The organism is Acidovorax sp. sif1233 (assembly GCF_019218755.1).
Lineage (GTDB): Bacteria > Pseudomonadota > Gammaproteobacteria > Burkholderiales > Burkholderiaceae_C > Acidovorax.
Genome location: NZ_JAHUWZ010000001.1, coordinates 1,184,725 through 1,241,050, shown reverse-complemented (window position 1 = coordinate 1,241,050; position 56,326 = coordinate 1,184,725). Strand labels below are relative to the sequence as shown.

The 56,326-nt window shown below is 66.8% G+C and carries 52 protein-coding genes and 1 pseudogene (2 of these 53 running past the window's edge); 8 read left to right on the top strand and 45 right to left on the bottom strand.

Translation table 11 applies throughout. The features are described 5' to 3' along the window. From KW843_RS05670 to KW843_RS05615, 12 genes are all read right to left on the bottom strand, one after another. Positions 1 to 1,325: the 5' portion of a M14 family metallopeptidase gene (locus tag KW843_RS05670; RefSeq protein ID WP_218294091.1), read on the bottom strand. The gene continues 184 nt to the left of window position 1, outside the view; 1,325 of the gene's 1,509 nt are visible here — the first part of the coding sequence; it begins with the start codon at positions 1,323 to 1,325; the stop codon falls past the left edge of the window. 75 nt (positions 1,326 to 1,400) lie between these two features. Further along, complete coding sequence (locus tag KW843_RS05665) at positions 1,401 to 1,613, bottom strand: DUF2788 domain-containing protein (protein WP_044402495.1); 213 nt, start codon at positions 1,611 to 1,613, stop codon at positions 1,401 to 1,403. Beyond that, positions 1,610 to 2,455: a DUF2189 domain-containing protein gene (locus tag KW843_RS05660; protein WP_218294090.1), complete on the bottom strand. Its 846-nt coding sequence runs from the start codon at positions 2,453 to 2,455 to the stop codon at positions 1,610 to 1,612. The genes KW843_RS05665 and KW843_RS05660 overlap by 4 nt, the downstream gene beginning before the upstream one ends. Positions 2,456 to 2,567: 112 nt before the next feature. Continuing rightward, positions 2,568 to 3,275: an HAD family hydrolase gene (locus tag KW843_RS05655; protein WP_255594556.1), complete on the bottom strand. Its 708-nt coding sequence runs from the start codon at positions 3,273 to 3,275 to the stop codon at positions 2,568 to 2,570. Positions 3,276 to 3,378: 103 nt separating this feature from the next. After that, complete coding sequence (locus KW843_RS05650; RefSeq protein WP_218294088.1) at positions 3,379 to 4,437, bottom strand: LacI family DNA-binding transcriptional regulator; 1,059 nt, start codon at positions 4,435 to 4,437, stop codon at positions 3,379 to 3,381. After that, positions 4,434 to 5,453 (bottom strand): 2-hydroxyacid dehydrogenase, encoded by a 1,020-nt coding sequence (locus tag KW843_RS05645; RefSeq protein WP_370628437.1) that lies wholly within the window; start codon positions 5,451 to 5,453, stop codon positions 4,434 to 4,436. The genes KW843_RS05650 and KW843_RS05645 overlap by 4 nt, the downstream gene beginning before the upstream one ends. Beyond that, positions 5,450 to 6,421, bottom strand: a complete 972-nt coding sequence (locus tag KW843_RS05640) for a sugar kinase (RefSeq protein WP_218294087.1) — start codon at positions 6,419 to 6,421, stop codon at positions 5,450 to 5,452. The genes KW843_RS05645 and KW843_RS05640 overlap by 4 nt, the downstream gene beginning before the upstream one ends. Beyond that, positions 6,418 to 7,170 carry a sugar phosphate isomerase/epimerase gene (locus KW843_RS05635; RefSeq protein ID WP_218294086.1) on the bottom strand — a complete coding sequence of 251 codons (753 nt, stop codon included), beginning with the start codon at positions 7,168 to 7,170 and terminating at the stop codon, positions 6,418 to 6,420. The genes KW843_RS05640 and KW843_RS05635 overlap by 4 nt, the downstream gene beginning before the upstream one ends. A 56-nt stretch (positions 7,171 to 7,226) precedes the next feature. Then, entirely contained in the window at positions 7,227 to 8,015 is a 789-nt protein-coding gene (locus tag KW843_RS05630; protein WP_255594555.1) for an amino acid ABC transporter ATP-binding protein, read from the bottom strand. A gap of 48 nt (positions 8,016 to 8,063) precedes the next feature. Continuing rightward, positions 8,064 to 8,870, bottom strand: coding sequence for a transporter substrate-binding domain-containing protein (locus KW843_RS05625; RefSeq protein ID WP_218294085.1), 807 nt, complete (start codon positions 8,868 to 8,870; stop codon positions 8,064 to 8,066). Between the two features lie 85 nt (positions 8,871 to 8,955). Further along, the gene (locus KW843_RS05620; protein WP_218294084.1) at positions 8,956 to 9,609 is read right to left on the bottom strand and encodes an amino acid ABC transporter permease; all 654 of its coding nucleotides are present in this window, start codon (positions 9,607 to 9,609) and stop codon (positions 8,956 to 8,958) included. A gap of 13 nt (positions 9,610 to 9,622) precedes the next feature. Beyond that, positions 9,623 to 10,294, bottom strand: a complete 672-nt coding sequence (locus KW843_RS05615; protein ID WP_218294083.1) for an amino acid ABC transporter permease — start codon at positions 10,292 to 10,294, stop codon at positions 9,623 to 9,625. 149 nt (positions 10,295 to 10,443) lie between these two features. Between KW843_RS05615 and hemH the strand changes: the two genes are divergently transcribed. Continuing rightward, positions 10,444 to 11,556, top strand: coding sequence for a ferrochelatase (gene hemH, locus KW843_RS05610; RefSeq protein ID WP_218294082.1), 1,113 nt, complete (start codon positions 10,444 to 10,446; stop codon positions 11,554 to 11,556). Positions 11,557 to 11,707: 151 nt separating this feature from the next. Further along, positions 11,708 to 14,188 carry a Lon protease family protein gene (locus tag KW843_RS05605; protein WP_218294081.1) on the top strand — a complete coding sequence of 827 codons (2,481 nt, stop codon included), beginning with the start codon at positions 11,708 to 11,710 and terminating at the stop codon, positions 14,186 to 14,188. Positions 14,189 to 14,350: 162 nt separating this feature from the next. On the opposite strand, the gene KW843_RS05600 is transcribed toward KW843_RS05605, so the two are convergent. The 3 genes from KW843_RS05600 to KW843_RS05590 form a co-directional block, all read right to left on the bottom strand. Further along, complete coding sequence (locus KW843_RS05600) at positions 14,351 to 15,412, bottom strand: AAA family ATPase (RefSeq protein WP_218294080.1); 1,062 nt, start codon at positions 15,410 to 15,412, stop codon at positions 14,351 to 14,353. After that, positions 15,397 to 16,962 (bottom strand): ATP-dependent endonuclease, encoded by a 1,566-nt coding sequence (locus KW843_RS05595; RefSeq protein WP_218294079.1) that lies wholly within the window; start codon positions 16,960 to 16,962, stop codon positions 15,397 to 15,399. Before KW843_RS05595 ends, KW843_RS05600 begins: the two co-directional genes overlap by 16 nt. Before the next feature lie 226 nt (positions 16,963 to 17,188). After that, positions 17,189 to 17,632: a lysophospholipase gene (locus KW843_RS05590; RefSeq protein ID WP_255594553.1), complete on the bottom strand. Its 444-nt coding sequence runs from the start codon at positions 17,630 to 17,632 to the stop codon at positions 17,189 to 17,191. Positions 17,633 to 17,847: 215 nt separating this feature from the next. On the opposite strand from KW843_RS05590, the gene KW843_RS05585 reads away from it, so the two are divergent. Then, on the top strand, positions 17,848 to 19,464 hold the full coding sequence (locus KW843_RS05585) for a hypothetical protein (protein WP_218294078.1): 1,617 nt from the start codon (positions 17,848 to 17,850) through the stop codon (positions 19,462 to 19,464). 47 nt (positions 19,465 to 19,511) lie between these two features. On the opposite strand, the gene KW843_RS05580 is transcribed toward KW843_RS05585, so the two are convergent. Together KW843_RS05580 and KW843_RS05575 are read right to left on the bottom strand one after the other, a co-directional pair. Continuing rightward, positions 19,512 to 20,399, bottom strand: coding sequence for an alpha/beta fold hydrolase (locus KW843_RS05580; protein WP_218294077.1), 888 nt, complete (start codon positions 20,397 to 20,399; stop codon positions 19,512 to 19,514). Between the two features lie 58 nt (positions 20,400 to 20,457). Next, a complete protein-coding gene (locus KW843_RS05575) occupies positions 20,458 to 21,408 on the bottom strand; it encodes an AraC family transcriptional regulator (protein WP_218294076.1) in 951 nt (316 codons plus the stop codon). Between the two features lie 144 nt (positions 21,409 to 21,552). Here KW843_RS05575 and KW843_RS05570 point away from each other — a divergent pair, with 144 nt between their 5' ends. Continuing rightward, positions 21,553 to 21,942, top strand: coding sequence for a nuclear transport factor 2 family protein (locus KW843_RS05570; RefSeq protein ID WP_218294075.1), 390 nt, complete (start codon positions 21,553 to 21,555; stop codon positions 21,940 to 21,942). A gap of 114 nt (positions 21,943 to 22,056) precedes the next feature. Here the strand turns inward: KW843_RS05570 and KW843_RS05565 are convergent, their stop codons facing one another. From KW843_RS05565 to KW843_RS05520, 10 genes are all read right to left on the bottom strand, one after another. After that, positions 22,057 to 23,121, bottom strand: a complete 1,065-nt coding sequence (locus KW843_RS05565) for a branched-chain amino acid ABC transporter permease (protein ID WP_218294074.1) — start codon at positions 23,119 to 23,121, stop codon at positions 22,057 to 22,059. Next, positions 23,118 to 24,017: a branched-chain amino acid ABC transporter permease gene (locus KW843_RS05560; protein WP_218294073.1), complete on the bottom strand. Its 900-nt coding sequence runs from the start codon at positions 24,015 to 24,017 to the stop codon at positions 23,118 to 23,120. Before KW843_RS05560 ends, KW843_RS05565 begins: the two co-directional genes overlap by 4 nt. Next, positions 24,014 to 24,811, bottom strand: coding sequence for an ABC transporter ATP-binding protein (locus KW843_RS05555; RefSeq protein WP_370628457.1), 798 nt, complete (start codon positions 24,809 to 24,811; stop codon positions 24,014 to 24,016). The genes KW843_RS05560 and KW843_RS05555 overlap by 4 nt, the downstream gene beginning before the upstream one ends. Before the next feature lie 62 nt (positions 24,812 to 24,873). Continuing rightward, complete coding sequence (locus tag KW843_RS05550; protein WP_255594552.1) at positions 24,874 to 25,644, bottom strand: ABC transporter ATP-binding protein; 771 nt, start codon at positions 25,642 to 25,644, stop codon at positions 24,874 to 24,876. A 6-nt stretch (positions 25,645 to 25,650) separates the two neighbouring features. After that, positions 25,651 to 26,994 (bottom strand): ABC transporter substrate-binding protein, encoded by a 1,344-nt coding sequence (locus KW843_RS05545; protein ID WP_218294071.1) that lies wholly within the window; start codon positions 26,992 to 26,994, stop codon positions 25,651 to 25,653. Positions 26,995 to 27,030: 36 nt separating this feature from the next. Continuing rightward, a complete protein-coding gene (locus KW843_RS05540; protein ID WP_218294070.1) occupies positions 27,031 to 27,933 on the bottom strand; it encodes a transporter in 903 nt (300 codons plus the stop codon). An 89-nt stretch (positions 27,934 to 28,022) separates the two neighbouring features. Continuing rightward, a complete protein-coding gene (locus tag KW843_RS05535) occupies positions 28,023 to 29,258 on the bottom strand; it encodes an ABC transporter substrate-binding protein (protein WP_218294069.1) in 1,236 nt (411 codons plus the stop codon). Positions 29,259 to 29,272: 14 nt separating this feature from the next. Then, positions 29,273 to 30,196 (bottom strand): alpha/beta hydrolase, encoded by a 924-nt coding sequence (locus KW843_RS05530; protein ID WP_218294068.1) that lies wholly within the window; start codon positions 30,194 to 30,196, stop codon positions 29,273 to 29,275. A 15-nt stretch (positions 30,197 to 30,211) separates the two neighbouring features. Next, on the bottom strand, positions 30,212 to 30,979 hold the full coding sequence (locus tag KW843_RS05525) for a coniferyl-alcohol dehydrogenase (RefSeq protein WP_218294067.1): 768 nt from the start codon (positions 30,977 to 30,979) through the stop codon (positions 30,212 to 30,214). A gap of 255 nt (positions 30,980 to 31,234) precedes the next feature. Next, entirely contained in the window at positions 31,235 to 32,710 is a 1,476-nt protein-coding gene (locus KW843_RS05520; RefSeq protein WP_218294066.1) for a benzaldehyde dehydrogenase, read from the bottom strand. A 278-nt stretch (positions 32,711 to 32,988) separates the two neighbouring features. Here KW843_RS05520 and KW843_RS05515 point away from each other — a divergent pair, with 278 nt between their 5' ends. Beyond that, complete coding sequence (locus tag KW843_RS05515; RefSeq protein WP_218294065.1) at positions 32,989 to 34,914, top strand: sigma-54-dependent Fis family transcriptional regulator; 1,926 nt, start codon at positions 32,989 to 32,991, stop codon at positions 34,912 to 34,914. Positions 34,915 to 35,009: 95 nt separating this feature from the next. Here KW843_RS05515 and KW843_RS05510 read toward each other — a convergent pair whose 3' ends face one another. The 3 genes and pseudogenes from KW843_RS05510 to KW843_RS05500 form a co-directional block, all read right to left on the bottom strand. Continuing rightward, positions 35,010 to 35,816, bottom strand: coding sequence for a hypothetical protein (locus tag KW843_RS05510; protein WP_255594551.1), 807 nt, complete (start codon positions 35,814 to 35,816; stop codon positions 35,010 to 35,012). Beyond that, on the bottom strand, positions 35,731 to 36,564 hold the full coding sequence (locus KW843_RS05505; RefSeq protein WP_370628456.1) for a hypothetical protein: 834 nt from the start codon (positions 36,562 to 36,564) through the stop codon (positions 35,731 to 35,733). Before KW843_RS05505 ends, KW843_RS05510 begins: the two co-directional genes overlap by 86 nt. 86 nt (positions 36,565 to 36,650) lie before the next feature. Continuing rightward, positions 36,651 to 37,161: pseudogene (locus KW843_RS05500) on the bottom strand (lipocalin family protein). A gap of 166 nt (positions 37,162 to 37,327) precedes the next feature. On the opposite strand from KW843_RS05500, the gene KW843_RS05495 reads away from it, so the two are divergent. Continuing rightward, entirely contained in the window at positions 37,328 to 37,582 is a 255-nt protein-coding gene (locus tag KW843_RS05495) for a glutaredoxin (RefSeq protein ID WP_218294064.1), read from the top strand. A gap of 9 nt (positions 37,583 to 37,591) precedes the next feature. Here the strand turns inward: KW843_RS05495 and KW843_RS05490 are convergent, their stop codons facing one another. From KW843_RS05490 to KW843_RS05420, 15 genes are all read right to left on the bottom strand, one after another. Then, a complete protein-coding gene (locus KW843_RS05490; RefSeq protein WP_218294063.1) occupies positions 37,592 to 38,059 on the bottom strand; it encodes a DM13 domain-containing protein in 468 nt (155 codons plus the stop codon). An 82-nt stretch (positions 38,060 to 38,141) separates the two neighbouring features. Then, positions 38,142 to 39,008, bottom strand: a complete 867-nt coding sequence (locus tag KW843_RS05485) for an alpha/beta fold hydrolase (RefSeq protein ID WP_218294062.1) — start codon at positions 39,006 to 39,008, stop codon at positions 38,142 to 38,144. 46 nt (positions 39,009 to 39,054) lie between these two features. Further along, entirely contained in the window at positions 39,055 to 40,221 is a 1,167-nt protein-coding gene (locus KW843_RS05480; protein ID WP_218294061.1) for an ABC transporter substrate-binding protein, read from the bottom strand. A gap of 100 nt (positions 40,222 to 40,321) precedes the next feature. Further along, positions 40,322 to 42,451 (bottom strand): D-(-)-3-hydroxybutyrate oligomer hydrolase, encoded by a 2,130-nt coding sequence (locus KW843_RS05475; protein WP_370628455.1) that lies wholly within the window; start codon positions 42,449 to 42,451, stop codon positions 40,322 to 40,324. A gap of 100 nt (positions 42,452 to 42,551) precedes the next feature. After that, on the bottom strand, positions 42,552 to 43,625 hold the full coding sequence (locus KW843_RS05470) for a branched-chain amino acid ABC transporter permease (RefSeq protein ID WP_218294059.1): 1,074 nt from the start codon (positions 43,623 to 43,625) through the stop codon (positions 42,552 to 42,554). A 16-nt stretch (positions 43,626 to 43,641) separates the two neighbouring features. Further along, entirely contained in the window at positions 43,642 to 44,628 is a 987-nt protein-coding gene (locus tag KW843_RS05465) for a branched-chain amino acid ABC transporter permease (RefSeq protein WP_218294058.1), read from the bottom strand. 115 nt (positions 44,629 to 44,743) lie between these two features. Next, positions 44,744 to 45,487: an ABC transporter ATP-binding protein gene (locus tag KW843_RS05460; RefSeq protein WP_218294057.1), complete on the bottom strand. Its 744-nt coding sequence runs from the start codon at positions 45,485 to 45,487 to the stop codon at positions 44,744 to 44,746. Beyond that, positions 45,484 to 46,257 (bottom strand): ABC transporter ATP-binding protein, encoded by a 774-nt coding sequence (locus tag KW843_RS05455; RefSeq protein ID WP_218294056.1) that lies wholly within the window; start codon positions 46,255 to 46,257, stop codon positions 45,484 to 45,486. Before KW843_RS05455 ends, KW843_RS05460 begins: the two co-directional genes overlap by 4 nt. Positions 46,258 to 46,527: 270 nt before the next feature. Continuing rightward, on the bottom strand, positions 46,528 to 48,000 hold the full coding sequence (locus tag KW843_RS05450; RefSeq protein WP_218294055.1) for a PHB depolymerase family esterase: 1,473 nt from the start codon (positions 47,998 to 48,000) through the stop codon (positions 46,528 to 46,530). A gap of 175 nt (positions 48,001 to 48,175) precedes the next feature. Then, positions 48,176 to 49,369, bottom strand: a complete 1,194-nt coding sequence (locus KW843_RS05445) for a substrate-binding domain-containing protein (RefSeq protein WP_218294054.1) — start codon at positions 49,367 to 49,369, stop codon at positions 48,176 to 48,178. A gap of 152 nt (positions 49,370 to 49,521) precedes the next feature. Continuing rightward, a complete protein-coding gene (locus tag KW843_RS05440; protein ID WP_218294053.1) occupies positions 49,522 to 51,033 on the bottom strand; it encodes a sigma-54-dependent Fis family transcriptional regulator in 1,512 nt (503 codons plus the stop codon). A gap of 116 nt (positions 51,034 to 51,149) precedes the next feature. After that, entirely contained in the window at positions 51,150 to 51,827 is a 678-nt protein-coding gene (locus tag KW843_RS05435) for a DUF2325 domain-containing protein (RefSeq protein WP_218294052.1), read from the bottom strand. Positions 51,828 to 52,034: 207 nt separating this feature from the next. After that, on the bottom strand, positions 52,035 to 53,540 hold the full coding sequence (locus KW843_RS05430; RefSeq protein WP_218294051.1) for a tripartite tricarboxylate transporter permease: 1,506 nt from the start codon (positions 53,538 to 53,540) through the stop codon (positions 52,035 to 52,037). A 12-nt stretch (positions 53,541 to 53,552) separates the two neighbouring features. Further along, positions 53,553 to 54,071, bottom strand: a complete 519-nt coding sequence (locus tag KW843_RS05425) for a tripartite tricarboxylate transporter TctB family protein (RefSeq protein ID WP_218294050.1) — start codon at positions 54,069 to 54,071, stop codon at positions 53,553 to 53,555. Positions 54,072 to 54,147: 76 nt separating this feature from the next. Continuing rightward, a complete protein-coding gene (locus KW843_RS05420) occupies positions 54,148 to 55,107 on the bottom strand; it encodes a tripartite tricarboxylate transporter substrate binding protein (RefSeq protein WP_218294049.1) in 960 nt (319 codons plus the stop codon). A gap of 125 nt (positions 55,108 to 55,232) precedes the next feature. Between KW843_RS05420 and KW843_RS05415 the strand changes: the two genes are divergently transcribed. Further along, positions 55,233 to 55,919, top strand: a complete 687-nt coding sequence (locus KW843_RS05415) for a response regulator transcription factor (RefSeq protein WP_255591356.1) — start codon at positions 55,233 to 55,235, stop codon at positions 55,917 to 55,919. Then, a protein-coding gene (locus KW843_RS05410) for a sensor histidine kinase (RefSeq protein ID WP_218294047.1) crosses the window boundary here: on the top strand, positions 55,916 to 56,326 show its 5' portion. It continues 1,059 nt past the right edge of the window; only the first 411 of its 1,470 coding nucleotides appear in the window; the start codon lies at positions 55,916 to 55,918; the stop codon falls past the right edge of the window. Before KW843_RS05415 ends, KW843_RS05410 begins: the two co-directional genes overlap by 4 nt.

Genomic DNA, 56,326 nt, shown 5'->3' with positions numbered 1-56,326 from the left:
TAGCTTGCCTGCCAGTGCGTGCTGGCCTGCGCCTCCAAGATGGCGGGCCCCGGCACCGCCACGGGCTGCTGCATCACCGGGACTTCTGCATCGAGCAGCGTGCCAGGCGCAACGGCGGCCCGCCGCAAGCCATGGCCCTCCAGCCAGTCGGCCACGGCGGCAGGCACCGCATAGGCCCAGGGCCGCTTCACGGTGGCCACGGGGACGAAGTGCGCGAAATGCGGCACCTGCACGCTGATGGGGGCGCCTTGCAGCGCATAGGGTTCCCGCGTGAGAACCTCCACCGTGGTGCCTGGGATGGGCTGCAATGCATAGCGGATGGCGACCTCGGCGGGCGGCTCGGCACACCCGTCCAGCAGCTGCACGATCTCAGTGCCATGGCCGGCGACGTAGTGCAGTGCCTCGCGCAGCACGGCATACGTCACCGCCACGCGCTCCTTGAAGCTGATGTACGAATAGGCCTCCAGCAGCACGTCGAGCCGATTGGTCAGCCCCCGGTAGTTGCAGCCAAAGCGCGGGTGGTGGGTGTAGGTGATCCAGCCCTGGCCCTGCCCGCCCTCGTCGCGCACGAAGTTGCCATACCAGAAGGTGTCCAGGCCCTCGGTGCGCTTCACCGCGGCCTGCACGGCGGGCATCATGCGTTCGCGCATATAGGCCACGGGCTCGCTGCGGCCCGTGTGCTCGGTGTGGGGAATGTCGTAGGTCAGCGCGAAGCGGTGGATGGAGCCGTTGGTGGCGTGGCAGTCCAGCGTGAGGTGGGGGTTCCAGGGCTGGCACACGCGCGTCTGCAGCAGGCGCATCTCGGGAGCCTGATGGCGCATGTAGTCGCGGTTGAGATTCACCCCCGCCGCATTGTTGCGCGTGCCCACGAGCGCCGGGCCGTCCTGCCCGCGCAGGTGGGCAACGTCCAGCGGGCGGTTGTCTGTGCCCAGCCGGTCATTGCCGTCGGGGTTGAACAGCGGCACCACCACCACGGTGCAGTGCGAGAGCACGTCGCCGTGCTCGCCGCGCAGCAGGTCGCGCACCAGCATCAGCGCGGCCTCCTTGCCCTCCACTTCGCCAGCGTGGATGCCGCACAGTATCAGCACCACGGGCAGGCCGCTGGCCTGCGCGGCCTGCGGCGTGAAATGGCCTTGCGCGGACAGCACCAGCAGCGGCAACAGGCGGCCCTCGGGCGATGCGCCGAAGTCCGCGACATGCAATCGGGCATCCCCCAGCGCCGCCAGGCCGCGCACGTACGCCATCACGTCGGCGTGGGTCGATGTCTCGGTGTAGCCGCTGGTTTCAGCGCGGGTGAGCAGGGAGGGGGCGGAAGGCAAGGACATGGGCGAGGCGGTCGGTAGATCGGTCCATCACCTTACCTCACTGCGGCCGTGTCACGGCGCCGATGCGCTGCGGCCTTACCGCTCCAGCCACCACTGGATCACGACCTTCGCCAGGAACCCGAGGAAGCCCACGCCCAGGCCCAGGAACAGCACGAAGGTGCCAAACCGGCCGGCCTTGGACTCCCACGCGAGCTGGCCGATGATGAACAGCATGTACAGGATGAACGCACCCACGCCATAGGTGAGGAAGAAGCCCGAGATCTGCGCCTCGGTGAAACCGAAGATCACGGCGCCACCCCGCGGTTCTGCGTGGGCGCTGCCGCCCCCCGCCCGGGCAGGCTGGAGGCATCGACCAGATCCCGGTAGGCATGCCAGCTCGCGTGGCCCAGCATGGGCATGACGGCGATCAGCCCCAGCAGCAGCGAGCCCAGGCCCAGCAGCGTGAAGCCCAGGATCAGCGCCGCCCAGAACGCCATCGGCAACGGGTTGCCGATCACCGCCTGCCAGCTGGTGAGCACGGCCTGCAGCAAGGTGGCGCGCCGGTCCAGCAGCAGGGGCATGGCCACCACGCTGGAGGCGAAGATCGGCGCCGCCATGAGGCTGCCCAGCGCCAGCCAGATCTCGAACAGCCAGCCCTCGCGGGCCAGTACCACATGGCGCAGGAAATCCAGGGGCGTCTGGATGGGCACGGGCGCCAGCAGCGTGATGAGCGCCGCCGACGTCATGACCCAGCCCGTGGCCGCCAGCGCCAGCAGGGCGCCGAACTGCACCATGCACCAGTAGTCGTTGCCCCATTTGTTGACGTGGCTGTCCTGCCAGTTCAGCCAGGTCTTGAGCACCACGCCCAGGTTCGCGGGCTCGCCACGCTCCAGCGCGCGGCTCAGCGCATACAGGCTGGTGGCCAGCACCGGGGCTATCACCAGAAAGCCCGACAGTGCCCCGGCCAGCAGCCAGAACCTGTGGTGGGCCACCGCGAAGATCGTCGCGCCAAAAAGCGCCAGGGCCAGGCCGTGGGCAAAGCTGATCCAGCCCGCGCGGGCCATGTCGCGCCAGGCCAGGACGAGCCAGGTCATGGGCTGCATGAGGCCGATGGTGCGGATGGCGGGCAAGGCGGGAGGGTTTCTCGGCATGGCCTGCAGTGTGGCCGGATCGGTGACCGGGATCAAGCCGGCACACACCGCGGCGTGCCGGGCCCTTGACCTGGGACAAGAAATTGCCCCCGGATAGCGTGGAGCGCGCGGGCTACGCCGTCAGCAGCCGGCACAGCTCCGTGAGATTGCTCACGGTGGCATGCGGCGGGGTGTCGTAGGGCCAGGCGGCCTCGGCGGGATTCAGCCACACCGCCTGCATGCCGGCCTCCATGGCGCCCCGGGCGTCCAGCGTGGCATCGTCGCCCACATGCAGCACCGCGTGCGGCGGCACCTGCAGCGCCTGGGCGGCCGCCTGGAAGATGCGGGCATCGGGCTTGGCCACGCCCAGCACCGATGCGCTCAGGCTGTCCTTGAAGTAGTGGCCGATGCCCACCTTGTGGATGTCGGCGTTGCCGTTGGACACCGCCACCACCGGGTAGCGCGACGACAGGAAGGCCAGCGCATCGTGCGCATCGTCGAACAGCGCCACGCGCTGGCGTTCGGCAAAAAACAGGTCGAACGCGGGCTCGGCCAGCGCGCCGTCATCGCCCGCCTGGGTCAGCGCCAGGCGGATGGATTCGCGGCGCAGCGCGCTCAGGTCGTGCTGCAGGTCGGGCCGCAGGTTCACCATCTGGTTGCGGATGGCGCGCAGCGCCTCGGTGCTCTGGAACAGGCGCGCGGTGGCGGGCGCATGCTCGGCCATCCACTGCAGCAGCACGGCTTCGGCGCGCTCGATGGTGGGCCAGATGGGCCACAGCGTGTCGTCCAGGTCGATGGTGACGGCGCGGATGCGGGGGATGTCCAGGGAGGGGGTCGGCAAGGGGGCGCACCTGCAAAAAACAGCGTGGAGGCGGAAGGCCCGGTGGGATGCCGGGCGGCGGCCGCACAGCATACCGCAGCGCCTGTGCGCACGCCCTTCGGGGTCAGGTGCCCAGCGACGACCCGCGCACGATGAGCGTGCCGGGCAACAGGTTTTCGCGCACCGGGCCCTGCAGGCCGCCGATGCGCTCCAGCAGGCACCGGGCCGCGCGCTGGCCGATGGCATCGGTGGGCTGCGCCACGGTGCTCAGGCCCGGCCGGATCAACGGTGCCCATTCCGGGTCGTCGAAGCCCACGAAGCCCACCTCCAGCCCGAAGGTCCAGCCCAGGCGCGACACCGAGGCCGCCACGCGCAGCGTGACCACGGAATTGCCTGCGACCACCGCGCAGCGCGCGCCCCGCCCCGCACGCTGGCGAAAGGCCGCCAGCGCCTGGGCCAGCGCGTCCTCGCCCTCCTGCTGCGCATCGATCTCCAGCACATCGCCGCGCACATTCCTGCCCTGGGCCGCCACGCAGGCGCGAAAGGCCGCCGTGCGCTCCAGGCGCGAACTCACACCCTGCAGCGGCTGCGTGACATAGAGCAGGTCCTGCCAGCCTTGCTGCACCAGGTGCGCGCAGGTGTCGCGCATGGCGGCTTCGTTGTCGAGCGCCACGAAATCCGCCGCCAGGCCCGCATGGCGGCGATCCACCAGCACCGCGGGCTTGCCGTGCAGGGTGGTCACGTCGGCCAGCCCCTCGCCCTGCCCCAGCGTGTTGAGGATGAAGCCGTCCACCTGGTAGCTCGCCAGCGCATCGATGGCGGCGCGCTCGCGCTCGCGGTCGTTGCCCAGGTTGAACAGCATCACCAGGTAGCCCGCCTCCTGGCACGCCTTTTCGGCGCCGCGCAGCACGGCCACCGAATACGGATTGGTGATGTCGGCCACCACCAGCCCGATGAGGCGCGAGCGGCCGTGGCTGAGCGCCTGGGCCATGGGACTGGGCACATAGGCCAGCTTGGCGATGGCGGCCTCGACGCGCGCGGCGATGTCGGGGCTGAGCAGGCGCTCGCGGTGGTTGAAGTACCGAGACACCGTGGCCTTGGACACGCCGGCCTCGGCCGCCACATCGGCGATGGTGGGGCGGGCGCGGGGCGTGGTCGATGGTGCGGGTGTCGGTGAGGTCATGCTTGCGCGGCGTTATACACGGCGGCGGGCCGCTCACCGGCCAGCGCCTGCAGCAAGCTGGTGGTGGCAAGCAGCGCCATGGCGTGGCGCGTGCCGTGCGTGGCCGAGCCGATGTGCGGCAGCGGCGTCACGCGCGGGTGGGTGCGCAGGGGCGAGTCGAGCGGCAGCGGCTCGGTGGCAAACACATCCAGGCCCGCCGCGCGCAGCGTGCCGTGGTCGAGCGCGTGCAGCAGGTCCTGCTCCACCACCGTGGCGCCGCGCCCGCCGTTGATGAAGATGGCGCCGGGCTTCATGGCGGCAAAGACGTCGGCGTTGACCAAGCCCCGCGTGCTGCCAGACAGCGGCAGCATGGCCACCACAAAGTCGGACCGCGCCAGCAGCTCGGCCAGCGGCACGTGCGCAGCCTTGCCCACCAGTTCAGGCGCCGTGGCGGCCAGGTCCACCGGCCGGCGCGCGTGGTAGACCACGGGCATGCCAAAGCCCAGCGCCGCACGGCGCGCGATGGCCTGGCCGATGCGGCCAAAGCCCAGCAGCCCCAGCGTCTTGCCATGCACATCGCTGCCGAACAGGTCTTCGCCGATGTTCCTGGTCCAGCGTCCCTCGCGCACCAGCTGCGCCAGCTCCACCACGCGGCGGCTGGTGGCCATGAGCAGGGCGAACACGGTGTCGGCCACGGTTTCGTCCAGCACGCCGGGCGTGTGGCACAGCACGATGCCGCGTGCCTGCAGCGCATCAAGGGCGTAGTTGTCCACGCCCACCGACACGCTGGAGACCACTTCCAGCCGGGGCGCCCGCGCCAGCAGCGCGGCATCGACGGGGTAGCTCGACCCGATCAGCCCCTGCGCCTGGCCGAGCGCCGAGTCGAACAGGGCACGCTCTTCGGGCTTGCGCGGGTTGGCCACCGTCACGTCGTGCAGGGCCTGCAGGCGTGCCAGCTGGTCGGGCGGCAGTTCACGAAAGACCAGCACCTTCTTGCGCTCAGGCTTGCGCTCCACCACCGAAGCAGACGCGCTCACAGGCCTGCCTCCTGCAACTGAGCCCGCGTGGGCAGCCCTTCGGTGTCGCCCAGCACCTGCACCGCCCGCGCGCCAATCCAGGCGCCGCGGCGCACGGCGGCGGGCACGGGTAAGCCTTCGAGCAGTGCGCTGATGATGCCCACCGCAAAGCCATCGCCCGCGCCCACGGTGTCCACCACCTGGGCCACGGGCACGCCGGGCACGCGGCCGGTGCCGGCCATGTCGCTGTCGTAGTAGGCGCCCTCGGGCCCGAGCTTCACGACCACCAGCCTCGCGCCGCGCTCGCGGTAGAAGCGCGCCACGCCTTCGGGCGTGGTTTCGCCGGTCAGGAACACGCCCTCTTCCAGGCCCGGCAGCACCCAGTCGGCATAGCCGGCCAGGGTGTTGATCCAGTGGCGCATGGCCTCGGGCGATGCCCAGAGCGTGGGGCGCAGGTTGGGGTCGAACGAGATGGTGCGGCCCGCGGCGCGCGCGACCTCGAGCGTGCGGATGGCTGCCTGCAGGCTGGTGTCCGAGATGGCCGCGAACACGCCCGTGGCGTGCAGGTGGCGCGCGGACCGCAGCCAGGGTTCGTCCACATCGGCCGGGCCCATCTGGCTGGCGGCCGAGCCCTTGCGGTGGTATTCGACCTGCGGGTCGCGCCCGTCGGTCACGCGCTCCTTGAACTGAAAGCCCGTGCGCTGGGTGGCATCGCACACCACGTGCGAGCAGTCGATGCCCTCGCCGCGCATGGCGGCCAGCAGCGCGCGGCCCATGGAGTCGGTGCCCAGGCGACTGGCCCAGCCCACCTTCAGGCCCAGGCGCGCCAGGCCGATGGCCACATTGGTCTCGGCCCCCGCGGTGCGCTTGTGAAACCCCGTGGCGTTCTCCAGCGGGCCGGGCTCGTTGGCCACCAGCAGCAGCATGGCTTCGCCGAACAGGGCCACATCGAATGCGGTGCCGCCGGATCTGGAAACAGCGTCGCTCATGCAGCACCTCGCACCGCACGGATGAAGTCCACCTGCCCGCGCGTAACGGCCACCAGGTCGTCGCCCACCAGCGGGTACTCGATGGCATGCGGCACATCGGCGGGCAGCGCGCGCAGCACGGCGCGCCAGGGCGCCACCGACTCCGCCAGCGGCACCGCGATCCACTTGGCCGGCAGGCGCTGCACGCCCTTGCAGTGCACGTAGCGCACATGGGGCGCCAGGGCCTGCGCGGCCTGCAGCGGGCATTCGCCCTGCCAGTGCCAGTTGCCCATATCGAAGGTCATGCCCAGGTCGAGCCCGGCCTGCGCCTGCGCCTGCGCGGCAAAGAATGCCTGCAGGGCGGCGAGCGTGCCTGCGGTGGCGGTCTGGTCGTTTTCGATCACCAGTTCCACCTGCGGGGTGGCGGCCAGCAGCGCCTTGAGGCGCTGCAGCGACGCCTCGGACCGCGCGCCAAAGCCGCCGATGGACATCTTCAGGCGCGGCGCGTGCAGCACCTGCGATGCATGAATGCCGCGCTGCAGGGCGGCTTCGTCCAACTGGCCCTGCACGGTCCACAGGCCCTCGGGACTGGAGTACACCGCGGCCAGGCCCGCCAGCGCGGGCAGCTCGGTGGCCGCGTCGCGCAGCAGCTCGCCGCGCACTTCCACGCCGTCGGCGCCCGCCTGGCGGGCCAGGTCGGTGCACCACAGCTGGCCGTGGCGTCCCGTTTCGGCCGCGCCGAAGGAGGACAGGGAGATCAATACCTTCATGGATGTTCTTTCAAGCCCGTCAGCCGGGCTTTCGTCAACGTGCGGCCACCACGGCCTCAGTGCGCGTGGTGGGAGCTCAGGATCTGGCCGAGGAACTGACGCGTCTTCTCATGCTGCGGCTGGCCGAAGAACTGCGCGGGCGGCGCCTGCTCCAGGATCTTGCCGTCGGCCATGAAGATCACGCGGTCGGCCACGCTGCGCGCAAAGCCCATCTCGTGCGTCACGCACAGCATGGTCATGCCGTCCTCGGCCAGGCCGATCATGGTGTCCAGCACTTCCTTGACCATCTCCGGGTCCAGCGCCGACGTGGGTTCGTCGAACAGCATCACCTTGGGGGCCATGCACAGCGCGCGCGCAATGGCCACGCGCTGCTGCTGCCCGCCCGACAACTGGCTGGGGTGCTTGTGCGCCTGCTCGGGGATGCGCACCCGCGTGAGGTATTTCATGGCGACCTCTTCCGCTTCCGCCTTGCCCATGCCGCGCGAGCGCATGGGCGCCAGCGTGCAGTTCTCCAGGATGGTGAGGTGCGGAAACAGGTTGAACTGCTGGAACACCATGCCCACCTCGGCACGCACGGCGTCCACATTCTTGCCGCCAGCGGTCAGCTCAATGCCGTCAACCACGATGCGACCCTTTTGCACCGTCTCCAGCCGGTTGATGCAGCGGATCAGCGTGGACTTGCCCGAGCCCGACGGCCCGCAGATCACGATGCGCTCGCCGGCCCGCACCGACAGGTCGATGTCGGTCAGCACCTGAAAGCTGTCGTACCACTTGTTGACCCCCTCCATCGTGATGATGGGGGGTGCACCGGCGGTGGTCTTCGTCGTCGTGACTGCGTCCGTCATTGTCAAAGGCTCCTGGGGTGGCTGGGGTTCACGCTCAAGCGATATGGGTTATTGCAGCTTGGGCAGATCCGCGCCCAGCCACTTCTGATACAGCTTGTTCAACTCGCCGTTGGCCGTGTTGCGCGCCACGAAGTCGTTCACCGCCTTGGTCAACTCGTCCTGGCCGGGGCGCAGGGCAATGCCCATGGCCTGCTGCAGCAGGTTGAATTTGTTCTCGAAGGTGTTGGCGGGCACGCGCTTGGCGATCTGCGCGGCCACGGTGACCGAGCAGCCGATGGCATCGACCTGGCCGGAGATCAGTGCCTGCATGGCCGATGCGTCGTCGTCGAAGCGGCGGATTTCGGTGCCCTCGGGCGCGGCCTTGGTCACGGCCACATCCTGCGTGCTGGCACGGGCCACGCCCACGCGAACGCCCTTCAGGTCCGCCGCGCTCTTGATGGCGCTGCCCGTCTTGCCGTACAGCACGATGGTGGCGGCCGCATAGGGTTGCGAGAACTGCACCTGCTTGGCGCGCTCGGGCGTGATGGCGAGCGACGCCACCAGCACGTCGACCTTGTTGGTCAGCAAAAACGGAATGCGGTTGGGGCCGGTGACGGGCACGATGTTGGCTTTGACGCCCAGCTCCTTGGCCAGCAGCTTGGCCACGTCGGCGTCGTAGCCGTCGGGCTGGTTCTGCGCGTTGGTCGTGCCGTAAGGCGGGAAGTCCACCAGCATGCCGATGGTGAGCTCGCCCTTCTTCTTGATGTCGGCCACGGACTGTGCCGAGGCCAGCGGCGCAAAAGCCGTGAGCGCGGCGCCCAGGCCCAGTGCGGCCAAGGCGGTGGTGACGGTGCGGCGGTGCAGGGAAAAGGTCATGGCATGTCTCCAGGTAGTGGTTATGAACGAGAGATAAAAAAGCAATGAATGAACGAAGACGCTGTTGGTGTTGGCGGCGATGCCGTCAGCGCGCCAGCGCCCGGGCCCGCTTGCGCTCCATGCGCGCGGCCAGCAGCGACAGCGGCCAGCAGATCACGAAGTACAGCGCCGCCACGGTGGTGAACACATGCAGCGGCTGGAAGGTGGCGTTGTTGATGATCTGCCCGGCCCGCGTGATCTCGGTGAAACCGATGATGGCGGCCAGCGATGTGCCCTTGATGATTTGCACCGTGTAGCCCACGGTGGGCGGCAGCGCGATCTTGAAGGCCTGCGGCAGCACCACGAAGCGCATGCGGTTGATGTAGCTCAGGTTCAGGGCCTGCGCGGCCTCCCACTGGCCGCGCGGCACCGCCTCGATGCAGCCGCGCCATATCTCGGCCAGAAACGCCGCGCTGTTGAGCACCAGCGCCACGCCCGCCGCCACCCAGGGGTTGATGTCCAGCCCCAGCACCGGCGCGCCGAAGAAGATCAAAAACAGCTGCAGCAGCAGCGGCGTGCCCTGAAACACCTGGATGAACACGCGCGACGCATTGCGCGCCACAGCGCTCTCGGACGTGCGCGACAGCGCCACCACCAGGCCCAGCAGGGCGCCGCCGACGAAGGCAATGGCCGACAGCGCCAGCGTCCACTGCGCGGCCTGCAGGATGAAAAGGAATTCGGAGAGTCCGAAGGTACGCATGGTCCGGGTCTCCTTAGCGGCGGTCGGGGTAGTTGAGCGCGCGCTGGTAGATCAGCTTGAACAGCGCAGAGAACGACAGCGCCAGCACCAGGTAGATCAGCGCCACCACGATGTAGATCTCGAAACTGCGGAAGGTCTGCGACTGCAGGTTCGCCGCCACCGAGGTCAGGTCGTCCGCCGAGATCACCGACACCACGGCCGAGCTGAGCATCAGCAGGATGAACTGGCTGGTGAGCGCGGGGTAGATGGCCTTGAGCGCGGGTTTGAGGATGACGAAGCGAAAGATCTCCCAGGGCTTCAGGTTGAGCGCCTTGCCCGCCTCGATCTGCCCCTTGGGGATGGACTCGATGCCCGCCCGCACGATCTCTGCCGCGTAGGCCCCCAGGTTGACCACCATCGCCGTCAGCGCCGCGGTGTAGGGCGACCAGCGCAGGCCGATGGACGGCAGCGCGAAGAAGAAGAAAAACAGCTGCACGATGAACGGCGTGTTGCGGATGACCTCGATGTACGCGTTGATCAAGAACCGCAGCCACGCCGGCCCGCCCGTCTTGCCCCAGGCGCAGAACACGGCCACCACCAGCCCCAGCACCGTGGCCGTGAGCGACAGCTGCACGGTGATCCACGTGCCTTTGAGCAGCAGCGGCCACGCGGCGAAAACGGCGTCGAACTGGAACTGGTAATTCACGGCGTGGGTGGTTCGGAGTGGATGCGCAGAGTTTATGAAACCGGTTTCACAACCACATCGGGGATTACCCGAGCGCCCCAAAAACAGGCGCCGGGCCCACATCCAACCCCCAGCCCCCACCAGGCACCACGCGTGGGCGAAAATGCCGCATGCCCTCCTTCCGCCCCGAACCCCCTTACACCCACGGCCAGGCCGAGCGAACCGCAGTGCTGCTGTGCAACCTGGGCACGCCCGACGCCGCCACCGCGCCCGCCGTGCGGCGCTACCTGGCGCAGTTTCTGGGCGACCACCGCGTGGTGGAGATCCCCAAGCTGGCGTGGCTGCCCATCCTGCACGGCATCATCCTGCGCACCCGCCCCGCCAAGTCGGCCGCCAAGTACGCCAGCATCTGGACGGCCGAGGGCTCGCCCCTGGCGGTGTGGACGGCCAAGCAGGCCACGCTGCTGCGTGGCTGGCTGGGCGAGGCCGGGCACGCGGTGCTGGTGCGCCACGCCATGCGCTACGGCAACCCCTCCATCGACAGCCAGCTCGACGCCTTGAAGGCCGAAGGCGCCACGCGCATCCTGATCCTGCCGCTGTACCCGCAGTACTCCGGCACCACCACGGCCAGTCTGTTCGACGCGGTGTACGCCTGGGCTGCACGCACCCGCCACGTGCCCGAACTGCGCTTCGTGAACCGCTACCACGACGCCCCCGGCTACATCGACGCGCTGGCCCGCACCATCGAAACCCACTGGAAGCACCACGGACAGCCCGACCAGCTGGTGATGAGCTTTCATGGCGTGCCCGAGCGCACCCTGCACCTGGGCGACCCCTACCACTGCGAGGCCCGCAAGACCGGCCGCCTGCTGGCCGAGCGCCTGGGCCTGCGCGCGGAGCGCTACCGCATCACCTTCCAGTCGCGCTTTGGCAAGGCCAAGTGGCTGGAGCCCTACACCCAGCCCACCATCGAGGCACTGGGCAAGGCCGGCACGCGGCGCGTGGACGTGGTGTGCCCCGGCTTCACCAGCGACTGCCTGGAGACGCTGGAAGAAATCAACATGGAAGTGCGCGAGGCCTTCTTGCACGCGGGCGGCAAGGAGTTCCACTACATCCCGTGCCTGAACGACAACAACCACTGGATCACGGCCCTCAGCCGGGTGGCGCAGCAGCACCTGGCGGGCTGGCCCACCGAGGCGCCCACCGCCGCGGCGCTGGCCGATGCGCGCAGCCATGCGCAGGCAGGGGGCGCACCTGCCGGGCCCTGCCCTGTGTCTCATTGACTGGTCACTATAATTTTTATAGCTACTAGCGCTTATCCATCAGGCGCTAGCGGCCATTTTCATTCAAATTCTGGAGACAGCAGCCCCTGACAACCGCGCAGCTTGCGCACCCCAACACGCTGGCCTGCCCTCTCCCACCCACCCTGTACCGATGCCCGCCTTCGCCCTCGCCCCCCACCAGCTGCGGCTGACGATCGACCCCGCCACGCTGGGCTTTGCCAGCACGGCCGAACTGCAGGACCTGCCCCTGCCCTGGATCGGCCAGGAGCGCGCGCAGGCCGCCGCCCAGTTTGGCCTGGGGCTGCACCAGCCCGACTACCACCTCTTCGTGCTGGGCGAAGTGGGCAGTGGGCGCGCATCGCTGCTGCGCCAGGCCATGCAGACTGCTGCGGCAGAACGCGCCGTGCCGCCCGACCTGTGCTACCTGCACAACTTCGACAAGCCCGACCACCCCCTCGCCCTGCGCCTGCCGGCGGGCCAGGGCCGGCAGTTGCGCCAAGGCATGGCCGACATGGCCAAGAACCTGCAGGCCGATATCCCCAAACACCTCGCAGCAGCCGCCTTCAAGGCCGACGCCGAACGCATCGAGAAAACCTGGCAAGCGCAAGAGAGCGAGGCCTTTGCCGTGCTGGACGCGTTTGCCGAGGCGCGCCAGTTCCGCATTTCGCGCGAAGGCGGGCAGATGGTGTTCACCCTCACCGGCCCCAAAGGCCAGCCGCTGACAGAAGCCGAAGCCCGCGCCCTGCCCCGCGAGCGCCGCGCAGAGATTGACGCCGCCGAGCACGCCTTGCGCACCGAGATCGCCCGCTTTCTCGAAGCCACCCGCCCGCTGGAGCGCGCCCGCGACGACGCTCTGATTGCCCTGCGCCGCCACTCCATCAAGCCCCTGGTGGAACACGCGCTGCACGACATCCGCCAGGGCCTGCGCAAGCAGATCAAGGACACCGTCAAGCTCACGCACTGGCTCGACCAGGTGGAGCATGCGGTGCTGGACCACATCGGCCTGTTCGAGCCCGGCGATGCGGAGCAGAACGCCGACGCCGAGGACGACCGCAAGGATGCACTCGATGACCTGCTGGCCCGCTGCCAGGTCAACCTGGTGGTGGACAACCACGGCCGCACGGCCGCGCCCGTGGTGGTGGAAGACAACCCCACCATGCGCACGCTGTTTGGCAGCATCGAGCATGGATCGGACGCCGACACCGTGCAGGCCGACCACACCGGCATCCATGCGGGCAGCCTGCTCAAGGCGCACGGCGGCTTCATCCTGCTGCACCTGCACGACCTGGCCGCCGAAGAGGGCCTGTGGCAGCGGCTGCGCCGCTTCCTGCGCTGCGGCCGCCTGCAGATCGACGAGCCGAGCGGCGGCCCCGGCCATGGACCGGGGGGCGGGGCCGCGCTGCAGCCCGAGCCCGTGGACGTGGATGTGAAGATCGTGCTGATCGGATCGGTGGACGAGTACTACGCACTGCAGGATGCTGACCCCGACGCCGCGCGCCGCTTTCGCGTGAAGGTGGATTTTTCAGACCGCTTTGCCGCCACCCCCGCCACGCACCAGGCCACCGCCATCCTGGTGGCGCAAGTCTGCAAGAAGCGCGGCCTGCCCCACTTCGGCCCCGACGCCGTGGCCCTGCTGCTGGAGCAAACCCACCGCGAGGCCGACGACCAGCGCCGCCAGAGCGCGCGTTTTGCCCACACCGAGGCGCTGGCCATCGAAAGCGCCGCCCTGTGCAAGGCGCGCGGCGGCACGCTGGTGCGGACGGCCGATGTGCAGGCCGCCCTGGCCGCCCGCACCCAGCGCCACAACCAGCCCGAAGAAGAGCTGCACGACTCCATCACCGAGGGCGAGCGCCTGATCTCGCTGGCAGGCTCCATCACCGGCCAGATCAACGCCATGACGCAGATCGACCTGGGCGACTACCGTTTCGGCTTCCCCGTGCGCATCACCGCGCGCACGTTTGCCGGGCAAGAGGGCCTGCTCAACATCGAGCGCGAGGTCGATATGTCCGGCCCCATCCACGACAAGGGCGTGCTCATCCTGCACAGCTACCTCACCGCGCTGTTCAGCCACGTGGCGCCGCTGGCGCTGAATGCGTCCATCGTGTTCGAGCAGGAATACAGCGGCGTGGAAGGCGACTCGGCCTCGTGCGCCGAGCTGTACGCGCTGCTGTCCAGCCTGTCAGGCCTGCCGCTGCGCCAGGGCATCGCCGTGACCGGCGCGCTCAACCAGCACGGCGAGGTGCTACCCGTGGGCGGCATCAACGAAAAGATCGAAGGCTGGTTCCGCGCCTGCAGCACCGCAGGGCTCGACGGCACGCAGGGCGTACTGATCCCCGCCCGCAACCAGCGCCACCTGATGCTGGACCGCAGCGTGCTGGACGCGGTGGAGCGCGGGCTGTTCCATGTCTACACCATGGGACATGTGAGCGAGGGGATTGCGCTGCTGACGGGCGAAGCGTCGGGGATGAGCCCGGCAGAGTTGCTGCAGGTGCAGGCTGATGAGCTGGCCGACCGCGCTACCGCCGTGGAGGACACCGTGATGCAGCGGGCGGAGTTGACGCTGCGCGCGTACCGGCGGGCTTGTCAGATCGCAGGGACTGCGCGGAGGGGGCGAGGAGCGCGGGGTCGATAGATGGGTCAGTGGCCCACGAGATCAAATACTCGGGATTCTGGCTGCTAGCAGCGGCTGCGGTCAGTCATGGCGAGGACTCGTACGACAGCCACGGCTTGAGGCAGTCCACGACCCACTTCTGCAACGCCGAGCGGAAGGGCTGCAGCTGCGCAGTCAAGATCGTCAAGTGGAGGCGACGTGACGAATGTCCCGGGCTTTTTTGAAAGCTTTCAGCATCGCGTCTGGCATTACATAGAGGTCGCCGCGCGCACGCGAGCACGCAACGTATAGCTTGTTCCGCGAGGTCGCAGCCATCTCGGCCAGCGTACCGGCGGAGAAGTGCTTCCAGGACTCGGCATTCAGTACAACGCAGACGTCCTGGTAGTGGTCACGTCCCTTTGACTCACCCCAGGTCTGCGAGTAGCAGCCATATCGTCCGTGCTCTTGATAAAACAGCTTAATGGTGCCCGCGTCAGCGTGAAGCTTTGCCGCCAGTGACGGGTCGTTGACCACTGAGACTTGGGTAGTGCGATCCGAGTGTGCATAGATGTCCACCCCGATAGTGTCTCGGATGAACGAGCACACCGAGGAGCTGCAACGGTGGCTCTTGAGCAAGGACGTCGTGTCAACGACCAAGCCAGCAGATCGCAGGGCGTCCTTAAAGCGGTCATAGCTGTCGTGCAGCCCTTTATTGACTGCACCATCGGCGCTGGTGGAGTACGTGTGCTGATAGAAGTCGCCGACTAACAGAACCTCGACGTTGGCCTGGACAATTTGCTTGAGCAGATTGAAGTCATGTCCGCCGAAATCCTGAACCTCGTCAATGCAGACTTTGTCGTAGTAGCGCTCCAGTCGACGCTGAAGCGTCGGGATGCAACCATATACATCCAGGACCTTCGCCATTCTCGCGTGGTAGATGCGACCGCCTGCTGTGACGTACCGGTCACGGCTTTGGAGCTTCTGGCGCGATGAGTATTCGCTCGGCCTATCAAACGAAATTCCCATGGTCTGCATCTTCGTGAGAAGCAAGGGCCGATAGCAAAATGAGTTCAAGAATGTAAAGTAGGTGCAGACGGTGATGCTGTCCGGGAGATAACCGAACTTCGCAAGAACGCGACGCAGAATCTCTTCGCAATTACTCTCTGTGTAAGTGATAAGCAAGACCCGCTTCTCAAGACCCAGCTCGTTGATAAGGCTGGTTGTCTTCCCTGAACCTGCGACCGCGAAGACTACTCGTTTATCCACTTTATGGCCTCCTGCATGTACCCAGGCGCCACCAGTTCAGCCTCCTTCGCCAGCAAAAGATCAAACGCCGCGTCAGCCTTGTTGGCAAGCATGTACGCCAACGGTTCAAGCTTACGCTTTGGCGTGCGGAAGACCTCGTCGCAAACTGCCTTGTTGTCTTCGTACAGACAGATCTCGAAGGTCGTGCGCTGCTTTGAGTTGGTGTCTGCAAAGACTTTGGCATGCGGCATCGCGTGCTCTGCGTAGTTGTCGACGCAGTTTCTCTGGTAGTCGCCGTCGTTGTCGCGAATGACCGCAGTGCGCACGCCAAGCAGCCTGGCGAGGTCTAGATAGCGCTTAAAGCTCGTACCGCCCACCGAGATGACGTGGACCCCGTCTTTCTTCAATGTGGACCCCGAGTGCTTTTGGTAAAGCGCATCCAGGAGGATGAACTCGGCATCGCCCTCAACAAGGATCACCTTCCTCGACAGCGCAAACTCAAGGACGTTGTTATCGGGCGCCTTCATGAAGAACTTCGCGGTGTCAGATGGGAGCTTGTTGAGTCGCGCATGCTGTCCTCGCTTTCCAAGCAGGATGGCCTTGCGCAAATCAAGTCGAGCAGAGATCAGGCTGCTGTGAGTTGCGATAAACAATTGCTTGTTCACCGACTGAGCGATTCGCTCGATGAGCTGGTGCATCGTCGAGTGGCTCAGGTGGTTTTCAGGCTCCTCTAGGAGCAGGACGTCCAGCCCACTTTTGACGCCCTTCTTGCTCAGCGCGAACTCGGTCTTGATGAAGCACTGCCGCCCCTTGCCCTTGCTCTCAATTGGGATCTCATCTTCGGTGAGAACCAGGTCGGACTCCAGATTGGCCTTGGCGCTCGTGCGCACGCCGAACTTGTAGTCCGCCAGCATGTCGTTCAGCTCCTTCAGTTGGGCGTTCTTGAATTCGCTCTTGCTTTGACGATAGGCGTTCTCGAGCCTGCTGCGGCTCCCGACGTTGGCGTGCATCGAGAACACCGAGCGGGTGTACTCCCGAGCTGCATATTCGCTGTCGATTCTGGAGCTGTCGATTGCCAGATGCCGGACGTGCTTTTTGACGCTGGAATACGCCTCACCCCCAAACGTATTGAACTGGACACCGTAATACTCAAACGGGAAATTGGTCGGGTCTTCCTTCAGCGCTTCCGCGATGTCCTTGCTGAAATCGAGAATCGGCTCAAACGACATGCGTAGCCCGTCACGCTCGAGATCCCTAGAGTTGTTCTTTCCATTCAAGCCAGGCTTATTTTCGGCAGAGAGGTAGACCTCAACGAACAGTTTCGGGAGACGGTCTACGGTGCATGGCCCCGCCTGAAATGCCTTTACAGCGTCGGCATTCAGTAGTGTCTCGACCCCGATGGTTTCGACCTTGTTGCGACTTCCGCTCATCACAAGTTCAAGGGCCAGAAGCACTGAGCTTTTCCCCGCCTCGTTGTCGCCAATCAGAAGGTTTAGCTCTGGATCAAACTCAACTTCCAAGCTTCCGAATTTCTTGAAGTTTCCCAGTACCAGCCGTTCAATCGTTGGCATCTTTGCTCCCGTTTTTCGCGTCGGCACACGGGCCGACTTCGCGGGCCGCTCTCTCTGACGCGGCACCTCAATTAGACCCGATGGCATGCGAGCGGCGGCAGCGCCACTGAATCGCGACGCGCCTGCCGTCTTGGTCTCGGACGGCGACTATGCCACCTCCACACGCGCCCGCAGCCACGCCACAACATTCCCCGTCACCTCATCCCGAATGGTCTCATTCAATATCTCATGCCGCGCCGCCGGGCACAGCTTGACCGTCACATCGGCCACTCCCGCATCCTGATACCACTGCCCCAGTTGCTGAACCAACGCCCCGCCTGCGGCCAGCGGGTCCGCGTCGCCTGACGCGATGAGGATGGGCAGGTCGCTGCGGATACGCGCCAGCAGCGCGGGGTCGGCCAGCCGGGGCGAAGAGCGAGGGGATCACGTATGGCGGCACGTCCCAGCCGCACCACGAGTCGGCCACATAGGCGTCTACCTCTGCAGCGTCGCACGACAGCCATTCGTAGCCGGTGCGGTGCTCAAAGCCAGCGTTGAATGCGGCGAGCCCGGTAGGGGCGTTGGCCATGCCGGCGGCGAACAGGTCGAGAGCGGTGGAGCCTGACAGGACCGCGCCGGACCAGTTGAATGCTTGGTCCAGAATCGCCGCCTGCGCTGCGAACGAGCCCATGGAGTGCCCGAACAGGAAGAGCGGGAGGCCGGCATGCTGCTACGCGACGCGAGCGTGAAGTCTCTCTCGGGCGGCGAAGCTGCCCGGCCCTGATAGCGGCTAAGCTGCGCGAGCCAACCCTTTGTATTCGCTTAGCCATGCCCGCTAGCCTTCACCTCTTCGACCCCGATCGCCATGCCCTGCCGCTGCCTGAGAGCTTTGCGGCGCTGGAGGCCATGCGCGAGTTGCTGCACGCGCGTGCCGATGGCAAAAACCTGCGCTTTGTCGAGTTCGCGCTTCGGTTCGAGGATCGCTTCAAGGTAGCGGGCCGCACCACGCCCTTGCAGCAGGCCAACGCCTGCCGTCGCGCGGCATGGCAGTTTGACCTCCCGAGCGTGGACGAGATGCCTGCATACCGGGCGGCTGTGGAGATTGCCGGTGCACTGGGATTGGTGGCGTATGACGCGACGCTGGGCGTAGGTTTTCTGCCCGACGGCCGGGTAGTGCCTACCGAGTTCGCGCAAGCCGCCACGCCTGTGGCGCCCGCCGAAAAGCTGCCCTGGGGGGCGCTCCCGCCAGATGCGCTGCGCGGCGAGAGCGAGGTGCGAGAAGTTTTGGCCCCTGCCCTGGCGCGCGCTATGGCAGGCAGCGGTTTTGAGCTGGAAGCTGCACCACCCGACGAGCCCGGCGCGCCCATCGTTCTCGCCCGACGGCTTGGTGCTGTGCGCCAGGTGCTGGCAGTGAATCTGATGCGCTATGAAGCGCTGAACCTGACCCTGCGCGTGTGGCATGACGCTTGCACCGCTGTGCTGGCACAGGCCCTGGGCCCCGAGCCCCACCAGGACACCGCCTTCGAGCTGGGCATGGCGTTCTTCGAGCCCGGGCCGGGCTCCCTGCACCGCTGGACACTCGAACGCCTGGCGCAGTTGCCTGCGGTCCTCGCGCTGGTATGTGGTCGCGTGCTGCCCCTGGCGGGTCTGTGCAATGACCTGCATGGGCTGGACCAACTGCTCAATGACGCCAGCGCCGACACGGTGCGTACCCCCTACCGCAACGCCTACACCTGGTCGGGCCGCCCGGACGGCTCCGACGGCTCGCGCAGCCTGCGTGAAGAGGTATTCCCGCTTGCGCAGCGCCTCGTCATCGCCCACCTCAATGGCAACCCACAGGCAGCCAACATCGCCCGCGAGCTGGAGGACCACTGGCAGCACAGCAACCATTGGCGCGCGCCTCAGGAACGCGAGGCCCTGGCGGCCGTGCGCGCCGCGCTGGCCCACACGCCGCCCCTGGCCCGCTGGCACGACGTAGCTGCCTGGCGGGCCGCACTGCGCCCTATTCCGGCATCGCTGCTGATCCACACCGCCGACCCGCGCGGGCGGCGCTGTCACCACTATGAAGTGACCGAAGCCTTGCACCAGGACCTGCGCAAAGACCCAAGCGGCTTTTGGGCCAGGTTCGCCGGCCCGGATGGTGCATCCGAGCTCACGCGCGTGTGGCAAGACAAGGCCTCCACCTTGCCTGTCGCAGAACGCATCCCCCCGGACGGCCTCAGATGCCATGTGGCCACCCTGCCCGGCAGGGCTGGTGAGGGCGCGATCAAAGTGGTGTGCCTTTGCTTTCCACCCATCACGGGCCTCGACGAGCATCGCTTCTTGGCACTGGCTCGCCGCGGCGACATATCACGCATGTTCCGCATGGGCTACGACAACGCACTGGACGACGACGGCCAAATGCAGCTGCGCATCGAGTACTCGGCGCGCCACGGGAACGCCGACGTCATCACCCGCGAAACGCTGGACGCCGAGCTGGGCATGCCGGAATTCCTGGAGAGGGTGGCAGAGCTGTTCGCATGAACTGCCGTGGGAGCCGTTTCAACAGACTGCTGCTACGGGAGCCGTGACTACGCAATGCGGGAACGCGCCCGCAGCCACGCCACGATATCCCCCGTCACCTCATCCCGATTGGTCTCATTCAAGATCTCATGCCGCGCCGCCGGGTACAGCTTGACCGTCACATCGGCCACTCCCGCATCCCGATACCGCTGCCCCAGTTGCTCCAACAAGACCCCGCCTGCAGCCAGCGGGTCTGCGTCGCCGGATGCGATGAGGATGGGCAGGTCGCTGCGAATGCGCGCGAGCAGCGCGGGGTCGGCCAGCCGGGGAGCGGGGGCGAAGAGCGAGGGGATCACGTCCTCGGGCATGTCCCAGCCACACCACGGGTCGGCCACGTAGGCGTCCACCTCTGCAGCGTCGCGCGACAGCCATTCGTAGCCGGTGCGGTGCTCAAACCCCGCGTTGAATGCCGCGAGCCCGGCGGGCGCATCAGCGGGGGCGTTGGCCATGGCGGCAGCGAGCAGGTCGAGGGCGGTGGAGCCTGACAGGATGACGCCAGACCAAGTCGATGAATGGTCCAGGATGGCTGCCTGCGCTGCGAACGAGCCCATGGAGTGACCAAACAAAAAGAGCGGGAGCTGCTGCGGCCCATGCTGCGCGCGCAGCAGTGCGCCGAACTGGGCCACGTCGGCAATGAGGCCGCTGAAGCCAGCGCTGCCAAAGTCTCCCAGCTTGCCACCGGCTGTGCGCCCGTGGCCGCGATGGTCCACGGCGTGGACGATGAAGCCTGCGGCGTTCAGCGCCCGCGCAAAGCGGTCGTAGCGCTCGCCGTGCTCGGCAAGGCCGTGGGAGATTTGCACGACGCCCACAGGTTGGCCCGGGGTCTCGGCCCAGGTGTAGGTGGTGACCTGGGTGCCGTCTGCGTTGGACTGGAAGGAGGAGGTGGTGGTGCTCATCGTTTCATTCTGGCACGGGGTCTGGTCGGCACGCCACGATGAAATCGCCTTCTGCGCCTCACCCCGTTGCCTGCAGGCGCTCCGCCATGCCCTGCTGGTTGGCCGTCTGCCTGCCGCGAAATTCGGTCGGGGTGCACCCGGCCTCGCGCTTGAAGAACTTGATGAAGTTCGCCAGGTCGCTGTAGCCCAGGCTCTCGGCAATGCGCGCCACCGGCCAGGTGGTGTGGGCCAGCAGGCGCTTGGCCTCCAGAACGATGCGGGCGGAGATGAAGGCCTTGGGCGTGACCCCGGCTGCTTCCAGCGATGCGCGCACCAGGCTTTTCTCGGAGCAGCCCAGCTGCTGCGCATACCGGGGCAGTTGGTGCCAGCTGGCAAAGTGCTTCTCCACCAGCAGTTCAAACGCCTTGAATCTCTGCAGCGCGCGCCCCGGCGGTGCCGGCTGCGCGGACTGCTGCTCGTACGCCATGCGCAGCCGTGTCAGCAAGGCATAGAGCTGGTAGCGCAACAGGGCATGGGCATGCAGCGATGCGGAGTGGGCTTGCGTGTCCTGGTGCATCTGGGCGATGGCGTGGGCGATCACCTGCGCGCTGTCGCTGCCCAGCGCCCACGCGGTCGGCAGGCCGTCCAGCCCGTCGATCGGGGTTTGGTCCTGCGCGGCGGGGGCCGCTGCCCACAGAAACTCGGGGCGGAACAGCACCATCCATCCGTCCCAGTCCTGGGTGTCTCCAAAGCTGTGGGCTTTGCCGGGCCGCAGGACCAGCACCGAGCCCGGGCCGCAGCGCACGTACTCGAAGTCCACCAGATGGATGCAGGTTCCCTCCGTCAGAAAGATCAGGGTCGGAAAGGCGTAGCGATAGGTTGATGCCAGGGCCTGGCCGCCCACCCTTTTCCGCAGGTCCGATACCCGGAATATCTCCAGGTCGAGCGGGTACAGCCCCTCGGGCTGGTAGCTCAGGTGCTGGATGTCGGGGTGGCGGGCTGCGGCGGGTTTGTGGTGGCGTGGGGTCATGGGTCAGCAACGGCGGGGCGCAGAGGTTTGTCCTGAAGTGACAGTAAATCGCCCAGTTTTCACCATCTTCACGGGTATTGATTGTCCAACAATGACCTCACAGCGCCCAATGGGGCGTTGCCCCAAAACCACCAAGGAATCCACATGCACGCCATTGATATCGCCAAGACCTACATCCAAGCCGCACAAACCGGCGACCAGGCCACCCTCGGCCGCGTTGTCTCACCCGACGTGGTCTGGCACCAGCCGGGCCACAACCAGTTCTCGGGCACGCACCGTGGCATGGCTGCCGTGGGCCAGATGCTGGGGCAGATGATGGCCGTGTCGAACGGGACATTTGCGATCACCCGGGCCCACCACTACATGGCCAACGGAGACTGGGTGGCCGTGAGCATCGAGTTTGCAGGCCAGCGCGACGGCCTCACGCTCCAGCAGGCGGGGATGGATCTGCTGCACATCGTGGATGGAAAGATTGTGGAAGTCCGCCTGTTCTCCAGCGATCCGGCGCAGGAAGATGCGTTCTGGGGCCAGTGATTCCCCACCCTGCCCGCGCACGCTGCCCCCACCAGGTTGGGCGGCGCACGCGGGCATTTTTCTGAATCAAATTGGCACCCAGCGCTTATCTGCATTCATTGGATGCTATTTAATTTATAGCAAATTGCTTTCTCCCTCAGGGTTGCGCGGCTTGTGTGCCCGCACCCGGTAGCCCGCCGACAGCAGGTGCACATCCCACCGCTGCTGCACCGCGCCCCAGATGCCCTTGGGCAGGAAGAGCGCGAACAGCATGGCAATGGCGCCCAGGCCGATGAGATACAGCACGCCCTGCCCGCCCCACAGGGTTTCGACTGCAAAGAAAAGCAGCGCGCCGAGGATGGGGCCTTCCATGGTGCCGATGCCACCCACCAGCACCATGAAGATCATGTAGGCCGTCCACTGCACGCTGAAATAGGTCTTGGGCTGAAAGCTGATCGACGTGGCCAGCCACAGCCCGCCTGCGAGCGCGCAGCCAAACGCCGACAACACAAACACCAGCCGCTTGATGGCGACCACGCGCACACCCAGGGAGATGGCCGCCGTCTCGTTGTCGCGAATGGCCTGGGCGGCCGTGCCCACCTTGCTGCGCAAGAGCAGGAAAACCACCCAGCACAGCCCCGCCATGGCAGCCAGCGCGGCCCAGTAGGTATACGCGCGCCGGTCGTCGGCCGCGTATTGCTGCAGCGCGATCATCGAGGTGCCCGTCTCGCCCTGCACCAGGCTGTCCAGGTTCACACACAGGTGCGCAAGCGCGGCCACCACCCACATGCCGATCGCAAATTCGCCGCCCTGCAGGCGCAGCATGAAAGCCGCCAGCGGCACCGCCACCAAGGCCACCAGCACAGCGCCCACCAGCAGCGCCGGGTACGGGCCCAGGCCCACATCGGCCAGCCGCACCATGGCGTAGGCGCCGAGCCCGAAGAACGCCTGGTGGCCAATCGACACCAGTCCGGCATAGCCCGCCAAAGCGTTCCACATCACAGCCAGGATCACGTAGATGAACAGCGTAGTGAGCCGGTCTACCGTGCCCGCCTGCAGCCACAGCGGCCCCAGGCAGAGCACGGCCAGCAGCAGCACGGTGGCGCTGGCGAAGGCGATGGACGCGCGCGTCCAGCGCTGGATGACCCATGGGGATGGACCCGTGGGTGCGAGGGGTGCAGAAGTGATGGGAGCATTCATGGCGCAGCCCTGTGGCGGGTGGAGAAGAACCTGCGCAGCGCACCGCTCGCGTAGAGCCGGGCCAGCAGGATGACCAAAAAAGTGGCGTGCCCGGCGATCAGAAAACCCTGCGGGTGCACCTGCGCCCCCAGGTTCTGCGCCACGCCCAGCACCACGCCGCCCAGCAACGTGCCCCACAGCGATCCCGCGCCGCCGATGATCACGGCCTCAAACGCAAAGATCAGCTGCTGCGGGCCCGAGAACGGATCGAACGTGGCCCGCAGGGCCAGCGATGCCCCGGCCAGCGTGACGGTGACCATGGTGATGGCCGAGGCCGCCGCAAACACCGTGCCGGTGCGCACGCCCACCAGGCGCGCGGTGTCGGCGTCTTCCGACGCTGCGCGGATCTGCCGCCCCAGCGCCGTGTGCGCCAGCATGGCATGCAGCCCGCCCAGCAGCAGCACCGCCAGCACCAGCACCAGGGTGGGCAGCTGCCCCACATACAGGCCGCCGGGCAGCTCCCAGCTGTCGTACGCCAGCGTGCCAATGGAGGTGGCCAGCGAACGCGTGTCGGCACCGAAGTGCTGGAACAGCAGGTTGTCGATCACGCTGGCCAGGCCAAACGTGGCCAGCAGCGGCACCAGGGCGCCCAGGCGCGCGCTGCGCTCCAGCACCAGCTTGTGCAGCAGCCAGCCCAACAGCGCCATGGCAGGCACCACCGCCAGCAGGGCCAGCAGCGGGTGCCAGCCCATCGGCTCGGCCAGCACCCACAGCAGGTAGGCGGCCACCACGGTCAGGCTGCCGTGGGCCAGGTTGATGATGCGCATCACCCCGAACATGAACGACAGCCCGCAGGCCAGCAAGGCGTAATAGCCGCCCAGCAGGAGGCCCTGGAGAATCTGGTTGAGAAGGTTCATGCGGCCTCCTTGTGGGCAGGGTGGGTGTGGCTTGCGTGGCTGGCAGCTTCGCCGTCGGCACTGCCCGCGGTGTGGCTGCCGGGCGCAGCTTCGGGCCGCTGCGCACCAAAGTAAAACGCGGTGATCTGCGCGCGGGTGAGCTGGTCGGCGGGCGCGTCGGCCACCACGCTGCCTTCGAGCATGCAGACAATGCGGCTGGCCACGGCCTGCACGCGCTGCAGGTCCTGCTCGACCAATACCAGCGTAGTGCCCTGGCCCATCACGCCCTGCAGGGCTTCGTACACGCCCTGCACGGCCAGGGGCGACAAGCCCAGCGAGACTTCGTCGAGCAGCAGCACGCGCGGGTTGGTCATGAGCGCGCGGCCAATGGCCACGGCCTGCTGCTGCCCGCCCGACAGCTCGCCCGCGCGGGCGCCCAGCTTGGGGGCCAACTGCGGGAAGGCGTCCAGCACGGTGTCAAAACTCCACTGCCCGCGCCGCCCCGAAGCACGCGCCACGAGCAGGTTCTCGCGCACCGTCATGCCTGCAAACAGGCGCCGCCCCTCGGGCACCAGGGCCAGGCCTTCGGCCACACGCTCTTGGGCAGGCATGCGGGTGATGTCCACACCATCCCACCGCACGGTGCCGCTGCTGGCGCGGTGTACGCCGGCCAGCGTGCGCAGCAGCGTGGTCTTGCCCGCACCGTTGGCCCCTACCAGGGCCAGGATGTCGCCGTGGCACACCTGCAGCGACACATTGCGCACGGCAGGCAGCTGCCCATGGTGGGCGTTCAGTGTCTCAATGCTCAACAACACACTCATTCGATGTCCTTCGCCTTCGGCTGCGGTGCGAGCGCCTTCGGGCGGCCGGGCGGCGCTCATGCCGCCACCCCGCCCAGATAGGCCTCGACCACCGTGGCGTCGTTCAGCACGGCTTGTGGATCGCCATCGGCGATCACCCGCCCGCCGTCCATGCACACCAGACGCGTGGCGACCTGCAGCAGCACGTGCACCAGGTGCTCGATCCAGACGATGGCAATGCCGCGGGCCTGGATGGTGCGCACCATGGCTACCAGCTCGCTGGCCTCCGCGTCGGTCAGCCCGCCGCCGATCTCATCGAGCAGCAGCACCTGGGGGCCGGTGGCCAGCGCACGCACCAGCTCCAGCCGCTTGCGGCCGAGCAGGCCCAGCGTCTCTGCACGGCGATTGGCCAGCGCCTCCATGCCACACAGGCGCAGACACTCCATGGCCCGGTCACCCGCGTCGCGGGCATGCAGGCCCGCGCCATGCGTGGCGCCGGTGAGCACGTTTTCAAACACCGTCATGCCCAGGAACGGTCGAGGCACCTGATGGGTGCGCGCAATGCCCGCGCGGCAGCGGTCTGCCGCACTGCGGGCGCTCACATCCACCCCCTGGAACCAGACGGTGCCCTGGCTCGGCGCAAACGCTCCGGCCAGCACGTTCAGCAGCGTGGTCTTGCCCGCACCGTTAGGCCCGACGATGCCGACGGCCTCGTCGGTGCCTACCAAAAAATCGAGCTGGTCCAGCACCTTCAAGGCACCAAAGCGCATGTCGATGCCCTGGGCCTGCAGCAGATGCTGCGGCCCGCCCGCTGGCGGGGATTGCGGATATGGAGGTAAATGTGGCATGGACGATCAGCTGTAGGACTTGAGCGCCGCCGCCACGGGGATGTTGCGATCCGTGGCGTTCTCGGTGACCACGATGTCGAGCTTGAACTTGCTGCCCGCCGCAGGCTTGACCCACTGGGCCCCCACCACGGGCGTCACCGACACGTTGGGCACGGGCCCCTTGGCAAAGTCCACCGGACCTTGCATGGTGATGGCCTTGAGCGTGCCGATGGCCTTGGCCAGCGCTGCCTTGTCGCGCGGGTTGGTGCTGGCTTTCAGCGCCTCGGTGCCTGCATCAAACAGCGACATGGTGGAGCCCAGCATCTGCGTCCACTGCTTGCCGGTGCTGGCCTCGTAGGCGTCGGCCAGCTGCACGCCCGTGAGGCCGGTCAGGGCTGAGGCATACGGAAAAGTCTTGTGCCAGAAGCACCCCGCGCCCAGGTTCAGCGCCAGCGGGCCCAGGGCCTCCACCTGCGAGGGCACAAGGCCCGTCTTGGCGATCTGCGCAATCTTCACCATGCGCGTGTAGCCCTGCTGGGCCGCCTGCCGCCAGAAGGTGGCGAAGTCTGGCGGAATGGGGAAGGTGTTGAAGATCTCGCAGCGCTCGGCCTTGAACTTGGCGATCTGCGCGGAGTAGTCGGTGGTGCCGTTCTCGTACGGTCCGGCATCCACGATGGTGAAACCGGCTTTGGCGAGCTCGGGCGCCAGCGTGCCGCGGATGGCGTTGCCATCGGCATCATTGGGGTACAGCACACCGATCTTCTTGTTGGTGGGCAACGCAGAAAACTGCGAGGTGTACGAGGTGGTAAAGCTGCCACCGCCAAACGAGAAGTGGTACGTCCATTTGAAGGGCGAAGGCGCGCCGGGCTTGGCGCCGCGGCCAAAGTACCAGGCCTCCCACGGCATCACGGTGGACAGGCAGGGTACGCCCGCCGCCTCGCACGCATCCGACACCGGGTTCACCGTTTCTGGTGTGGTGGTGGTGAGCATGAGGTCAATCTTGTCGCCGTTGATCAGCGCCTTGGCCAACTGGCTGGCGCGGGCCGGGTCGGACTGGGTGTCGCGGTCCAGGATCTCCACCGCGTACTTCACGCCGCCGATGGTCAGGCCCGCCGCCAGCGTCTTGCGCACCTGGGCCAGGATGAAGGTGTCGGTCTCGCCCAAGGCACCGAGCGGGCCGGTGCGCGGGCTGATGAAGCCCACCTTGAGCACGGGTGCGGCACCGCCCGCCTGGGCCCATAGAGGGCCGACGCTCAGCGCAAGACCTCCAGCGCCCGCGGCCGTGATCAGCCCACGGCGCGAGATGGTGGGGGACGTAGCCTGTTCGGTTTCCAAGGCGGCCACGGTGGATTCAGGGGTGTTGGTTGTCATGGGGAATGTCTCCAGTGATCAATTCAGTTGCAGGGTTCAGAAAGGGATGGTGGTCTTGAGCCAGAACTGCGAGCCCTGGGCGCGGTTGCGCACGCCGAACTCCTTTTCGACCTTGGCGGTGATGAGCCAGCCCTTGCCGTTGGCGTAGCGCACCGACGGGCCAATGGACTGGCTGCGGCCACGCGATCCCGCCAGCGCCACACCGCCTGCTTTGTCGTCGCTGAACTGCCGGTACACATAGCCGCCCACGCCCACCACCCAGCCATTGCCCAGGCCCCAGCCCGCGGCGTAGTCCACGATCAGTTCGCGGCCAGAGCGGTAGTTGGTGTCGCCATTGGTGCGGTTGAAGTTCAGCGTGGCCTTCACGTCGCCGTTGAAGCCACTAGGGTCCATCCAGGTCAGCACGCCCAGGGGCTGCAGCGACAGATAGTTGCGGCCAATATTGGCCTGGCGCGTGCGGTCATACGCTCCTGTGGGCAGCACGGCGTCAAGCCCCACCACGCTGTGCAGCTGCGGCGAGTGGTGCCAGGCCACCGAGCCCCCGACCGTCACATCGCCCAGTCCGGTGCGCGAATCGTTTGCACCACCGGCACGCACCGACAGGTCCACCACAGGCAGGATGGCGTGCGCGGCGACCAGGCCGCCCAGCGCCTCCTGGGGGGTGATCCAGATCAGGCGCGTGGCAGCGGCGGCGGCGCGCACCTTGAAGCCGGGGATGGGCACGGCGTTGCCCTGGCCGTCGTTCACGCGGCTGGTGGTGTAGTAGTTGAGGTACTCCAGCACATACAGGCCGGGCGGCGGCGCGGCGCCCGCCACGAAGTTCTCGGTGCCCAGCGGATAGGTGGAGCCCCCGCCCTCGGTGGCGAAGGCCGCTGTGCACAGCGTGCCGGCCAGGGCCAGCAGCGCCAGGCGGAAAGGTTTTGTCTGTTGCGTTGTCATGTTGTCTCCTCGTTCAGGTTGGTTTTTTGAAATGCACACTTCGGGTCTCACGGGAAATCGATCCGTTCACAAAACGCCGCCGCACGGCCTCAGGGCGCCAGTAACTCGGGCACCTCGATCCAGGCGGGGGTCGCGATGTACCAGTGGCCTTGCTGCAGCTTGAGCGGCAGGGCCGCACGGTTGGGGTTGTGGGCGCGGCGCTGGCCGATCTCAAACGGCATCCCCAGCAGGGGATGGCTGGTGGGCGGCATCTGCTGCAGGGCACGGGTCACGGTCTCGCGGGTGATGGGCCCTTCGACCTGGCGCAGTGCGCGCACCAGCATCTGGGCCGCCACATAGCCGCCTTGCGACAGCGAACTCAGGGGCAAGCGGGCGTCCTGCATCAGGCGGCGCCAGTCCTGCGCGGGCAAGGACCGGCTCTTCCAGGGCTCGAACTCGGCCATCACATACACGGCGCCATCCCGCGGGGCGAGTGCGCGGGCCACGCGGTCGGTGTAGGCCGGGGTGAGATAGATCCAGGTCATGCCGCCCGCCCCCAGCGCGTGGGCGGCCTCGCTCCAGCGGAGCACCGCGGCCTCGTGCCCCGTGAAGATCACGGTGTCGCACCCCTGCCCCTTCACGGCCCGAAGGACGGGGGCAGGTTCTTGGTCAACCCCCACCAACTGCAGCTGTGGCACCTCCATGGCTTTCGCTTCGCCCAGGCGCTCCAGCGCCTGCTGGTAGCCCTCGGCCATGCCTGGCAGATCGAGCGCCAGGGCACACAGTTTTCGGCTGCGCAGCGTGTGGTGGGCAAACAGCACGGCGCTGGCCAGCCCCACGTAGGGTCCGTTGTTGAGGGGCACCACATGCGACGATCGGAAGCATGCAGGCGAGACCGAGGCCCCTTGCAGCGACATCAACCGCGCTGCTTCGTAGCGAGGCGCATTGACCGCGCAGTCCAGCAGGCCGGAACTGCCCGCCAGCGCCACAACCTCCGCGTCGTTGATGAGCCTCGTCGCCGCTGCCATGGCACTGGCGGGCGAGACCCCTTCATCGAGCGAGATGTATTCGATGCGGCGGCCCCCAATGCCGCCGGCGGCATTCACTGCGTCGATGTAGGCCTTGGCCGCCTGCGAGGACTCCGGGAATGCATGGGGGCCGCTCAGGGCACTGACCGCACCCACCTTGATGGGCCGCTGTGCGCCTTGCTGCGCGTGGGCGGCGGGCCAAAGCAGCAGCCACAGGCAGAGCGACAGCAGCAGGGCACGGGGGCGCCACCACAGCACGGCACTCCCTGCGCCGCGCAGGCTCGCGCCCCGGCATGCGCCGGTGGGTCGTTTCATCATGGGTTCGTCCTTTGCTACCGTGAGGGCGCTGCGGCAATGCGCTGGCGCGCGGCAATGAACCGGCACGCCTGCTCCAGCGAAGCCAGCGCCTCATCCAGCACGGGCGCAAACAGCTGCCAGCAATGCACCATGCCGTCCCACACGGTGCATTCCGCCTCAACGCCCGCCGCCTTCAAGCGTGCGGCCATGGTCACCGCGTCGTCGCGCAGGCGCTCCCAGCCGCCCACCTGCAATTGCACGGGCGGCAGGCCCTGCAGGTCGGCGCTGTAAAACGGCGTGACCGTGGGCGAACGCACATCGCCACCCGGCACATACATGGCGTTGAAAAATCCCATCAGCTCACGCGTGATGAATGGGTCGTCCACGGTATGGTGGGACTCGCCTTCGGACGCCAGGTCCAGCGCGGGCGACAAGGCCACGACGGCCGCAGGCAGCGGCAGCCCCTGGTTGCGGGCACGCACGGCGGTGGACAAGGCCAGGTTGCCGCCGGCCGAGTCGCCCATCAGCGCAATGGCCGACACGGCATAGCCATTGGCCAGCGCCCATTGGTAGGCAGCCAGCGCATCGTCGTGTGCTGCGGGCGCGGGGTGTTCCGGTGCCAGGCGGTAGTCCACGTTGAGCACCTGCGCTCCGCTGAACTGCGCCAGGTACGAGCACAGCGCCCGGTGCGAGGCCAGCGAGCCAAACACAAATCCGCCAGCGTGGTAGTAAATGATGAGCCTGCGCGGGTCAGCCTGCGGCGTGCTCAGCAACTCCGCAGCCATGGTGCCGCCCGCCCCGTTGGGGACGCGCAGCGTCTGGATGTGAAGCCCCTGGGCGAGGGGCATCTGCGAGTTGCTGGCATCAAACCACGCGCGCAGCTGCCCGGGGGTGGGCTGGGCTGGCGGTGGGTTTTGCGCGGCCATCTGCAGGATGGCCTGGAGCTGTTGTGCGGACATGTGTGGCCCCTTCGATCAGATGTAGGTGGAGGCGAGGCCGCCATCCACGGGCAGGTTGATGCCGCTCACCCAGCGTGCCGCGTCGCTGCACAAAAAGGCGATGACGGGCGCCACTTCATCGCTGAAGGCCGGGCGCTTCATGCGGTGCGCGTCTTTCTCCACCCGCTCCTGGCCCAGCATCTGCACAAAGTCGCCCAGGATGGGCGTGAACACGGGGCCCGGGGCCACGCAGTTCATGCGCACGCCGCGCTCCATGAAGATCTTTTGCGACTGGGTGTAGGTCCACACGATCAGCGCCTCTTTGAAATACTGGTAGCAGGTGTCTTGCGCCACAGGGTGGGCGGCCAGCCACTTCGCGCCGTCATCAAAGCTGGTGGTGGCGCCCAGGGCGCGGTGGGTTTCCAGGCGCTGGGGCCACTCGGCCCCCAGGATGGAAGAGATATTGACGATGGAGCCGCCCTCGCCCATGCGCTCCAGCACACGGTGCGTGAAGTGGCGCAGTCCCAGGTAGTTGACGCGGCCCACCAGCTCGGCGGGCGATGTGCCCGGCACGCCTGCAATGTTGGCCAGCGCATCGATCTTGGCGGGCAGTTGCGCCACGGCGGCGTCAATGGCGGCCGGGTCGCCCAGGTCCACTTGCACAAAGCCGTCGAGCGTGAGCGTGGGCGCATTGCGGTCCACACCGATCACGTGGGCGCCCTGCTGGCGGGCGAGCTTGGCAAAGTCTGCGCCGATGCCCGAGCAGCAGCCGGTGACGACGATGGTTTTGTTGTGAAGGGTCATGAAAGTTGTCTCCTTAGTTTGTGTCGATGGGAGCCCTTGTCCGTGGAGACCTGGGCTATTCGCGTGCTCTCCGGCCCTAAGACGTGCGGCCAACCTGGGCAACTGGCGCAGCCCAGGCGAGGGCCGCCGCGCAAGGGCCGCCCAAGCTGCGCAGCGGCGTTTCACTTGCATGCGCTGGCGGCGTCCCCCTTCCCGCATCGCGCAGCGATTCGAGAGAAGGGGGAAGGCGCGCAGCGCCTCAGGGGGTTGTCGCTGCTAGAACGGGAATGCGGGCGGCGCGTCTTTGACCGTGATCCACTGCCACTGCGTGTACTCATCGATGTCCGCAGGCCCACCCACGCTGCCCCCGTTGCCACCCACACCGGGGCCGCCAAAGGGGTTGGTGCACTCGTCGTTCACGGTCTGGTCGTTGATGTGAACCATGCCAGCGCGCAGCCGCTGGCCGATGGCCATGGCGCGGCCCACGCTGGGGCTGATGACGGCCGCGGCCAGGCCGCCCTGGCTGGTGTTGGCCAGTTGCACGGCCTCGTCGTCGGAGCGGAAGGTGACGAGGTTGGCCACCGGGCCAAAGGGCTCTTCGTCAAACGAACGGACGCCGGGCTTGACGCCCGAGAGCACCGTGGGCTTGTAGCAAAGGCCCTCGTAGGTGCCGCCCGCTTCGAGCTTGGCGCCCTGGGCCACGCTGTCCTTGATCACCTTGTCGAAGCGCTGCAGCTGCTTGGCGTCGATCATCGGGCCCAGGGCCACCTGGCCGCTGGCGCCATCGCCCACGGGCAGGTGCGTGGCCTTGCCCACCATGCGCTGCAGGATGGCTTCCGCAATCGACTCGTGCACCAGGATGCGGTTCGATGCCATGCAGATCTGCCCCTGGTGGAACCACGCGCCAAACGCGGCGGCGCTGGCCGCAGCATCGGGGTCGGCGTCTTCCAGAATGATGAGGTTGTTGGCGCCGCCCAGCTCCAGCGACACCTTCTTCAGGTGCTGCCCCGCCAGCGCGCCGATGCGGCGGCCCACCGTGGGTGAGCCGGTGAAGGCGATCATGGGCACGCGCTCGTCCACCACCAGCGCCTCGCCCGCCTCGGCGTCGCCGGGCACCACCTGCAGCAAGCCCTTGGGCAGACCGGCTTCTTCAAACACGCGGGCCATGATGAAACCGCCGCTCACCGGCGTGCGGGTGTCGGGCTTGAGCACCACCGCATTGCCCAGCGCCAGCGCCGGGGCCACCGAGCGCAATCCCAGAATGAGCGGGAAGTTGAATGGCGAGATCACACCCACCACCCCGTGCGGCACGCGCCGGGCGATGGACAGGCGGCCGGGCGTGCTGGGCAGCACCTGGCCCTGTGCCTGCATGGGCAGGGCTGCGGCCAGGTGGCAAAGCGTGATGGCCTCGCGTACCTCGTGCTGGCCCTTGGGCACGATGCCGCCGGTTTCGCGGGCGACTGCCATGGCCAGCTCGTCAAAGTGCTGCTCAAAAATACTGGCCGCACGATGGAACACAGCCGCACGCTCGCGCGGCCCCGTCGCCGCCCAGGCGGCCTGTGCTTGCTGCGCCCGGCCAATGGCGGCCTGCATGTCGGCCGCACTGGCAATGCCCACGCGGCTGAGCACCTGGCCCGTAGCAGGCTCGACCGCGTCACGCGCTGTGCTCAGCGAAGTTTCCCACGCACCGTCAAAGGCCTTACCCGCCCACAGGCGGTTGTCCAGCAGGCCTGGTTTTTCTGAAACACCCATTGCATTGCTCCTTGGTTGAAATCAAAACCCACCGCATTGCCGCGGCGGTGTGACCTCAAATTGCAACGGGCGTACCAGCCCCACGCGCCCCAATGCCGTTGAACACGCTCGACGGGGCTTTTTTGAGAGGGGACGCTACGGACTTTCCCTAGGCTGAAAGACGGCTGGCATGGGGGACTTTTTGCCACCAAATAGTTACCATTCATAAACAAATGGCCGCTTGCCAATTGCTCAAATGATCACTTTCTGATCCATTTTTGATGACTGCCGGAGAACCCATGTCCCGACGCCGTGTCTCCCTGGCCGATCTGAATCGCAGCACAGCCACCAGCCAGGCCGGGGGTTTGCTTGCCCCGACCGAGCCCTGTGCCCTGGGCGGGTTCGACACCGTCGGCGTGAGCCAGCACACCCACCCCACGGTGGCCGACATCAGCGAATGCCTGTTCTTCTCGCCCGGCGACGGGCGCATCTGGCTGCAAGACCAGCGCATGATCCTGCTGCACTCCGAGGCCCTGGGATCGCTGCGGCGCGAGCTGATCGACAGCATCGGCCTGGACAAGGCACGCGGGCTGCTCACCCGCGCGGGCTATGTGAGCGGCGCGCGCGACGCCCGCCTGGTGCGCCAGCAATGGCCGAATGCCGAGCCCACGGCGGCGGCCATTGCGGGCACCCGCCTGCATGCGCTGGAGGGCGTGGTGCAGGTGGAAGTGGTGCACGCCCGCTACGACGCGGACAGGGGCGCGTACGAAGGCGAATTCCTGTGGCACAACTCCAGCGAGGACGACGAGCACATTGCCGCCTATGGCGTGGGCGGATCGCCCGCGTGCTGGATGCAGGTGGGGTACGCCACGGGCTATGTGAGCACCTTGTTCGGCCACATGATCGTTTTTCGCGAGGTGGACTGCCGCTCGTCCGGCGCCGCGCACTGCCGCGTGGTCGGCAAGTCGGCCCACCTGTGGGAAGACCCCGAGCAGGATCTCTTTTATCTGAACGCGCAGGACTTTGTGGGCACCCCGCCTGCGTCGCTGCCCACCTCGATGCCAGAAGGGGCGCAGGCCAAGGCGCGCACCACCTACCTGGGCGTGCCACCGGGCAAAACCTCAGCGGCCCTCGCAGGCACCGCCGCCGAGCCCACGGCCCAGGCCACCATGGTGGGCGCCTCATCCGCCTTCAACGCCGCCTGCCACATGCTGCAGCGCGTGGCGCCCACCGCCGCCACCGTGTTGTTCACCGGCGAATCGGGCGTGGGCAAAGAGATGTTTGCCAGCATGCTGCACCGCATCAGCCCGCGCAAAGACCAGCCCTTTGTGGCTATCAACTGCGCGGCCATCCCCGACACGCTGGTGGAAAGCGAACTGTTTGGCGTGGAGCGTGGCGCCTACACCGGCGCAGGCACATCGCGCCCCGGGCGCTTTGAGCGCGCACACGGCGGCACCCTTTTCCTCGACGAAATCGGCACGCTCAGCCTGGTGGCCCAGGGCAAGCTGCTGCGCGCTCTGCAAGAGGGCGAAGTAGAGCGCGTGGGCGGCACCCGCACCGTGCGCGTGGACGTGCGCCTGGTGGCCGCCACCAATGTCGACCTGCGCCAGGCCGTGCGCGAAGGCACGTTTCGCGAAGACTTGTTCTACCGCCTCAACGTATTCCCCATCCACCTGCCCCCGCTGCGCGACCGGCGCGACGACATCCCGTTGCTGATGAGCCACTTTCTGGCGCACTACCAGCGCAAGCACCAGCGCCAGGTACCCGGCTTCAGCCAGGCGGCGGTGAAGGCGATGTTTCACTACCCGTTTCCCGGCAACATCCGCGAGCTGCAGAACCTGATCGAGCGCAGCGTGATTTTGGCCACCGATGGCGAGCCGATCGAGCCGCACCATTTGTTTGCCGGGGGCGAACAGCCGAGCTCGGACGTGATGTCGCTGCACCTGAATCCGAACAGCACGGGCACGCTGCATGCGACGGGGCAGCCGCAACGCGGAGTTGCCGCGGGCGCCGTTGCCCCGCAAAACCCAGCACCCCCACAGCCAACATCCAGCTGGAACCCGACACCCACCGCCACGCCAACGGTCGCGCCGCTGCATCAGGCCGAAGAACAATTGCTGCGGCAGGCGCTGCACAGCGCGGGAGGCAATGTGGCGTCGGCGGCAAGGCTGCTGGGGATCAGCCGGGCGACGATGGCTTATCGGGTGAAGAAGTTTGGGATTTGAGGAAGGAACAATGCGAGCGGCTTGCAACGGTTGCGGTCACCCAAGCAGGTCACTTGGAAGACTGGTTCGGGCCCATGTCCGACATTCGACAACCTTCATGTGAACCAGTCATAAAACACCTCGATCTGGCTTGTAGCGACCAAAGCTTGGAGCGGAAAGACCCGCCAAGGAGTTGCGACCTCCATGTCATTGAGGCGAACTAACAATTGATCTCGTACAGCCGGCTTCACCTCCTGCCGCCAGTTCAGTACCTGGCCCCAGGTTGAACTCCCGTTCAAGTGCAAAGGAAACCGTGCGGTCTGAACTGAAGCGCTATAGGCCGTTGGAAAGAGCCGCCTATATGCCTGCAGGTTGTAGAGCCAGGAAACGCCGCGCACGGTTGTAACGCTGGGCTCAGTGCGCTGAACATGCGAAATCAGATCTTGCAGGTCGGCCCTCCTCGCACTGAAATTCTCAATAGCCAGCGGACTGGAATTGATTCCATCCGGCGCAACAAAGTGGATGCGCAAGGTACCGCATGCATCGGGCGGATCGTAAGAGAAACAGCCGAACGACCGTGTGACTTCGACGTAGGAAAGAGATCGTTGGAACCCGGCACATAAAGCGACTTGCTCGGCATGGTCATCGACCGCGCTTTTTACCCTGTCCAGAAAGAGATCCCACCTACTCGCGCCAGTGTCCCCCCACAGATTCAGCCTGCGTCGCAAGTTGGTACAGCGGTCAATGGCGACGTCGAACGGCACTGCTGCTTTCACCGCGTAGCACTTGGCAAATTTCAATTGAAGGGAGAAATAGTCCTCAAGCATGGATATGACGTTAGCACCGTCTTGCCAACTTCCGTTGCCGTGTGGCAGAGACTGCAGGGAGGTGAACGGCATTGCGGGGGGCTGTGCGTGAGACATGGCGCGGTCCTGCGGTGGGAGTGGCGTTGGGTGATGGGTAGGGAGGGCTATAGCGCATCCAGCCGCGTGCGCAGGTCAGCGGCATGGTCGCGCAGCGCATCGAGTTGCGGACCCTGCATTTTGGAGTTGCCTGTACACCATGCCCAGCCGGAAGCTCTGGCTCAACGTGGCATCGGCCGGGCTTGCTGCTGTCGCGCGCCACCCAGCGCAGCGGGCCGGTGTTGATGAAGGCGCCCTCCCACGGCATGGCCACGGGGGCAGCGTAGCGCAGCATCACGGCCCAGCGGCCACGGCAGCGCCAGCGCGCGCTACGGGGGCGAGCAACGGTACGGCCTGCGGGGCAGGCACCGCCAACATCACAGCGTCGTAACGCTCGTGGAGTGGGCCGTGCTCTGCGGAGGTGATGGTCCAGCCGCTGTACGGTGGTTTGCCACTGCGCCTGCGCACGGTCGCCCAGGCTCTGCACCAGCCATGCGGCGGGCGACGTCATGCGCGGTGTACCCACAAACCGCTCCAGCGGAGTGTGCGGCGTGGTCCATATGCTGCCGTCAAAACTGGCCAGGCGGGCATCCCACACTGCGGCCACGCCCGCCCGCTGCCAGTGGGCCACCTCCGCACGAAAGGCGGGATCGCGGGCGGTGAAATACTGCGTGCCGTGGTCGCACAGCCAGGCACCGTGCTCGTCTTCAGGGCAACGGGTGCTCATGCGGCCGGAAGGTCCACGGCTTTTGTCAAACACATGCACCATGTGGCCTGCCTGCAGCAGCGCCTGCGCACACGACAGACCTGCCAGGCCTGCGCCAATGGCGGCAATGGTTTGTGGCGCAGGGAGCTTCATGATTTTGGGTCAGTGCGTTCGTGGGTCACCCAGATCAGCGCCTGGGTGTCGATGCCCCAGGACGTTGGCACGGGCGATGAGCTGCTCGCGCACGGCGGGGCCAGTTGTTTGGTGCGCGACAAGATCCAGCAGTAGCTGAGGTCGGGCCCCACCACCAGCGCCCATTGGTAGTCCGCATCCAGCGCGGCCACGTGGTAGCTGCCGTAGAACGGACCAAAGAACGACACCTTGAGCGACGCGGTGTTCGCATCGCCGGTGAACTTCGCCTTGCCGTCCGCCTGGCGCCAGCCATTCTTGCCGGTGTCAAAGCCCCGGTTGCACACGCACGCTGTCGTCCCCCTGACGCTGGTAGGTGGCGCTCACGTCCGTCATGCCGCGTTCAAACGAATGGTCGAGCCGGGCGACTTCGTACCAGCAGCCTTCGTAGCGGGCCAGGTCGAACGGGGTGAAGGGTGTGATGCCGGGGGGTGGGCTGGCGGATGAGCAGCCAGTGAGGGCCAACACCATGGCAACCATCACCAGCAACACGGACCGGTGGGCTCAGGGGAACAATCGGGGCATAAATTACCAAGCAGTCGCAAAACAAACCAAATGGCAACTCGATGGGATTTCCGTGCGGTGTCGGATGGCCTCTGGCACGTCTGGCCCATACCGTGCCCCGTAAACTTGCACCATGGCTCTTCAAATCACTGTGTATTCCAAGTCCGCCTGCCCGCAATGCGAGTCGGCCAAGATGCTCCTCAAGTCGCGCTCGCTGCCGTATGAGGAAATCAAGATCGATGACGAGGCCGAGCGCCTGGCCTTTTATGCCAAGTGCGGGCCCTCAGTGCGGCAGATGCCACAGATCTTTATCAATGACCAGCGCGTAGGTGGACTGGCCGGGTTGCAGGCAGCGTTGGCGCAAATCGCCCCGCAGAGCCCAGCTTAACGGCCTGAACTACCGGTACTGCGCCGCGGTGATGAACTCGCTGAAGGTCTCACACCACACGATCACGGTGTTGAACTTCGTAAGGTCCACGCCCTGCGGCACCGGGACGATGAAGTTGTTGAACGTCTTCACATCCCCCACGCGCAGCATCTGGGGCTTGAGGCGCTTGAATTCGGCCTCGGTCTCGACAAACTCGGGCGACAGGTAGAGCTTGTAGTCCGGCCCCGGGGCCAGCTTGCCCAGCAGGCTGACGGCCTGCGGGCCGAGGGACACGGCGCCCTCGCCCCAGTGCAGGGCGTCGCTGTCTTTCAGGTCACGGCGGAAGGTGGCCGTCCATTGGGCGGTGGGCAGGCTGGATTGGATCTCCTGCTGCGTGGGCGCAGCCGGCGCTATCAAGATCGGCAGCACATACACACCCAGCGCAAACCCCAAAGCCAGGGCAAGCAGGTGCGAGGCGATGAGCAGCAGGGGTTTCATGGCGAGGGGTTGCGTGGTGTGGGCCCAATGTACCGCGCAGCGCCCTCGCCTTCAACGCTGCGCGACTCCCCGCTCCATCCGTTCAGGATGCGCGTGCCAGAAACCCGTCTACCAGCGCGTAATGCTCCGGCACATTGAGCGCGGGGGCATGGCCGCAGCCGGGCACCTCCACCACCTGCGCCAGCCCGCGCGCGCCGGGGCCCCGCGTGAGCATCTCGGCGGTGGTCTCGCGCAGCACCAGGTCGGATTCCGCACCGCGCAGGCACAGCACGGGGATCTCCAGCGCGTCGTAGTGGTCCCAGATCAGATAGTCGTTGGTGTGGTGCGTGAACTGCTGCACCATGGCCGGGTCGTAGTGCGGCGTCACGCGGCCGTCGGGCAGGCGCCGGGTCGAGGTCTCGGTCAGGCGACTCCACTGCGCATCGCTGAGCCAGCCGTAGGGTTGGTACACCTGCCGGAAGAAGGCTTCCAACTCCATCACGGTGTCAAACGAGGGCGGGTGGCCCGCATAGGCCTTGATGCGCTCGAGCGCGGCATCCGCCAGGCGGGGCGCGTTGTCGTTGAGCAGCAGGCTGGCGATGCGCTCCTTGAGCTGCGGCTGGAACAGGCCCGATGCGCACACCGTGCCGATCGCCCCACCCATCGACGTGCCCACCCAGTGCGCCTTCTCGATGCCCAACTGGTCGAACAGGCCGGCCGCGATGCGCGCGTAGAACGACAGGCGGTACTCGTCCTGCGGCGCCCGCGCCCACTGGCTCAGGCCCCGGCCGATGGTGTCGGGGCAGATCACGCGGTAGCGCGGGGCGAGGTGCGCGGCGAGTTCGTCCATGTCGCGCCCGGTGCGCGCCAGGCCGTGCCATGCCACCACCACGGGGGCATCGCGCGCGCCCCACTCCATGTAGTGGATTTCATAGCCGGCGCAAGTGGCGTAGCGCGAGATGGGGGACATGGTGGCAACCTTTGGGAACAACAGATGGAAAACAGGTGGCGGCCGGCTACTTCATGAGGCGGCCATTGCTGCCAATGACGGTGACCTCGACATAGCGCGAGCCGATGCGGTTGGTGGGCGAATAGCCCAGCGTGATGCCGCCCAGGTCATAGCTCTGCATCGACTCCAGCGCCTTGACGACCTTGGTGCGCGTGGGCAGGGGCCCGGCGCGGCGCAGGGCTTCGACCAGTACCTTGGCGCCCAGGAACTGCTCGAAGCTGGTGTAGTTGACCTCGGCATCGGGCGCGTATTTCTTGAGCAGCGACTGGTACTCGCGCACCACCGGCAGCTGAGGCCGGTAGGGGTACGGCACCACCTGGCTGATGCCCAGGCCGTGGGCGTTTTTCAGGCCCGCCAGCTTGACCAGTTCGGTCGGGTCCACCACGGAGATGTTGTACAGCTGCGCGCCGCCGCCCTGCTCGCGGTAGCGCTGGATGAACGCGGCCGCGGGCTTGTTGACGGCGATCATGATGACGGCATGCACGTCGGCCGCCTTGATGGCCTTCACGGCATCGTCCACCTTGTCGGTGTTGCGTTCATAGCCGGCCGCCACCACGAGCTTGAGGTTGCGCTTGGCCAGCGCCGCCTCCACGCCCGCCAGGCCCGCCTTGCCAAAACCGTCGTCCTGGTACATCACGGCCACGCGGTTCATGCCCAGCGTGGTGAGCTGCTGGACCATGTGTTCAGTCTCGTCCGCATACCCGGCGCGCACATGGAAGATCCACGGGTTGAAAGGGTTGCGCAGGGATTCGCCCCCCGTGTAGGGCGCCACCAGCGCGGCGCCGCCCTGCTCCAGCACGCCGTCGGCCAGCAGCTGGGTGATGTTGGCCGTGCCCGCGAAACCGTACAGCGCCACCACCTCGGGCCTGGCCAGCATCTCGCGGGTCAGCTTCACGGTGTCGTCCACCTTGTAGGCATCGTCCACCACCGCCTGGCGGATGGAGGCGCCATGCACGCCGCCCTGGGCGTTGATCCAGTCGAAGTAGATCTTGCCGCCCAGCACCATCTGCGCGCCGGTGCTGGCCAGCACGCCCGACAAGGGCGCCACCTGCCCCACCACGATCTCGGCGGCACGCGCGGGCGCAGTGCCGCCAGCGGCGCCAAGCGCCAGCACAACGGGCACCGCCAGCGCCGACGCCATGCGGCGGCCCCAGGTCTTCATCACAGCGTTCATACATCCATCCTTTGCGCCAGAAACACATGGCCCCGGCGCCACGCCCACCGCGGGCGCGGCACACGGGGTGATTCCCTCTTTCGCCAGCCGGGGGCCCGCGTCAGTCGGGGATGGAGATGGCGCCTGCCGCAATGGCAATGGCATTGGCCGCAGCGGGCACGGTGGCCAGTGGCGGCACGTTGGCGGCGGTGATGGCCGGCGCGCTGCCCGGTGTGCCGCCCCGGGGCACGGTGCGCACCACCTGGCTGGCGGGCAAGGCCTTGCCATTGGCCAGGTGCTCGTACACGGCATCGAGCGCGTGGTTCAGGTACACGTGCAGCGGTACGTAGCGCGTGTCGTAGCCCGGCAGCACCGTGGGCAGGCCGATGAAGCTGTCGAAATGCTGGGCGTTGGCCACTTCCACATAGCTGAGCCGGCTGGCTGCGCCCTCGATCTTCTTGTTCAACGCGGCATAGGGGCGCGAGGTGTGGCTCACGGGCAGCAGCGCATCGGCCCGGCCGTGCACGATGACGGCGGGCTTGCCCCGCAGGTTGCCGTTGCGGCGGGTTTCATCCACGCCGGCCTGCAGCTTCCTGGCCGCTGCGTCGGTGCCGGTGACCAGGTTGCGCAGGCACAGCGCGCCCGCCGTGTTCCAGTCGGCCACGCCCGCGTCCGAGAACGACAGGAAGTCGCGCGCCGGGCCCAGCTTGCCCAGGTTGTTCACGAGGTTGATGCCACCGGAAGGCGGCACGCCGTTGCCGGTGGCGAACATGCCCGGCAACGCTGCGGCCGCCAGGGGCACCACCGCGCCCGTGGTCGCCGTGGCCGCGTAGCTGAAGCCGCACAGGTGGTCCTTCACGCTGCTGCGCGACAGGCTGTTGGCAAAGGTCACCGCCACGGCCGGGGCCACTTCGAACGCGGCCAGCGAGGCATGCAGGTCGTTCGACTCGGGCTCCCAGCCATAGGCGCGCAGCTTTTGCAGCGCCTCTTCGGCCTGCGCTGCGGTGGTGGAGGCCGACAGCAGCCCCGCCGTCTTGAGCGCCGCGCAGCGGTTGGGCGCGATGGGCAGCGCCGCGCTGGCAAACCCGGCCGCGAACGCCGCGGCGAAGGGGCTGGCGCTGACCGACGGCGCCAGCGATGCACAGGCCTGGTACAGGTTGGCGTAGGTGGTGAAGTCCACCAGCGTCTTGCCCGTGACCGCCACCTCGGTGCTGCCACGGCGCACCGTGACGCCAGGGTTGGCGGGCAGCTCCAGCGCGGGCTCGGACACGGCCACACCGCTGATCAGGCCCTGCGTGTCCTGCTCGGCGGCGGCGATCGCCGCGCCGCCACCGTTGGAAATGCTGGACGCAATCACGATGGTGTTGCGGGGCGTGAGCGTCTTCAGGCGCTGGCCGGCCGCGTTGGTCTCGCCGTGGCGCTGGTTGAGGACGTAGTAGCCGAACTCCACCGCCTGCAGCGTCGTGGTGCCCCAGTCCTTCTCGGCGTTCTGGCCTGAATGGGCATGCTTGAAGGCGAAGCGGTCGGGGGTGGCCTTGTTGAAGGCCGCGAGCTCCGATGCCGTGAGCCCGGCATTGAAGGCCGCATCCTTGCCCGCCGCGGTGGCGGTGGTCCGGGTGCCGTCGATGAGCGGCACGGTGTCGTTCTGCAGGTCGTGCGGCGCACCGCCCGTGCCCTTGTCCGAATACGCCACGGCGCAGCCGCGCTTGAGGCCCCACTCGCCCGTGGAGATGCCGCCATACACGCCGCGCGAGCCCGACGTGGTCGCGGTGATCATGCAGGGCTTCCTGGAATCGAAGCTGGCAGGCACCTGCACCATCAGGGTGACATTCTTGCGGCCCGTGCCGTCGTCGGCGAACGCGATGTACTCGGTGCCCGCCACCTTGCCCTCGCCCGCCGTGACCTTGCCCTGCGCGTCCACGTTGGGGCCGTACAGCAGGCCGTAGCCACCCGCGGCCGTCATGTCGAGCATGGCGCGGTAGTTGGTGTGGATGGCCGTGCGGCGCAACTCGGCGGCGGTGGGCTTGAGCGGGTCGGCATAGGCGGGCGGCAGCGCCGCCGCCATGCCGGTGGCACCGAGGCCCGCGGTCAACAGGTCGTTGCTGCTGCCGTCATAGGCAGTCTCGGCAATGGCGCCCAGGTATGCGGGCTTTGCATTGAGGGGGACGTGCTCGCCATCCCCACCGCCACAGGCGGCGAGAACGGCGGCTGCCACCGCGGCGGGAACGAACGGACGAAACCCTGTCTTCATGCTCATCATGTGCTTGTCTCCTGGTATTTTTCTTCGCGTTGCTTCTTGCACAGCTGACCCACGCCCCTTCCGCACCAGCCCGCGTGCGGGAAGGGGCCGCCTACCCCGCCTTGCGCGCAGCTGCCGCGCGCAGGCGCCCCACCACACCGGTAGGGAAGTAATACACCGACAGAACGAACAGCACGCCCAGCCACAGCAGCCAGCGGTCCGGCGAGAGCAGCGCAGACAGCCAGGGCAGGCCCGAGGTGGCCTCGTGCCCCAGGCGCAGCAGGTCCTGCAGGTAGCTTTGCGCCACCAGGAAGAGCACGGCGCCGATGGCCGATCCGTAGATGGTGCCCATGCCGCCGATCACCACGATGAGCAGGCAGTCCATCATGATTTCGAAGCTGAGCGAGGTGTCGGGTCCGTTGTAGCGCAGCCAGAGCGCGAGCATCGCGCCCGCCATGGTGGCGAACAGCGCCGACAGCACGCTCGACGTGGTGCGGTACACCACCACGCGGTAGCCGATGGCCTCGGCGCGGAACTCGTTCTCGCGGATGGCCTGCAGCACGCGGCCGAACGGTGAATTGACGATGCGCAGCAGCGCCAGCACCAGCGCCAGCGCCGCGACGAACAGCAGGTAGTAGCAGATCAGGCGGCCGTCGATGGCCACGCCCAGGAAGGGCTCTTCAAAGGGCTCGAAACTGGGCGACAGGATCTCGGGCACCTTGAAGGTCAGGCCGTCTTCGCCGCCGGTGATGTCCGACAGCTGCGAGGCCAGCGTCTGGAACGCCGCGGCAACGGCCAGCGTGATCATCGCGAAGAAGATGGCGCGCACCCGCAGCGAGAACAGCCCCACCGCCAGCGACAGCAGCAGCGACAGCAGCAGCGCGCCGCCAATGCCCACGCCCAGCGCCGTCCAGGTCGGCCCCAGGCGGGTGGTGGCCACCGCGATGCCGTAGGCCCCGATGCCGAAGAACATGGTGTGCGCGAAGCTCACGATGCCGGTGTAGCCCAGCAGCAGATCGAAGCTGGCCACCAGCACCACGAAGATCAGCACCTTGGCTGCCACCGACAGCGCCTTGACGCCCGGGAACAGGAAGGGTGCAAACGCCAGCCCGATGAGGATGGCCACCAGGATCACCGCGAGCACCTTGCTGCGCGGGTAGTCGTTGGAAAGAAGTCGGTTCAGCATGTCTTGGGGCTCCTCTTCAACGGTTCGCGACCGGGTACACACCCTGCGGACGCCAGAGCAGGATCGCAACCATCAGCGCGATGTTGGAGAACAGCGCCACCTTGGGCACCAGGAAGCCGGTGTAGTTGGCCATGAGCCCCACCAGCAGCGCGCCGATGAGGGCGCCGCCCGTGGACCCGAGGCCGCCGATGATGATCACGATGAAGATCAGCACGTTGACCTGCGCGCCCATCTGCGGCACCACGTTCTGCTGGTACAGGCCCCACATCACGCCACCCAGGCCCGCCAGGGCCGAACCCACCACGAACACGCCGATGAACAGGCGGCGGATGCGGTAGCCCAGGCTCTCGACCATCTCGCGGTCCTGCACGCCGGCGCGGATGAGCAGGCCGACCTTGGTGCGCGACAGCGTCCAGGCCAGCACGGCGAACACCAGCAGCCCCACGGCCACGGCCACCAGGCGGTATTTCTCGATGGCGGCATCGCCAATGAGCAGCGAGCCACGCATGCCCTCGGGCAGCGGCAGCGGGATCTGCGCGGGGCCCCAGATGACCTTGATGAGTTCTTCACCAATGATCATGCCGCCCATGGTGATGAGGATCTGCTTGAGGTGCTGGCCGTACACGGGCCGCACGATGAAACGCTCGAACGCCAGGCCCACCGCGCCCGCCACGGCCATGGCCACCAGCATGGCGGGCAGCACGGCCAGCAGGTTGCGCCACAGCTCGGCGCTTTGCGTCCAGTCGCCCATGGTGCCCAGCACGCTGGTGGCCACGAAGGCGCCCAGCGCGATGAACACGCCGTGGCCAAAGTTGAGCACGTCCATGAGGCCGAACACCAGCGTGAGGCCCGAGGCGATGATGAACACGATCATGCCCATGGCCAGCCCCGCCACCGTGAGCGTGAGCCAGGTGCTGGGCGAGCCGATGAAGGGCAGCACCAGCAGTGCCAGCGCGGGCACCAGGGCCAGGGGCTTCCAGTCGAAGTCGCGGGTGATGCTCATGCCCGGTCTCCTTGCGTGGCAAGCGCCACGCGCTTGAATGCTATATTTTTAATAGCTTTTGGCGCTTTGCCATCCAGCGCCAGAGGCCAAAATAGCTTGAAATTTTTTGTGGAATTCATAGTGCCAACCCCAGCAGCGACCGCTGCAGTGCCTCGTCCTGCGCCAGCGCGGCCATGCTGCCCGCATGCACCACCTGGCCGTTGTCCATCACGGCCACGGTGTCGCCGAGCCGCTTCGCGAAGTTGATGTTCTGCTCCACCAGCAGGATGGTCACGCCGCTCTTCTTGAGCTGGTCGAACGCCTCGATCATGTTGTTGATGATGGCGGGGGCGAGGCCCTTGCTGGGCTCGTCCACGATGAGCAGGTCGCGGGGCTCGACGATGGCGCGGCTCACGGCCACCATCTGCTTTTGCCCGCCGCTGAGCTTGCCGGCCGGGTGGTTCCAGAATTTCTCCACGGCAGGGAAGAGCTTGAAGATCCATTCGAGCCGCGCCGTGTCCATCTGCGCTGCGTTCTTGGCGCCGCGCGCGGCCAGCAGCATGTTTTCCTTCACGGTCAGGTCCGCGAAGATGCCCATGTTCTCGGGCACGTAGGCGATGTTCATGCCCGCGATCTGCGGGGTGTTCAGCGCCGTGATGTCCTTGCCCCCGAAGTGGACCGAGCCCTGGGACGCATGCCACAGGCCCATGATGGTGCGCAGCGTGGTCGTCTTGCCCGCGCCGTTGCGGCCCAGCAGCATGGTGAGCTGGCCCTTGGGCACGGCCAGGTCGACACCGTGCAGGATGTGGTACGCGCCGATGTGGGTGTGCACGCCCCTGAGTTCGAGCAGGTTGCCGGTATTGTTGTTGGTGGTGGTCATGCTGCCGCCTCCTTCGTCACGCCCAGGTAGGCCTCTTGCACCACGGGCGAGGCGATCACTTCTGCCGGCGGGCCGTCGGCCACCAGCGTGCCGTTGGTCAGCACGATGATGCGGTCGGCCAGCTCGCGCACCACGTCCATCTTGTGCTCCACCAGCAGGATGATCTTGGTCTTGTCTTTTTTCAGCTCGCGGATCAGGTTCAGGATCACGGGCGCCTCGTCGTGGCTCATGCCGGCCGTGGGCTCGTCGAACATGTAGACCTGCGGCTCCAGCGCCATGAGCAGCGCCACTTCGAGCTTGCGCTGGTCGCCGTGCGGCAGGCTGGCCACGGGGGTGTCGCGGCGCTCGTGCATGGCCACCGTGTGCAGGATGGCCAGCGCCCGTTCGGTCAGCGCGCGGTGGTCGCTCCAGATGCTCCACAGGTTCAGGCCCCGGCGGTGCTTGCCCTCCTGCGTGGCCTGCACGGCCAGGCGCACGTTCTCCAGCACGCTGAGGTTCGGGAACAGGTTGGTGAGCTGAAACGCCCGGCCCAGGCCCGCATGCGTGCGCGCCGAGACCGACTGGCCCGTGAGGTCCTGCCCGCCCAGCGTGACGCTGCCCGCCGTGGCGCGCAGCTGCCCCGAGATGAGGTTGAAGTACGTGGTCTTGCCCGCACCGTTGGGGCCCACGATGGCGGTCAGCGTGCCGGGCTCGAAGGAGCAGGTCACGGCGTTGACCGCCACGTGGCCGCCGAAGCGGATGGTCAAGTCCTTGGTGGCCAAGGTGCTCATGGGTGGTGTTTCACTTTCACGGTCGTCGTCATTTCATTCAAAGAGGCCGGCAACCCAGCCCTGGGGCGGGATGCCAAGACCTGCACTGCGTTTTCATCGCCAAACAGTCTCCGCAACTGGCGCGGGCGAAACCAGCAATCGCCGCGCAAGGGCCGCCCAAGCTGCACAGCGGCGTTTCTCCTGCGTGCGCTGGCGCCTCCCCTTCCCGAATGGCGCAGCCATCCGAGAGAAGGGGGAAGACGCGAAGCGGCTCACGGGGTTGTACATGCTTCAGCAGGTACCGATCACGTAGTACCCGGGGCTGGTCTGCTTGAGCGTGGTGGTCACGAACACGTTCCACCAGCCCATGCCCTGGTTGGAGCCCAGGGCATACGCGAAGCCCGCATAGGCGTACGCCCGGCCCGCGAGGGTGTGCGCATAGTTGCTGGCCGTGGTGCAGGTGCCCGTGCCGCCACCCGGCGCCGCCAGCGTGGTGCCGGATGCCGCTGCGGACACGGCGCCTTCGGCTCCGTTGGCATCGGCGGCACGCACGGTCCAGTTGTAGGTGGTGGAAGCGGCCAGGCCGGTGTCGCTGTAGTTCGTGGCGGTCACGGGCAGCGCGTTGACCTTGTTGGCGTTGCGGTACATGTTGTAGCTGGCAGCGCCCGAGACGGCATTCCAGACAATCGCCATGCTGCTGGCGGTGGCGCCCGAGGTGCTCACGCCCGTGGGGGCAGGCAGGTCCACCGGCGGGTTGGTGGTGCCGCCGCTGGAGACCCGGTCCACCATGGCCTTGATGGCCGCCATCTGCGGACCAGACTTCTTGGCGTAGTTGGCGTTGTCGTAGCCCCACCAGTCAAAGCAGCTGTTGGTGGCGGCCGTGCTGGTCTGCGGGTACAGCATCACCATGTTGTTGGTGTCGGCCCAGCGGTTGTAGCCGGTGTTGCGCACGTACTGCTGCTGCACATCGCTGATGTTCTGCTTGCAGCCATGCAGCACCACGTGCAGCTTGCAGGTGGCGCTGCCGCCCGCCTGGCAGGCCTGCGGCACATAGGCCCAGCCCGTGGCGGCCATGCCGTGGTTGGAGATGAATTCGCTCTGGTTGAACTCGATGAAGTTGCCGGTGGGCAGCGCCGCGTTGTTGCGCGCATTGAGCGGGCCGTACAGGTGCTGCAGCATGGCACCGGCCAGGTCGAAGTTGCAGTTGCTGATGTAGGGCGCGGCCTTGGTGGTGCAGCCGTTGCCGTAGTCGTCGGTGACCATGGCGTGCTCGGCCGCGATGTCCTTCTTGTAGACCACGTTGGCGGCCGGCACGAAGCTGTTGTAGTAGGTGCGCAGGGCATCCATCACGCCGGTCTTGACCGCACTGTCGAGCGTGCCCGAGAACAGGTAGACCTTCGAGTTCTGCAGGTTGGCCACGGGGTCGATGGCGCCTTGGCCGGCCCAGGTGTTGGTGGTGCTGACCAGCGTGCTGGTGGGAATGCCCGCCGGGCTGGCCATGCAGCGCCCCGTGGCATTGACGACCGAGCCCTCGGCGCAATTGAACGGCCCGCCCGCGACCACGCCCACGCCCTTGGCAAACGTGGCCGAATACGCCACGTGCAGTTGCACGGCCATGAAGCCGCCAGCCGACAGGCCCGACACGGTGGTCTGCGTCTTGTCGATCTTGAGCGCGGGCAGGTTGACGGCGGCCATCGCGCCGCCCGCTGCGCACATTGAAATTACAGCCCCTGCTGCAGCCGCCCGGATGAAATTGAAAGCCATGTTGTCTTGTCTCCAAATAATTTTGAGAAAAACCGACCCTGCCCCCGTGTGATCCGGGGGTTCATGCATCAATTCACTGGAAAAAGAGGGGCGGCCGCCCCTGCGGGATGAACCCCGAAGGAGCAGGATGGTTGTCCTGTCCGTCGGGCCTCGCTAACGCATCGAAAAAACCGGCCTATCGCTTGTTGCGGATCGGCACGTTCATTTCTTCAGGCTTGATCTCGCGCACCAGCTCGGGCACGCCCCAGGCGAAGGCCGGGTCCACCTTGATCTTGAAGTGGTACATGCTCTGCATGGCCTGGTGGTCTTCCTTGCGGAAGGTCATCTTGCCCTTGGGGGTCTCGAAGCTCATGCCCTCCATGGTCTTGATGAGCTTGTTGGTGTTGGTGTCGCCGTTCGTGGCCTTGAGGGCCGTGACCAGCGCCATGGCGGAGCTGAAGCCGCCGGCGGTGAAGAAGTCCGGCGGGGTCTTGAACTCCTTGTAGTGCGCGGCCACCATGGCTTCGTTCACAGGGTTCTTGGGGATGCCGAAGTAGTAGTACGTGGCGCCTTCCATGCCAGGGAAGTTCTTGTACGCGGCCATGGCGGGCAGGATGTTGCCGCCCGTGGCGATCTCGATGTTGTAGCGCTTCAAGTCCATGTCGGCGATCTTGAAGGGGTTGCCCGCGCCGGCCCAGATGATGAAGATGACCTTGCGGCCGGGCACGTCCTTGAGCTTGTCGATCAGGCGCTGGGCACCGGCAGTGAAGTCGGTGGTGGTCGTGGGCAGGTACTCCTCGTGCACGAGCTTGGCGTTCTTGAGCGCGTCCTTGAAGGCCTTCACGCCGTCGCGGCCGAAGGCATAGTCCTGCGCCAGCGTGGCCACGGTCACGCCGGCCTTGTCGACGGCCACGGCGTTGGAGATGGCATCCTGGCTGCTGTTGCGGCCGGTGCGGAAGATGTACTTGTTCCACTTGTCGCCGGTGATGGCGTCGGCCACGGCAGGCTCCACCAGCAGGATCTTCTTGTATTCCTCGGCCACGGGCAGCAGCGCCAGGGCCACGCCCGAGGACGTGGGGCCGACGGCGATGTCGGCCTTGTCGTCCGAATAGGCCGAGGCCAGCAGGCTCTTGCCCAGGTCAGGCTTGCCCTGGTCGTCCTTTTCAATCACGACGAGCTTCTTGCCATTGACGGTCATGCTGCCGCCGGTGGCGTAGTTCAGGCCCATCAGCAGGCCGGTCTGGGTCTGCTTGCCATAGGCCTCCAGCGGGCCGGTCTTGCTGTAGATGTGGGCGATGCGGATTTCCCCGGCCTGGCCGAAAGCGGGGGTGGAAAGCGTGGCGGCGGTGACGGCAGCGGTGGCCAGGGCGACCAGGGTGCGACGATGCATGGCGATGTCTCCTTGTTGTGATGCCTGAACATTGCACAGTTCATGCCAGCATGCAAGCTGTTGATTTGTATGAAAATCCTGCTGACGCCTGCGGGACATGGTCTGATTTTTGAACAATCTAATTGTATAAATATCAGACATATGTCTGATATTTATTCAGGGTTTTCCAGACGTCCATACAGCGTGGCCCGCGAGATGCCCAGTTGCCGTGCGGTGGCGAGCTTGTTGCCGCCATGGGCTTTCAGGGTGGCCGCGATGGCGCGCCGCTCCAGCTCGGCCACCTGCTCGGCCAGCGGACGCAGGTAGCGGCTTTCGTCCTGGGCATCGGTTATGGAAGCCGTGTCCAGCACCGGCGCGGGAGCGGCCGGCTCCACGCCGGCCTCGCGCAGGACACGCTCGAGCTGGGCGGCGTCGATGGACGGCGAGTCGCTGCGCATCACGGCCTGCTCCAGCACGTTGCGCAGTTCGCGGATGTTGCCGCGCCAGGGCTGGCCCGCCAGCAGCGCCATGGCATCGGGCAGCAGCTCGGGCGGGGCCGTGCTGTTGCGCAGCGCCAGGTCTTCACCCAGCGCCTCCACCAGGGCCGGGATGTCGGTGCGCCGCACGCGCAGCGGCGGCACGCGCACGGGCAGCACGTGCAGGCGGTAGAACAGGTCCTCGCGGAACTTGCCCTCGCGCACCAGCGCGGCCAGGTCACGCGACGTGGCGGCCAGGATGCGCACGTTGAAGGGCACGAGCTTGTTGGAGCCCAGTGGCTCGATCTCGCCCTCTTGCAGGGCCCGCAGCAGCTTGGCCTGCAGGCTTTGCGGCATGTCGCCGATTTCGTCGAGGAACAGCGTGCCGCCGTCGGCCAGCTTGAACTTGCCGTCGCGCCCCTTGCGGTCGGCACCGGTGTAGGCCCCGGGGGCCACGCCAAAGAACTCGGCCTCCAGCAATGTGTCGGGCACGGCGGCAATGTTGACGCTCACGAACGGGCCGCTGGCGCGGCTGGATGCCGCGTGGATGGCATGGGCCAGCAACTCCTTGCCCGTGCCCGTCTCGCCCAGCAACAACACGGGGCTGCTGGACTGCGCCGCGCGGCGCGCCTGGCGCTTGACCTCGGCCGCCGCAGGGCTGGAGCCAATGAAGCTGGCAAAGGTGTACTTGGCGCGCCGCTCGCCGTCGCCCGCCACGGCCAGGGAGCGGCTGCGCTGGCTGGCCAGCTCGCGCCGCGCGTCGTCCAGGTCCCGCTGCAGCAGCGCGAACTTGCTGATCAGCGGCTGCAGCGTGGTCTCGGGGTGGTCGAACAGCACGATGCCGATGGCGCCGATCACGCGGTCGGCATCGTCGCGCAGCGGGATGCGGCTGACCACGAAGGTGCCGGCCTTGTTGGTGAGCAGGTCGATCAGCACGGGCTGGCCGGTCTCCAGCACGCGGCGCATCTGGGTGTTGGGGATCACCTCTTCCACCGTGCGGCCCACGAACTGGTCGACCGAGGAGAACCCCAGGTCGGGCAGAAAGCGCTGATAGCCCTCGTTGACCCACACGATGCGCCCGCTGCGGTCCACCAGGAACATGCCCTGGCTGACGCTGGAAAACAGCTGGAACATGGACCGCGCCGCCAGTTCGAGAATGCCCTGGGCATCCAGCGGCAGTGCGGGGGCGTCGTCGGTGAGCAGGGGCATCCGCGGATGGTAGCGCGGCGCGGCCGCCACAGGCGCCACGGGCCCGGCGCCGCACCTCGACCCCGCGCCGCCAACCACTATCAAATCAATAGCATCTTGCGCTTATTCCTTCAGCGCTAGCGGCCATTTTCATTCAAGATCAACGCCTCCTGCCCGGTGGTGGTGCCGTCCGCAGGGCGCTGCGCGCGCACCATGCGCAGGACCACCATGGGCTGGATGGCGGCCAGCGCCTCTGCCTCTCGCACGGCCAGGGGCTGGTCCACCAGGATGCAAGGCTTGCCCGTGCGGCGGCAGTGGTCCTGCACCCGCCAGTACTCGTCATGGCTGATGCAGCCGGTCTGGCAGATCACCAGGTCGGCCGCGGCCAGGTTGGCGTCGAGCGCCGAGCCCGCGGGCGCCCCGCGCAGGGCGCCGGCCGGGGCATGCACGCGGGCCGCCGCAGCGCCGCTGGCGGGCTCCACGGCGCTGGCGGGAGCCGCATCGGCCTGTGCCGCCAGCCGCCAGCGCAGGCATTCGCGCGACAAGCTCGCGATGCGCTCGGCGAGCACACCGATGTGGAGCGCCATGGCCTTGCGGCGGGGCAGGCCGGGGTGCGCGGCCTTCATCTGCTCCAGTTCATCCCGCGCCATCGCCAGGCGTGTGTCCCGCACGATGACCTGGGCGCGCAGCCGCACCACCTGGCGCTGCAGTGCCTCGATCTGCGCGGCCTGGGCGGCCATGGCGGTGCTGCAGCGCTTCTGTGCATCGCCCAGTTGGCGGCAGAGCGCCAGAAACTCCTGCGGAAGTGATTGCATGCACCATCCTTGCAAATAAGAACTATTCGCATTTTATGGTACGATTCACGGCTTGTGAGCACGCAAGTCACCTTGGTGGGGAAGGCAACGGGGGCATGAAACCCTTGTGGTCTGGCTTGCGAAATCCGCCGTCTGCACCAGCCGGTGCCCGCATGAAAAAACCGCGCCATGTGGCGCGGTTTTCTTTTTTGCGAGCCTTTGTGTGTATCAGCGCTCCAGCGCCGCCAGCTTGCGTGCCGCCCAGCGCCGCAGCAGGCGCGGCACGATGAGCACGGACAGCACGATGACGATCAGCGTCAGCGAACCGGGGCGCTCCAGGAAGATCGTCCACTTGCCTTCGCCAATCGACACGGCGTTGCGCATCTGCGCCTCTGCCAGAGGCCCCAGGATCATGCCCACCACCACTGGAGCGGCCGGGAAGTCGAAGCGGCGCATCACCACGCCCAAGAGGCCGATCGCATACAGCAGCACCAGATCGAACGCGCTCTGGCGCATGCCGTACACGCCCAGCGTGGAGAACACCAGGATGCCCGCGTACAGGTACGACTTGGGAATCTTGAGCAGCTTCACCCACAGGCCCACCAGCGGCAGGTTCAGGATGAGCAGCATCACGTTGCCGATGTACATGGAGGCGATCAGTGCCCACACCAGCGCGCCATTGGTGTCGAACAGCTGCGGGCCGGGCTGGATGCCGTAGTTCTGGAACGCACCCAGCAGGATGGCCGTGGTGTTGGACGTGGGAATGCCCAGCGTGAGCAACGGGATCAGCGTGGCCGTGATGGCCGCGTTGTTGGCGGCCTCGGGGCCCGCCACGCCTTCGATGGCGCCGGTGGTGCCGAACTCTTCCTTGTGCTTGCTCAGCTTCTTTTCAGCGGCGTAGCTCAGGAAGGTCGGGATCTCGCTGCCGCCCGCGGGCACGGTGCCGAACGGAAAGCCGATGAAGGTGGCGCGGATCCATGCGGGCCACGAACGCCTCCACTCCTCCTTGGTCATGTGCGTGCTGGTCAGGCGGTTCTGGGTTTCGTCGGTCCTGCCTTCGTACATCACGTTGTACAAGGCCTCGCCCACGGCAAACAGGCCCACGGCGATCAGCACGACCTCGATCCCGTCCATCAGCTCGGGCACGCCACCGGTGTAGCGCGCCTGGCCCGAGATCTGGTCGATGCCGATGAGGCCCATGGCCAGGCCGACGAACAGCGCCACCATGCCGCGCAGCGTGCTCTTGCCCAGCACCGCGCTCACGGTGGTGAAGGCCAGCACCATCAGCATGAAGTACTCGGGCGGGCCCAGGCGCACGGCGTATTCAGCCACCAGGGGGGCAAAGAACGTGACCAGCACGGTGGCGATGGTGCCCGCCACGAACGAGCCGATGGCGGCGGTCGCCAGCGCCGCGCCCGCACGGCCGTTCTTGGCCATCTTGTTGCCCTCCATGGCGGTGACCATGGAGCCCGCCTCACCGGGCGTGTTCAGCAGGATGGACGTGGTGGAGCCGCCATACATGGCGCCGTAATAGATGCCCGCGAAGAAGATCATGGAGGCCGTGGCCTCGACCTTCACGGTGATGGGCAGCAGCATGGCCACCGCCACGGCCGGCCCGATGCCGGGCAGCACGCCCACGGCGGTGCCGATCATGCAGCCCACGAAGGCCCACATCAGGTTGATGGGAGTGGCAGCGGTGGCAAAACCCTGCATCAGGAGGTTCAACGTTTCCATGGCGTGCAGGCTTTACAGCCACCCCGTGTTGGTGAGGCCGGGCAGGTTGATGGCCAGCAATTGCGTAAACATCCAGAACACCGGCGCGGCCACGGCCACGCCAATGAGGGAATCCTTGATCCAGGCCCGCAGGCGCAGGTCCAGCTCGCCTTCCGAGCTCTTGAAGCCCCGCACCGACAGCACGAAGCACAGCGCGCAGCTCAGGATGAAGCCCAGCGTCGTGATGAGCAAGGCATTGAGCAGCAGCCCGGCCGACACCCAGATGAAGCCCTTCCAGTGGGCGCGCTCGTCGCCCGAGCCCTCTTCCAGCTCACGAAAGCCCCCGGTCAGTGCATGCACCACGCAGAGCACGCCGCAGATCAGCAAGGCGATGCTGACCACCCAGGGAAAGAAATTGGGGCCCACGCCGCCGTAGCCCGCCTCCGAGCTGACCGTGCTGGCACCCCAGGCCAGAAACAGCGCAAGCACCACCAGGCCCGCCCCTATCAGGGTCTGCAAGGGCTTGGAGCGCGATGAATGTTGTTGTGTCATGTTTTTCCTTCACCGGGCGGGCAGCAAGGCCGCGCACCCCGCAGGGGCCGCGCAGCCGAGGCCTAACTTGCTGGCCTCAGATCATCCCCGACTTGGCCATGGTGGCGCGCATGCTGGCGAACTCGGCATCCACGAAGTTGGCGAACTCGTCGCCGGCCATCCATGCGGGGGTCCAGCCGTTCTTCTCCATCGCATCTTGCCAGGCCTTGTGCTTGAAGGTCTTGGACAGGGCCTCGATCAGCGCCTTGCGCTGCTCGGGGGTGATGCCAGGCGCGCCGTACACGCCGCGCCAGTTGCCGATTTCCACGTTGATGCCCTGCTCCTTGAGCGTGGCGACGTTCACGCCCTTCAGGCGCGAGCCCGAGGTGACGCCCACGGCGCGCATTTTGCCCGCGGTGATGTACTCGGCGAACTCGCTGTAGCCGCTGCCGCCGACCGTGACGTTGCCGCCCAGGATGGCGGCGGTGGCCTCACCACCCCCACGGAAGGCCACGTAGTTGATCTTGGCGGGGTCCACGCCCACTTCGCGGGCGATCATCGCTGCCGCGATGTGCTCGGTGGAACCACGCGAGCCACCGCCCCACTTCACGCTGCCGGGATCCTTCTTGAGCTGGTCCACCACGTCCTTCATGGACTTGAAAGGCGAATTGGCGGGCAGCACGAACACGTTGTATTCGCTGGTCAGGCGCGCGAGCGGGGTCACCTTGTCCAGGCCCACGGGCGGCTTGCCGGTGATGATGCCGCCCAGCATCACGGCGCCCATCACCATCAGGGCGTTCGGGTCGCCCTTGCTGGCGTTGACGAACTGGGCCAGGCCGATGGCGCCAGCGGCGCCGCCCTTGTTGTCATAAGACACCGACGACGCGACGCCTGCATCCTGCATGGCCTTGCCCAGCGCACGGCCCGTGGTGTCCCAGCCACCGCCAGGGTTGGCGGGAATCATCATCTTGATGGCGTGGGCGCTCTGGGCCGATACCGGCAGCACGCCGGCGGCGGCCATGGCAGCCAGTGATTTCAGAAACATATCGCGACGCATGGTGTCTCCTTGTAAGGTTTGCGAACCGTTCGATGATGCGCGCGCTGCCTGTCAAACGGCTGTCCTGCGACTCAGGGAAAACACCCATACGGCGCATGCGATGAGACGATGCTATGGTGCCGCGCATGCAATTGCTCCTCGTTGAAGACGACCCCACCATGCAGGCGACCCTGCACCGTGCACTGACCCGGCGCGGCATGGAGGTGACCGCGGTGGGCGACGGCAAATCCGCCCTGAGCCAGTGGGCGTCCCGCCAGCCCGACGCCGTCATCCTGGACCTTACCCTGCCCGGGCTCGACGGCCTGCAGGTGCTGCAGCAGGCGCGCGCGCGCGGCCTGCGAACGCCGGTGCTGATCCTCACCGCCCGAGGCACCGTGGGCGACCGGGTGATGGGGCTGAACGCAGGGGCGGACGACTACCTGCCCAAGCCCTTCGACCTGGACGAACTCGAGGCCCGGCTGCGTGCCCTGGTACGCCGCAGCGCGGACCCCCTACCCGGCACGCAGCTGGCTCCCAGCACCGTGCAGATCGGTGCCATCCGCTATGACAAGAACAGCGGCGCGCTGTATCTCCAGGGCGAGGTGATGGAGCTGACGCCGCGCGAGCTGGCGCTCATGCACGCCCTGCTCGCCCAACCAGGCCACGCCGTCACCAAGGAGCGGCTGTACGAGCTGGTGTTCCCCGGCCAGCTGGATGTGCAGTACGAGGCCATCGAGGTCGTGGTGTACCGCCTGCGCAAGAAACTGGCGGGCACCGGCCTGACCCTCATGACGCTGCGCGGGCTGGGCTACCTGCTGCGGACCGACGCATGACCGCAGCCCCCGCCGGCGGGCACCGCCACCCTTCGCTGCGCAGGCGCCTGCTGCTGGGCATCCTGCTGCCGGTGGCGCTGTTCATCGGCTTCAATACCTTCAGCCTGTACCAGCAGACGCTGGCATCGCTGCACACCGCCTACGACCGCACGCTGCTGGCGTCCGCCAAGACCATCAGCGAACAGCTCGACGTGAAAGGCTTTGACGACGCGGCCGAATTGCGCGCCACCGTGCCCTACTCGGCCCTGGAAGCCTTTGAGGCCGACAACCAGAGCCAGATGTTCTACCGCGTCTCCAACCTGCATGGCGAACTGGTCTCGGGGTTTGCCGAACTGCCTGTCTGGCGTGGAAAGATCCCGGACCGCCCGCCCTACGCCGCGCTGGTGGACTTCTACGACGACCGCTTT

Bases quoted from the DNA above. Each gene is read 5' to 3' on its own strand.
- KW843_RS05660 (WP_218294090.1), bottom strand. From the start codon at position 2,455: ATGCCGAGAAACCCTCCCGCCTTGCCCGCCATCCGCACCATCGGCCTC.
- KW843_RS05650 (WP_218294088.1), bottom strand. From the start codon at position 4,437: ATGACCTCACCGACACCCGCACCATCGACCACGCCCCGCGCCCGCCCC.
- KW843_RS05640 (WP_218294087.1), bottom strand. From the start codon at position 6,421: ATGAGCGACGCTGTTTCCAGATCCGGCGGCACCGCATTCGATGTGGCC.
- KW843_RS05635 (WP_218294086.1), bottom strand. From the start codon at position 7,170: ATGAAGGTATTGATCTCCCTGTCCTCCTTCGGCGCGGCCGAAACGGGA.
- KW843_RS05630 (WP_255594555.1), bottom strand. From the start codon at position 8,015: ATGACGGACGCAGTCACGACGACGAAGACCACCGCCGGTGCACCCCCC.
- KW843_RS05625 (WP_218294085.1), bottom strand. From the start codon at position 8,870: ATGACCTTTTCCCTGCACCGCCGCACCGTCACCACCGCCTTGGCCGCA.
- KW843_RS05620 (WP_218294084.1), bottom strand. From the start codon at position 9,609: ATGCGTACCTTCGGACTCTCCGAATTCCTTTTCATCCTGCAGGCCGCG.
- hemH (WP_218294082.1), top strand. From the start codon at position 10,444: ATGCCCTCCTTCCGCCCCGAACCCCCTTACACCCACGGCCAGGCCGAG.
- KW843_RS05605 (WP_218294081.1), top strand. From the start codon at position 11,708: ATGCCCGCCTTCGCCCTCGCCCCCCACCAGCTGCGGCTGACGATCGAC.
- KW843_RS05595 (WP_218294079.1), bottom strand. From the start codon at position 16,962: ATGCCAACGATTGAACGGCTGGTACTGGGAAACTTCAAGAAATTCGGA.
- KW843_RS05590 (WP_255594553.1), bottom strand. From the start codon at position 17,632: ATGGGCTCGTTCGCAGCGCAGGCGGCGATTCTGGACCAAGCATTCAAC.
- KW843_RS05585 (WP_218294078.1), top strand. From the start codon at position 17,848: ATGCGCGAGTTGCTGCACGCGCGTGCCGATGGCAAAAACCTGCGCTTT.
- KW843_RS05580 (WP_218294077.1), bottom strand. From the start codon at position 20,399: ATGAGCACCACCACCTCCTCCTTCCAGTCCAACGCAGACGGCACCCAG.
- KW843_RS05575 (WP_218294076.1), bottom strand. From the start codon at position 21,408: ATGACCCCACGCCACCACAAACCCGCCGCAGCCCGCCACCCCGACATC.
- KW843_RS05570 (WP_218294075.1), top strand. From the start codon at position 21,553: ATGCACGCCATTGATATCGCCAAGACCTACATCCAAGCCGCACAAACC.
- KW843_RS05565 (WP_218294074.1), bottom strand. From the start codon at position 23,121: ATGAATGCTCCCATCACTTCTGCACCCCTCGCACCCACGGGTCCATCC.
- KW843_RS05560 (WP_218294073.1), bottom strand. From the start codon at position 24,017: ATGAACCTTCTCAACCAGATTCTCCAGGGCCTCCTGCTGGGCGGCTAT.
- KW843_RS05550 (WP_255594552.1), bottom strand. From the start codon at position 25,644: ATGCCACATTTACCTCCATATCCGCAATCCCCGCCAGCGGGCGGGCCG.
- KW843_RS05545 (WP_218294071.1), bottom strand. From the start codon at position 26,994: ATGACAACCAACACCCCTGAATCCACCGTGGCCGCCTTGGAAACCGAA.
- KW843_RS05540 (WP_218294070.1), bottom strand. From the start codon at position 27,933: ATGACAACGCAACAGACAAAACCTTTCCGCCTGGCGCTGCTGGCCCTG.
- KW843_RS05535 (WP_218294069.1), bottom strand. From the start codon at position 29,258: ATGATGAAACGACCCACCGGCGCATGCCGGGGCGCGAGCCTGCGCGGC.
- KW843_RS05530 (WP_218294068.1), bottom strand. From the start codon at position 30,196: ATGTCCGCACAACAGCTCCAGGCCATCCTGCAGATGGCCGCGCAAAAC.
- KW843_RS05525 (WP_218294067.1), bottom strand. From the start codon at position 30,979: ATGACCCTTCACAACAAAACCATCGTCGTCACCGGCTGCTGCTCGGGC.
- KW843_RS05520 (WP_218294066.1), bottom strand. From the start codon at position 32,710: ATGGGTGTTTCAGAAAAACCAGGCCTGCTGGACAACCGCCTGTGGGCG.
- KW843_RS05515 (WP_218294065.1), top strand. From the start codon at position 32,989: ATGTCCCGACGCCGTGTCTCCCTGGCCGATCTGAATCGCAGCACAGCC.
- KW843_RS05510 (WP_255594551.1), bottom strand. From the start codon at position 35,816: ATGTCTCACGCACAGCCCCCCGCAATGCCGTTCACCTCCCTGCAGTCT.
- KW843_RS05505 (WP_370628456.1), bottom strand. From the start codon at position 36,564: ATGGTGCATGTGTTTGACAAAAGCCGTGGACCTTCCGGCCGCATGAGC.
- KW843_RS05495 (WP_218294064.1), top strand. From the start codon at position 37,328: ATGGCTCTTCAAATCACTGTGTATTCCAAGTCCGCCTGCCCGCAATGC.
- KW843_RS05490 (WP_218294063.1), bottom strand. From the start codon at position 38,059: ATGAAACCCCTGCTGCTCATCGCCTCGCACCTGCTTGCCCTGGCTTTG.
- KW843_RS05485 (WP_218294062.1), bottom strand. From the start codon at position 39,008: ATGTCCCCCATCTCGCGCTACGCCACTTGCGCCGGCTATGAAATCCAC.
- KW843_RS05480 (WP_218294061.1), bottom strand. From the start codon at position 40,221: ATGAACGCTGTGATGAAGACCTGGGGCCGCCGCATGGCGTCGGCGCTG.
- KW843_RS05475 (WP_370628455.1), bottom strand. From the start codon at position 42,451: ATGAAGACAGGGTTTCGTCCGTTCGTTCCCGCCGCGGTGGCAGCCGCC.
- KW843_RS05470 (WP_218294059.1), bottom strand. From the start codon at position 43,625: ATGCTGAACCGACTTCTTTCCAACGACTACCCGCGCAGCAAGGTGCTC.
- KW843_RS05465 (WP_218294058.1), bottom strand. From the start codon at position 44,628: ATGAGCATCACCCGCGACTTCGACTGGAAGCCCCTGGCCCTGGTGCCC.
- KW843_RS05460 (WP_218294057.1), bottom strand. From the start codon at position 45,487: ATGACCACCACCAACAACAATACCGGCAACCTGCTCGAACTCAGGGGC.
- KW843_RS05455 (WP_218294056.1), bottom strand. From the start codon at position 46,257: ATGAGCACCTTGGCCACCAAGGACTTGACCATCCGCTTCGGCGGCCAC.
- KW843_RS05450 (WP_218294055.1), bottom strand. From the start codon at position 48,000: ATGGCTTTCAATTTCATCCGGGCGGCTGCAGCAGGGGCTGTAATTTCA.
- KW843_RS05445 (WP_218294054.1), bottom strand. From the start codon at position 49,369: ATGCATCGTCGCACCCTGGTCGCCCTGGCCACCGCTGCCGTCACCGCC.
- KW843_RS05440 (WP_218294053.1), bottom strand. From the start codon at position 51,033: ATGCCCCTGCTCACCGACGACGCCCCCGCACTGCCGCTGGATGCCCAG.
- KW843_RS05435 (WP_218294052.1), bottom strand. From the start codon at position 51,827: ATGCAATCACTTCCGCAGGAGTTTCTGGCGCTCTGCCGCCAACTGGGC.
- KW843_RS05430 (WP_218294051.1), bottom strand. From the start codon at position 53,540: ATGGAAACGTTGAACCTCCTGATGCAGGGTTTTGCCACCGCTGCCACT.
- KW843_RS05425 (WP_218294050.1), bottom strand. From the start codon at position 54,071: ATGACACAACAACATTCATCGCGCTCCAAGCCCTTGCAGACCCTGATA.
- KW843_RS05420 (WP_218294049.1), bottom strand. From the start codon at position 55,107: ATGCGTCGCGATATGTTTCTGAAATCACTGGCTGCCATGGCCGCCGCC.
- KW843_RS05415 (WP_255591356.1), top strand. From the start codon at position 55,233: ATGCAATTGCTCCTCGTTGAAGACGACCCCACCATGCAGGCGACCCTG.